Annotated in this window: 55 protein-coding genes (1 of these 55 cut by a window edge); 25 read left to right on the plus strand and 30 right to left on the minus strand. The window is 74.0% G+C overall.

The window, feature by feature from the left end:
- On the minus strand, nt 1-78 hold the start of the coding sequence (locus tag ACFYYT_RS00280; RefSeq protein ID WP_351827501.1) for a DMT family transporter. 789 nt of this gene lie to the left of the window's left edge; only the first 78 of its 867 coding nucleotides appear in the window; it begins with the start codon at nt 76-78; the stop codon falls past the left edge of the window.
- A 107-nt stretch (nt 79-185) separates the two neighbouring features.
- On the opposite strand from ACFYYT_RS00280, the gene ACFYYT_RS00285 reads away from it, so the two are divergent.
- On the plus strand, nt 186-776 hold the full coding sequence (locus tag ACFYYT_RS00285; RefSeq protein ID WP_351827574.1) for an XRE family transcriptional regulator: 591 nt from the start codon (nt 186-188) through the stop codon (nt 774-776).
- 57 nt (nt 777-833) lie between these two features.
- Here ACFYYT_RS00285 and ACFYYT_RS00290 read toward each other — a convergent pair whose 3' ends face one another.
- Complete coding sequence (locus ACFYYT_RS00290) at nt 834-1,247, minus strand: CoA-binding protein (protein WP_351827498.1); 414 nt, start codon at nt 1,245-1,247, stop codon at nt 834-836.
- Between the two features lie 87 nt (nt 1,248-1,334).
- Here ACFYYT_RS00290 and ACFYYT_RS00295 point away from each other — a divergent pair, with 87 nt between their 5' ends.
- The 3 genes from ACFYYT_RS00295 (at nt 1,335) to ACFYYT_RS00305 (ending at nt 6,438) form a co-directional block, all read left to right on the plus strand.
- Nucleotides 1,335-1,964 carry a YigZ family protein gene (locus ACFYYT_RS00295; protein ID WP_351827495.1) on the plus strand — a complete coding sequence of 210 codons (630 nt, stop codon included), beginning with the start codon at nt 1,335-1,337 and terminating at the stop codon, nt 1,962-1,964.
- 218 nt (nt 1,965-2,182) lie between these two features.
- On the plus strand, nt 2,183-3,430 hold the full coding sequence (locus ACFYYT_RS00300) for an exonuclease SbcCD subunit D (protein ID WP_351827492.1): 1,248 nt from the start codon (nt 2,183-2,185) through the stop codon (nt 3,428-3,430).
- Complete coding sequence (locus ACFYYT_RS00305; RefSeq protein ID WP_385364888.1) at nt 3,427-6,438, plus strand: AAA family ATPase; 3,012 nt, start codon at nt 3,427-3,429, stop codon at nt 6,436-6,438. Before ACFYYT_RS00300 ends, ACFYYT_RS00305 begins: the two co-directional genes overlap by 4 nt.
- On the opposite strand, the gene ACFYYT_RS00310 is transcribed toward ACFYYT_RS00305, so the two are convergent.
- On the minus strand, nt 6,428-6,874 hold the full coding sequence (locus ACFYYT_RS00310) for an Lrp/AsnC family transcriptional regulator (RefSeq protein ID WP_351830422.1): 447 nt from the start codon (nt 6,872-6,874) through the stop codon (nt 6,428-6,430). The two genes, ACFYYT_RS00305 and ACFYYT_RS00310, sit on opposite strands and share 11 nt — an antisense overlap.
- A gap of 94 nt (nt 6,875-6,968) precedes the next feature.
- Between ACFYYT_RS00310 and ACFYYT_RS00315 the strand changes: the two genes are divergently transcribed.
- Nucleotides 6,969-7,511 (plus strand): rhodanese-like domain-containing protein, encoded by a 543-nt coding sequence (locus ACFYYT_RS00315; RefSeq protein WP_351830419.1) that lies wholly within the window; start codon nt 6,969-6,971, stop codon nt 7,509-7,511.
- A gap of 115 nt (nt 7,512-7,626) precedes the next feature.
- On the opposite strand, the gene ACFYYT_RS00320 is transcribed toward ACFYYT_RS00315, so the two are convergent.
- The 4 genes from ACFYYT_RS00320 to ACFYYT_RS00335 all read right to left on the minus strand — a co-directional run bounded on the left by ACFYYT_RS00320 (nt 7,627) and on the right by ACFYYT_RS00335 (nt 13,647).
- A complete protein-coding gene (locus tag ACFYYT_RS00320) occupies nt 7,627-9,336 on the minus strand; it encodes a DUF885 domain-containing protein (protein WP_351830418.1) in 1,710 nt (569 codons plus the stop codon).
- 136 nt (nt 9,337-9,472) lie between these two features.
- Nucleotides 9,473-10,903 (minus strand): GNAT family N-acetyltransferase, encoded by a 1,431-nt coding sequence (locus ACFYYT_RS00325; protein ID WP_351830417.1) that lies wholly within the window; start codon nt 10,901-10,903, stop codon nt 9,473-9,475.
- A gap of 138 nt (nt 10,904-11,041) precedes the next feature.
- The gene (locus ACFYYT_RS00330) at nt 11,042-12,640 is read right to left on the minus strand and encodes an alkaline phosphatase D family protein (protein WP_385321919.1); all 1,599 of its coding nucleotides are present in this window, start codon (nt 12,638-12,640) and stop codon (nt 11,042-11,044) included.
- Between the two features lie 98 nt (nt 12,641-12,738).
- Complete coding sequence (locus ACFYYT_RS00335; protein WP_351830415.1) at nt 12,739-13,647, minus strand: alpha/beta fold hydrolase; 909 nt, start codon at nt 13,645-13,647, stop codon at nt 12,739-12,741.
- A 319-nt stretch (nt 13,648-13,966) separates the two neighbouring features.
- Here ACFYYT_RS00335 and ACFYYT_RS00340 point away from each other — a divergent pair, with 319 nt between their 5' ends.
- Nucleotides 13,967-14,719, plus strand: a complete 753-nt coding sequence (locus ACFYYT_RS00340) for a GntR family transcriptional regulator (RefSeq protein ID WP_351830413.1) — start codon at nt 13,967-13,969, stop codon at nt 14,717-14,719.
- A 75-nt stretch (nt 14,720-14,794) separates the two neighbouring features.
- Here the strand turns inward: ACFYYT_RS00340 and ACFYYT_RS00345 are convergent, their stop codons facing one another.
- Entirely contained in the window at nt 14,795-15,949 is a 1,155-nt protein-coding gene (locus ACFYYT_RS00345) for an ROK family transcriptional regulator (protein WP_351830412.1), read from the minus strand.
- A gap of 363 nt (nt 15,950-16,312) precedes the next feature.
- Between ACFYYT_RS00345 and ACFYYT_RS00350 the strand changes: the two genes are divergently transcribed.
- A complete protein-coding gene (locus ACFYYT_RS00350) occupies nt 16,313-16,738 on the plus strand; it encodes a hypothetical protein (RefSeq protein WP_351830409.1) in 426 nt (141 codons plus the stop codon).
- Here ACFYYT_RS00350 and mug read toward each other — a convergent pair.
- From mug to ACFYYT_RS00375, 5 genes are all read right to left on the minus strand, one after another.
- Nucleotides 16,735-17,274: a G/U mismatch-specific DNA glycosylase gene (mug, locus tag ACFYYT_RS00355; RefSeq protein ID WP_351830425.1), complete on the minus strand. Its 540-nt coding sequence runs from the start codon at nt 17,272-17,274 to the stop codon at nt 16,735-16,737. The genes ACFYYT_RS00350 and mug overlap by 4 nt on opposite strands.
- Entirely contained in the window at nt 17,271-18,704 is a 1,434-nt protein-coding gene (gene purB, locus ACFYYT_RS00360; RefSeq protein ID WP_351830407.1) for an adenylosuccinate lyase, read from the minus strand. Before purB ends, mug begins: the two co-directional genes overlap by 4 nt.
- 71 nt (nt 18,705-18,775) lie before the next feature.
- Complete coding sequence (locus ACFYYT_RS00365; protein ID WP_351830406.1) at nt 18,776-19,558, minus strand: SGNH/GDSL hydrolase family protein; 783 nt, start codon at nt 19,556-19,558, stop codon at nt 18,776-18,778.
- 85 nt (nt 19,559-19,643) lie between these two features.
- Entirely contained in the window at nt 19,644-20,663 is a 1,020-nt protein-coding gene (locus ACFYYT_RS00370; protein WP_351831698.1) for a hemolysin family protein, read from the minus strand.
- Complete coding sequence (locus tag ACFYYT_RS00375) at nt 20,660-22,012, minus strand: hemolysin family protein (RefSeq protein ID WP_351831701.1); 1,353 nt, start codon at nt 22,010-22,012, stop codon at nt 20,660-20,662. The genes ACFYYT_RS00370 and ACFYYT_RS00375 overlap by 4 nt, the downstream gene beginning before the upstream one ends.
- Before the next feature lie 270 nt (nt 22,013-22,282).
- Between ACFYYT_RS00375 and ACFYYT_RS00380 the strand changes: the two genes are divergently transcribed.
- Nucleotides 22,283-22,552 carry a hypothetical protein gene (locus ACFYYT_RS00380; RefSeq protein ID WP_388606687.1) on the plus strand — a complete coding sequence of 90 codons (270 nt, stop codon included), beginning with the start codon at nt 22,283-22,285 and terminating at the stop codon, nt 22,550-22,552.
- Between the two features lie 23 nt (nt 22,553-22,575).
- On the opposite strand, the gene ACFYYT_RS00385 is transcribed toward ACFYYT_RS00380, so the two are convergent.
- The 4 genes from ACFYYT_RS00385 to bioB all read right to left on the minus strand — a co-directional run bounded on the left by ACFYYT_RS00385 (nt 22,576) and on the right by bioB (nt 26,647).
- A complete protein-coding gene (locus ACFYYT_RS00385) occupies nt 22,576-23,238 on the minus strand; it encodes a methyltransferase domain-containing protein (protein ID WP_351831702.1) in 663 nt (220 codons plus the stop codon).
- Between the two features lie 113 nt (nt 23,239-23,351).
- Nucleotides 23,352-24,071 carry a dethiobiotin synthase gene (gene bioD / locus ACFYYT_RS00390; protein ID WP_362861587.1) on the minus strand — a complete coding sequence of 240 codons (720 nt, stop codon included), beginning with the start codon at nt 24,069-24,071 and terminating at the stop codon, nt 23,352-23,354.
- Nucleotide 24,072: 1 nt separating this feature from the next.
- Nucleotides 24,073-25,305 (minus strand): adenosylmethionine--8-amino-7-oxononanoate transaminase, encoded by a 1,233-nt coding sequence (locus ACFYYT_RS00395; RefSeq protein ID WP_351826024.1) that lies wholly within the window; start codon nt 25,303-25,305, stop codon nt 24,073-24,075.
- Nucleotides 25,306-25,399: 94 nt separating this feature from the next.
- The gene (gene bioB, locus ACFYYT_RS00400; RefSeq protein ID WP_351825982.1) at nt 25,400-26,647 is read right to left on the minus strand and encodes a biotin synthase BioB; all 1,248 of its coding nucleotides are present in this window, start codon (nt 26,645-26,647) and stop codon (nt 25,400-25,402) included.
- Nucleotides 26,648-26,802: 155 nt separating this feature from the next.
- Here bioB and ACFYYT_RS00405 point away from each other — a divergent pair, with 155 nt between their 5' ends.
- Complete coding sequence (locus tag ACFYYT_RS00405; RefSeq protein WP_351825983.1) at nt 26,803-27,975, plus strand: 8-amino-7-oxononanoate synthase; 1,173 nt, start codon at nt 26,803-26,805, stop codon at nt 27,973-27,975.
- Between the two features lie 14 nt (nt 27,976-27,989).
- Here the strand turns inward: ACFYYT_RS00405 and ACFYYT_RS00410 are convergent, their stop codons facing one another.
- Together ACFYYT_RS00410 and ACFYYT_RS00415 are read right to left on the minus strand one after the other, a co-directional pair.
- The gene (locus tag ACFYYT_RS00410) at nt 27,990-28,220 is read right to left on the minus strand and encodes a DUF397 domain-containing protein (protein WP_351825984.1); all 231 of its coding nucleotides are present in this window, start codon (nt 28,218-28,220) and stop codon (nt 27,990-27,992) included.
- Nucleotides 28,221-28,232: 12 nt separating this feature from the next.
- Nucleotides 28,233-29,117, minus strand: a complete 885-nt coding sequence (locus tag ACFYYT_RS00415; RefSeq protein ID WP_351825985.1) for a helix-turn-helix transcriptional regulator — start codon at nt 29,115-29,117, stop codon at nt 28,233-28,235.
- Between the two features lie 198 nt (nt 29,118-29,315).
- On the opposite strand from ACFYYT_RS00415, the gene ACFYYT_RS00420 reads away from it, so the two are divergent.
- From ACFYYT_RS00420 to ACFYYT_RS00455, 8 genes are all read left to right on the plus strand, one after another.
- On the plus strand, nt 29,316-29,765 hold the full coding sequence (locus ACFYYT_RS00420) for an ATP-binding protein (protein ID WP_351825986.1): 450 nt from the start codon (nt 29,316-29,318) through the stop codon (nt 29,763-29,765).
- Between the two features lie 300 nt (nt 29,766-30,065).
- Complete coding sequence (locus tag ACFYYT_RS00425; protein ID WP_100661014.1) at nt 30,066-30,368, plus strand: urease subunit gamma; 303 nt, start codon at nt 30,066-30,068, stop codon at nt 30,366-30,368.
- Nucleotides 30,369-30,382: 14 nt separating this feature from the next.
- Nucleotides 30,383-30,694: an urease subunit beta gene (locus ACFYYT_RS00430; RefSeq protein WP_351825987.1), complete on the plus strand. Its 312-nt coding sequence runs from the start codon at nt 30,383-30,385 to the stop codon at nt 30,692-30,694.
- Nucleotides 30,687-32,408: an urease subunit alpha gene (locus tag ACFYYT_RS00435; protein ID WP_351825988.1), complete on the plus strand. Its 1,722-nt coding sequence runs from the start codon at nt 30,687-30,689 to the stop codon at nt 32,406-32,408. The genes ACFYYT_RS00430 and ACFYYT_RS00435 overlap by 8 nt, the downstream gene beginning before the upstream one ends.
- Nucleotides 32,409-32,451: 43 nt before the next feature.
- Entirely contained in the window at nt 32,452-33,126 is a 675-nt protein-coding gene (locus tag ACFYYT_RS00440) for an urease accessory UreF family protein (protein WP_351825989.1), read from the plus strand.
- Nucleotides 33,127-33,179: 53 nt separating this feature from the next.
- Nucleotides 33,180-33,866 carry an urease accessory protein UreG gene (gene ureG, locus ACFYYT_RS00445; protein ID WP_351825990.1) on the plus strand — a complete coding sequence of 229 codons (687 nt, stop codon included), beginning with the start codon at nt 33,180-33,182 and terminating at the stop codon, nt 33,864-33,866.
- A 107-nt stretch (nt 33,867-33,973) separates the two neighbouring features.
- The gene (locus ACFYYT_RS00450; RefSeq protein WP_351826025.1) at nt 33,974-34,720 is read left to right on the plus strand and encodes an urease accessory protein UreD; all 747 of its coding nucleotides are present in this window, start codon (nt 33,974-33,976) and stop codon (nt 34,718-34,720) included.
- A gap of 194 nt (nt 34,721-34,914) precedes the next feature.
- On the plus strand, nt 34,915-36,579 hold the full coding sequence (locus tag ACFYYT_RS00455; protein ID WP_351825991.1) for an alpha/beta hydrolase: 1,665 nt from the start codon (nt 34,915-34,917) through the stop codon (nt 36,577-36,579).
- A gap of 30 nt (nt 36,580-36,609) precedes the next feature.
- Here ACFYYT_RS00455 and ACFYYT_RS00460 read toward each other — a convergent pair whose 3' ends face one another.
- From ACFYYT_RS00460 to ACFYYT_RS00485, 6 genes are all read right to left on the minus strand, one after another.
- Nucleotides 36,610-37,320, minus strand: coding sequence for a lysophospholipid acyltransferase family protein (locus ACFYYT_RS00460; RefSeq protein WP_351825992.1), 711 nt, complete (start codon nt 37,318-37,320; stop codon nt 36,610-36,612).
- A 173-nt stretch (nt 37,321-37,493) separates the two neighbouring features.
- The gene (locus ACFYYT_RS00465; protein ID WP_351825993.1) at nt 37,494-37,652 is read right to left on the minus strand and encodes a hypothetical protein; all 159 of its coding nucleotides are present in this window, start codon (nt 37,650-37,652) and stop codon (nt 37,494-37,496) included.
- Nucleotides 37,653-37,684: 32 nt separating this feature from the next.
- Nucleotides 37,685-38,647 (minus strand): cytochrome c oxidase assembly protein, encoded by a 963-nt coding sequence (locus ACFYYT_RS00470; RefSeq protein ID WP_351825994.1) that lies wholly within the window; start codon nt 38,645-38,647, stop codon nt 37,685-37,687.
- Between the two features lie 92 nt (nt 38,648-38,739).
- Nucleotides 38,740-39,765: a 6-phosphofructokinase gene (locus ACFYYT_RS00475; RefSeq protein ID WP_351825995.1), complete on the minus strand. Its 1,026-nt coding sequence runs from the start codon at nt 39,763-39,765 to the stop codon at nt 38,740-38,742.
- Nucleotides 39,766-39,980: 215 nt separating this feature from the next.
- On the minus strand, nt 39,981-40,709 hold the full coding sequence (locus ACFYYT_RS00480; protein ID WP_351825996.1) for a glutamine amidotransferase: 729 nt from the start codon (nt 40,707-40,709) through the stop codon (nt 39,981-39,983).
- 30 nt (nt 40,710-40,739) lie between these two features.
- Complete coding sequence (locus ACFYYT_RS00485) at nt 40,740-41,978, minus strand: MurT ligase domain-containing protein (protein ID WP_351825997.1); 1,239 nt, start codon at nt 41,976-41,978, stop codon at nt 40,740-40,742.
- Between the two features lie 123 nt (nt 41,979-42,101).
- Here ACFYYT_RS00485 and def point away from each other — a divergent pair, with 123 nt between their 5' ends.
- A complete protein-coding gene (gene def / locus ACFYYT_RS00490) occupies nt 42,102-42,647 on the plus strand; it encodes a peptide deformylase (RefSeq protein ID WP_351825998.1) in 546 nt (181 codons plus the stop codon).
- 47 nt (nt 42,648-42,694) lie between these two features.
- Here the strand turns inward: def and ACFYYT_RS00495 are convergent, their stop codons facing one another.
- Nucleotides 42,695-43,339, minus strand: coding sequence for a TetR family transcriptional regulator (locus tag ACFYYT_RS00495; RefSeq protein ID WP_351825999.1), 645 nt, complete (start codon nt 43,337-43,339; stop codon nt 42,695-42,697).
- A gap of 196 nt (nt 43,340-43,535) precedes the next feature.
- Here ACFYYT_RS00495 and ACFYYT_RS00500 point away from each other — a divergent pair, with 196 nt between their 5' ends.
- Nucleotides 43,536-44,765: an acyl-CoA dehydrogenase family protein gene (locus ACFYYT_RS00500; protein WP_351826000.1), complete on the plus strand. Its 1,230-nt coding sequence runs from the start codon at nt 43,536-43,538 to the stop codon at nt 44,763-44,765.
- Nucleotides 44,766-44,868: 103 nt separating this feature from the next.
- On the opposite strand, the gene ACFYYT_RS00505 is transcribed toward ACFYYT_RS00500, so the two are convergent.
- Nucleotides 44,869-45,747 carry a hypothetical protein gene (locus tag ACFYYT_RS00505; protein WP_351826001.1) on the minus strand — a complete coding sequence of 293 codons (879 nt, stop codon included), beginning with the start codon at nt 45,745-45,747 and terminating at the stop codon, nt 44,869-44,871.
- A 33-nt stretch (nt 45,748-45,780) separates the two neighbouring features.
- On the minus strand, nt 45,781-46,203 hold the full coding sequence (locus tag ACFYYT_RS00510; protein WP_351826002.1) for an SRPBCC family protein: 423 nt from the start codon (nt 46,201-46,203) through the stop codon (nt 45,781-45,783).
- Nucleotides 46,204-46,357: 154 nt separating this feature from the next.
- On the opposite strand from ACFYYT_RS00510, the gene ACFYYT_RS00515 reads away from it, so the two are divergent.
- On the plus strand, nt 46,358-46,543 hold the full coding sequence (locus tag ACFYYT_RS00515) for a DUF5999 family protein (RefSeq protein ID WP_351826003.1): 186 nt from the start codon (nt 46,358-46,360) through the stop codon (nt 46,541-46,543).
- Between the two features lie 147 nt (nt 46,544-46,690).
- Here the strand turns inward: ACFYYT_RS00515 and ACFYYT_RS00520 are convergent, their stop codons facing one another.
- Together ACFYYT_RS00520 and ACFYYT_RS00525 are read right to left on the minus strand one after the other, a co-directional pair.
- Nucleotides 46,691-48,712 (minus strand): NB-ARC domain-containing protein, encoded by a 2,022-nt coding sequence (locus tag ACFYYT_RS00520; RefSeq protein WP_351826004.1) that lies wholly within the window; start codon nt 48,710-48,712, stop codon nt 46,691-46,693.
- A 160-nt stretch (nt 48,713-48,872) separates the two neighbouring features.
- Complete coding sequence (locus ACFYYT_RS00525; RefSeq protein WP_351826005.1) at nt 48,873-49,841, minus strand: fibronectin type III domain-containing protein; 969 nt, start codon at nt 49,839-49,841, stop codon at nt 48,873-48,875.
- Nucleotides 49,842-50,071: 230 nt separating this feature from the next.
- On the opposite strand from ACFYYT_RS00525, the gene ACFYYT_RS00530 reads away from it, so the two are divergent.
- The 5 genes from ACFYYT_RS00530 to ACFYYT_RS00550 all read left to right on the plus strand — a co-directional run bounded on the left by ACFYYT_RS00530 (nt 50,072) and on the right by ACFYYT_RS00550 (nt 55,150).
- Nucleotides 50,072-51,664: an ABC transporter substrate-binding protein gene (locus ACFYYT_RS00530; protein WP_351826006.1), complete on the plus strand. Its 1,593-nt coding sequence runs from the start codon at nt 50,072-50,074 to the stop codon at nt 51,662-51,664.
- Nucleotides 51,661-52,653 (plus strand): ABC transporter permease, encoded by a 993-nt coding sequence (locus ACFYYT_RS00535; protein WP_351826007.1) that lies wholly within the window; start codon nt 51,661-51,663, stop codon nt 52,651-52,653. The genes ACFYYT_RS00530 and ACFYYT_RS00535 overlap by 4 nt, the downstream gene beginning before the upstream one ends.
- Nucleotides 52,646-53,527 carry an ABC transporter permease gene (locus ACFYYT_RS00540; protein WP_351826008.1) on the plus strand — a complete coding sequence of 294 codons (882 nt, stop codon included), beginning with the start codon at nt 52,646-52,648 and terminating at the stop codon, nt 53,525-53,527. Before ACFYYT_RS00535 ends, ACFYYT_RS00540 begins: the two co-directional genes overlap by 8 nt.
- A gap of 65 nt (nt 53,528-53,592) precedes the next feature.
- Nucleotides 53,593-54,489, plus strand: a complete 897-nt coding sequence (locus tag ACFYYT_RS00545; RefSeq protein ID WP_351826026.1) for an ABC transporter ATP-binding protein — start codon at nt 53,593-53,595, stop codon at nt 54,487-54,489.
- Complete coding sequence (locus ACFYYT_RS00550) at nt 54,482-55,150, plus strand: ATP-binding cassette domain-containing protein (protein WP_351826009.1); 669 nt, start codon at nt 54,482-54,484, stop codon at nt 55,148-55,150. Before ACFYYT_RS00545 ends, ACFYYT_RS00550 begins: the two co-directional genes overlap by 8 nt.
- Nucleotides 55,151-55,167: the final 17 nt, after the last annotated feature.

The following is a 55,167-nucleotide window of genomic DNA, read 5'->3' on the forward strand; positions in this document are numbered from 1 at the left end:
CCGGCGGGTCAGCAGCCCGCCGCCGAAGTCGGCGAGGCCCCACAGCACGGCTGTGGCCAGGGCGAACAGGGCGGTCATGGCAGGGCCTCGCAGTACAGTTCGGTGAACGGTGGAGTGCAGCATCGAATACACCGCAGGTTAGTTCAGTCTGTTGAACTGTGTCATCCAAAATATTGGACGGAATGGTGTCGGATCTCGAACAGCTCACCCAGGCGCTCGCCCGGAACCTCAAGCGGTGGCGCGGGGAGCGCGGATTCACCCTGGACGCGCTGGCGGCCCGCGCGGGGGTGAGCCGCGGCATGATCATCCAGATCGAGCAGGCCCGTACGAATCCCAGCGTGGGCACCACGGTCAAGCTGGCGGACGCCCTCGGGGTGAGCATCACCACCCTGCTCGATCACGAGCGCGGCCCGCAGGTACGGGTGGTGGAGCCGGGGCAGGGGGTGCGGATGTGGTCCAGCGGCGCGGGCAGCGAGGCGCGCATGCTCCTCGGTGACGACCGGCGCGGACCGGTGGAGATGTGGACCTACCGGCTGGAGGCCGGTGACGGCACGGCCTCCGACCCGCACCCGGCCGGCACCTTCGAGATGCTGCACGTGACGGCCGGGGAGCTGACGCTGGAGGTCGCCGACGACCGGTACGTCGTCCCGGCGGGCGGGGCCGTCTCCTTCGAGGCGAACGTGCCGCACGCCTACCGGAACGAGGGCTCCGCGGCGATGGTCATGACCATGGCCGTGTCGATCCCGCCGGTCCGGGGCCCGGGCGCGGCCGGCTGACACCGGGCGCGCGGCTGACACCGGGCGCGCGGCTGACACCGGGCGCGGCCGGGGACCCTACAGGGCGGGGATCTCGATCGCGGGGCAGCGGTCCATGACCATGTCGAGCCCGGCTTCGCGGGTCCGGGCGAAGGCGGCCCCGTCGACCACGCCCAGCTGGAACCAGACGGCCCGGGCGCCCACCGCCACGGCCTCGTCGGCCACCGCGCCGGCCAGCGCGCTGTTCACGAAGACGTCCACCACGTCCACCGCGAACGGGATCGCCGCCAGCGAGGCGTACCCCGGCTCCCCGTGCACCGTCTCCGCCTTCGGATGGACGGGCACGACCCGCTTGCCGTACGCCTTGAGCACCCGGGCCACGCCGTAGGCCGCCCGGTCCTCGTTGTTGGACAGGCCCACCACGGCCCAGGTGTCACCGAGCTCGGTGAGGATCTTGCGGATGGTCGCCGGGTCTCCGTGGTCGCCGTGCACGCGTGCCGCCTCCTGCTGGTCAGGACCGCTCTGGTCTGCCCGCCTCAACGAAAAGGACAGGTGTCCGATTCCCCGTAGGGTGGAGCGGTGAAGGCAGACCAGTACGTGACGGTGGCCCGCGAGGGGACGCACGAAACCGAGATCAACCGCTCGCGGTTCCTGTGCTCGCTCGCGCCCGCGGCGACCGAGCGGGAGGCGCAGGAGTTCGTCGCGCGCGTCCGCAAGGAGCACCCCACCGCCTCGCACAACTGCTACGCCTACGTGATCGGCGCCGACGCCTCCGTGCAGAAGGCCAGCGACGACGGGGAGCCCGGGGGAACCGCCGGGGTGCCCATGCTGCAGATGCTGACCCGGCGCGACATCCGCTACGCCGTGGCCGTCGTCACCCGGTACTACGGCGGGGTGAAGCTGGGGGCCGGTGGACTCATCCGGGCCTACGGAGGGGTCGTCGGCGAGGCCCTCGACGCCCTCGGCACGGTCACCCGGCACCGTTACCGGCTGGCCACCGTCACCGTCGACCACCAGCGGGCCGGCAAGACCCAGAACGACCTGCGCTCCACCGGGCGGCCGGTGCTGGACGTGCGCTACGGCGAGGCCGTCACCCTCCAGATCGGCCTTCCGGAGGCGGAGGTGGAGGCCTTCCGGGCCTGGCTCGCCGACATCACCGCCGGAACCGCGGGCTTCGAGCTCGGCGGCGAGGCCTACTCCGAAGGATGATCCGCAAGGGGCGGGGGAGCGGGGCGGGGACGGGTTAGCCTGGAGGGTCGCTGCGGAGCCGGGCGGCCGGGCGCCCCGAGGCGCCGGATCCCCGGCGGCGCGGCGACGGGCGGGTACGGGACGAGAGCGTTGCGGGACGAGAGCGTGCGGGGCCGGGTGGTGAGCGGCCGCCGGCGCGCGGACACGAGGAGAGCTGGCGTGCGGGTCGGAGCGGTCGAGTGAAGTTCCTGCACACCTCCGACTGGCACCTGGGCCGGTCCTTCCACCGCGTCAACCTGCTCGGCGCCCAGGCCGCCTTCGTCGACCACCTCGTCGCGGCCGTCCGGGAGCACGGGGTCGACGCCGTCCTCGTCGCCGGGGACGTGTACGACCGGGCCGTACCGCCGCTGCCCGCCGTCGAGCTCTTCGACCGGGCCCTGCACCGGCTCGCCGACCTCGGCGTGCCGACGGTGATGATCTCCGGGAACCACGACTCCGCCCGCCGCCTCGGTGTCGGCGCCGGGCTGATCGGCCGGGCCGGCATCCACCTCAGGACGGACCCCGCGGGCTGCGCCGACCCCGTGGTGCTGGCCGACGTACACGGTGACGTGGCCCTGTACGGGCTTCCGTACCTGGAACCGGCGCTGGTCAAGGACGAGTTCGGCGCGGCCAGGGTCAGCCACGAGGCGGTGCTGGGCGCGGCCATGGACCGGATCCGGGCCGACCTGGCCGGCCGGGCGCCCGGCACCCGCTCCGTGGTCCTCGCCCACGCCTTCGTCACCGGCGGGCAGGCCAGCGACAGCGAGCGCGACATCGCCGTCGGCGGGGTCGAGTCCGTGCCCGCGGAGGTCTTCGAGGGGGTGGACTACGTCGCCCTCGGCCACCTCCACGGCTGCCAGACGGTCAACGAACGGGTCCGCTACTCCGGTTCCCCGCTCGCCTACTCCTTCTCCGAGGCCGACCACCGCAAGACCATGTGGCTGGTCGAACTGGGCCCGGCCGGGGAGATCGGCGCCGAGCGCCTCGACACCCCCGTCCCGCGCCCGCTCGCCCGGCTGCGCGGACGCCTCGCGGAGCTCCTCGACGACCCCGCCCTGGACGGCCGCGAGGACAGCTGGATCGAAGCCACCCTCACCGACCCGGTCCGCCCCGAGGACCCGATGGCCCGCCTCACCGCCCGCTTCCCGCACACCCTCAGCCTCGCCTTCGACCCCGAGGGCCGCGAGGAGGACGGTACGGCCTCCTACGCCCAGCGCCTCAAGGGCCGCAGCGACCAGGAGATCGCCGAGGACTTCGTCGCCCACGTGCGCGGCGGCGGCGCCGACGAGGCGGAACGGGCCGTCCTGCGCGGCGCCTTCGACGAGGTCCGCGTCCAGGCCTCCCGCGAGGACCACGGCTCCCGTGGCGAAGCCGGCAGCGGCGGGGAACACGGCCCGGGCGAAGGACACGGCCCCCACGGGCAACGGCTTCAGGGAGAGCTCCGATGAGGCTGCACCGGCTGGAGGTCACGGCCTTCGGGCCCTTCGCCGAACCCCAGCGGATCGACTTCGACGCCCTCTCCGGCGCCGGGATCTTCCTGCTGCACGGCCCGACCGGCGCGGGCAAGACCTCCGTCCTCGACGCGGTCTGCTACGCCCTCTACGGATCCGTGCCCGGCTCCCGCCAGGCCCCCGGCACCACCCTGCGCAGCGACCACGCGGCCCCCGGCACCCCCACCCAGGTCACCCTCGAACTCACCGCGGGCGGCCGCCGCCTGGAGATCACCCGCCGCCCCGAACAGGACCGCCCCAAGAAGCGCGGCACCGGCACCACCAAGGACAAGGCCCAGAGCTGGCTGCGCGAGCACACCGGCGCGGGCTGGAGCGCGCTCAGCCGCTCCCACCAGGAGATCGGCGAGGAGATCGAGCAGCTCCTCGGCATGAGCCGGGAGCAGTTCTGCCAGGTGGTGCTGCTCCCGCAGGGGGAGTTCGCCCAGTTCTTGCGGGCCGGGGCCGAAGCGCGCGGCCGGCTCCTCGGGCGGCTCTTCGACACCCGCCGCTTCGCCGCCGTCGAAACCCTCCTCGCCGAGCGCCGCCGGGCCGCCGAGGCCAAGGTGCGGACCGGCGACGAGAAGGTGCTCGCCGCCGCCCAGCGGCTCGCCCAGGCCGCCGGGGACAGCGCCGACCTGCGGGCCTGGCCGCTGCCCGCGCACCAGCCGGGCGACCCCGGCCTCGCCGAGGCCGTCCGGGCCTGGGCGGCCGTCGCCCGCTGCTCCGCCCGGGAGCGGCTCACCGTCGCCGAGTACGCGCTCGCCGCCGCCGAAGGACACCACCACGCGGCCCGGCGCGCCGCCGAGGACGCCCGGGAACTCGACCGGCTCCAGCGCCGCCACGCCGAAACCGCCCGCCGGGCCGCCCTGCTGGAGGAGGCCGCCCCCGAGCGCGAGCGGGTACGGGGCCTCCTGGACCGGGCCCGCCGGGCCGCCCTCGTGGCCCCCGCCCTGGAACTGCGCGGGGCCGCGGCCGCCGCCCACCTCACCGCCGCGCACGCCGAGAGCCTGGCCCGGGCCGAACTCCCGCCGCCCCTGGCCGAAGCCGGCACCGAACAGCTCGCCGCCGTCGAGCAGCGGCTGCGGGAGGACCTCGGCGCGGTCGGCGCCGCCCAGCGGGCGGAGCAGCGCAGCGCCGAGATCGGCCGCGAGCGGGCCACCCTGGAGCGGGAGTCCCGGGACGCCGAGGAGCAGCACCAGGAGTCCGCCGACTGGCTCGCCCGCTGGGACGCCACCCGGGCCGCCCTCCAGGACCGGGTCGACGCCGCGCAGCAGGCCGCCACCCTGGCCGAGCAGCTCGCGGGGCGCCTGGAGCCCGCCCGCATGCAGCTCACCGCCGCCCGGCGGCGCGACGGCCTGGCCGCCGAGGCGGAGGCCGCCCGCGCCGAGCTGGCCGCCCTGCGGGAGGAGTCGTACGCCGCCCGCGAGCGCTGGCTGGAACTGAAGGAGGCCCGGCTGCGCGGGATCGCCGCCGAACTGGCCGCCGCCCTCACCGCCGGGGAACCCTGCGCGGTCTGCGGGTCCGCCGAGCACCCGGCGCCGGCCCGCCCCGCCGCCGGGCACGTCGACCGGGCCGCCGAGGACGCCGCCCACGCCCGCTCCGAGGAGGCCGAGGAGCGCCGGGCCGCCGTCGAGCGCCGGATCGCCGCCCTCAGCGAGGCCGAGGCCGAAGCCGCGTCCGCCGCCGGGGAGGCCACCACCGCCGCACTCCTCGACCTCACCGCCGATCTGAGCGCCCGCCACGCCGCCGCCCACGCGGACGCCGCGGGACTGCACGCCGCCCGCGAGCGCCTGGCCCGCGCCGGGCGGGAGCACGAGGCGCGCAGCTCCGACCGGCTCGACGCCGAACGCCGGGCCGCCGCCCGGGCCTCCCGGCGCGAGGCCCTGGACCGGGAGCAGGCCTCCCTCGAAGCCGAGCTGGTGCTCGTACGGGGGGACTCGCCCAGCGTCGCCGCCCGCGCCCGCACCCTGGAGGACCGGATCCGGATGGTCACCGGCGCCGCGAGCGCGCTGCGCCGGGCCGAGGTCACCGCCGCGCGGCTGAAGGAGGCCGACGACCAGCTGGCCGACGCGGCCTTCAAGGCCGGGTTCGAGACGGTCGAGGCGGCCGCCGACGCGGTGCTGCCCGAGTACGAACGCACCGCCCTCCAGCACCGCGGCGACGCCTGGCAGGCCGAGGAGGCCATGCTCGCCGACCGCCGCGCCGAGCGGGACACCGCCGCGGCCGCCGCCCTGCCCCCGGCCGACCCGGCCGGCGCCGGGGCCGCGGAGGAACGTACCGCCGCCCGGCTGCGCTCCGCCGCATCGGCGGTCGACGCCGCCCGCGTGCGCTGCGCCGAGCTGGACCGGCTCTCCCGCCAGGTGGGCCAGGAGCTGCGCGCCCTGGGCCCGCTGCGCGAGGCGTACGAACGGGTGGCCCGCCTCGCGGGGCTCACCGCGGGCACCTCCGCCGACAACGAGCGCAAGATGCGGCTGGAGGCGTACGTGCTGGCCGCGCGGCTGGAGCAGGTCGCCGCGGCCGCGACGGTCCGGCTGCTGCGCATGTCCGGCGGCCGCTACACCCTCGTCCACTCCGACGCCCGCGCGAGCGGACGCGGGCGCTCCGGTCTGGGGCTGCACGTGGTGGACGCCTGGACCGGCAGCGAGCGGGACACCGCGACCCTGTCGGGCGGTGAGACCTTCTTCGCCTCCCTGGCCCTGGCCCTGGGCCTGGCCGACGTGGTCACCGACGAGGCGGGCGGCATGCGCCTGGACACCCTGTTCATCGACGAGGGCTTCGGCAGCCTCGACGACCAGGCGCTGGACGAGGTCCTCGACGTACTGGACTCGCTGCGCGAACGCGACCGCAGCGTCGGCATCGTCAGCCACGTCGGCGACCTGCGCACCCGGGTCCAGGCCCAGCTGGAGATCGTCAAGCAGCGCGGCGGCTCGGTCGTGCGCCACCGCACGGCGGGGGTCACGGACTGATCGGACGCCGGGCCAGCGGGGAGGAATAGACGATGCTCGTCGTGACGGGTCCCAGGCCCGAGATCCGGCCCGTGATCTCCTCCAGGTGCGCCATGGAGCGGGCCGCCACCTTGAGGACGAAGCAGTCGTCGCCCGTGACGTGGTGGGCCTCCAGGATGTCGGGGGTGGCCTCCAGGAAGTCGTGGAACGGCTTGTAGTTGCCGTGCGGATAGCGCAGCCGCACCAGCGCGAGGATGGCCTTGCCGAGCTTCTCGGCGTCGACCACCGCCGTGTAGCCGCTGATGACGCCGGCCTCCTCCAGCCGGCGGACCCGCTCGGTGACCGCGCTCGCGGACATGGAGACGGTGCGCGCCAGCTCGGTGAAACTGGCCCGGCCGTCCCGCTGGAGGGCGGCCAGGATGCGCCAGTCGGTGGCGTCGGGGGAATAGTCGGTCATGGCGCAGGTCTAGCAGGGGAATCCCCGGCGGAACAAGGCGAAGGCCGGGGAAGTTCGCTTCACGAATGGATCAGGGATTCGTAGATTTTCAGCCATGACGACGAACCCGCAGGTCACCGAGGCCACCGCCGCCGCATCCCCCGCCCCCGCCGCACCCCCCGCCAACCCCGTGCTCCGGGTCCCGCCGGCCAGCCCGGCCGCCGCGGCCGCGTACTTCGCCGCCAGCCTGGCCTTCCACGCGGACGTCTCCGACGTCGCCGCGGCCTTCGCGGCCCATCGCGAGCGGGGCGCCGAGCTCGGCTTCCAGCTGGTCGACTCCCGCTCCACCCCCTCCTGGGACCAGGCGCACGTGCCCGGGGCGGTCCACCTGCCCACCGCGCTGATCCCCGGACAGGCCGAGCGGCTCCTCGACAAGGACCTGCCGGTGGTGACCTACTGCTGGGGGCCCGGCTGCAACGGAGGCACCCGCGCCGCGCTGGCCCTGGCCGAACTCGGCTTCCAGGTCAAGGAGATGCTCGGAGGCATCGAGTACTGGATCCGCGAGGGCTTCGAGGTCGAAACCTGGCAGGGCACGGAGCGGCGCGCCGGAGCCGACCCGCTCACCGCCCCGACCGACTCCGACGACTGCGGCTGCTGAGCCGCCGCCGCTCCCGTACGCGGACGGGCCGCCCGCCCCTCGGGGGAGCGTGCGGCCCGTCCGGGCGTGCGGCCCGTCCGGGCGTGCGGCCCGTCCGGGTGGCCGGAGGCCGGGGTCAGAGCTTCGAGAGCTCGTCCACCAGGTCGTCCAGGCCCAGCGAGCCCTGCGACAGGGCCGCCATGTGCCAGGCCTTCAGGTCGAAGGACTCGCCGTGCGCGGCCCGGGCGTTGTCCCGGCCCAGCAGCCAGGCGCGCTCGCCCAGCTTGTAGCCGATCGCCTGACCGGGCATCGACAGGTACCGGGTCAGCTCGCTCTCGATGAACTCCGCGGGCCGGCCGCTGTGCAGCCCGAAGAACTCCTGGGCCAGGTCGACCGTCCAGTGCTCGCCCGGGTGGAACGGGGAGTCCGCCGGGATCTCCAGACCCAGGTGCATGCCGATGTCCACGATCACCCGGGCCGCGCGCATCATCTGGCAGTCGAGGTAACCCAGGCGCTGCTCCGCGTCCTTGAGGTAGCCCAGCTCGTCCATCAGCCGCTCCGCGTACAGGGCCCAGCCCTCGGCGTTGGCGCTGACCAGGCCGACGCTCGCCTGGTAGCGCGAGAGCTGATCGGCGACGTGCGTCCACTGCGCGAGCTGGAGGTGGTGGCCCGGAACGCCCTCGTGGTACCAGGTGGAGACCAGGTCGTACACGGGGAAGCGGGTCTGGCCCATCGTCGGCAGCCAGGTACGGCCCGGCCGGGAGAAGTCCTCCGACGGGTTGGTGTAGTACGGCGCCGCCGCGCCGCCGGGCGGGGCGATCATGGACTCGACCCGCTTGACCCGCTCGGCGAGTTCGAAGTGGGTGCCGTCGAGGTTCTCGATGGCCTCGTCCATCAGGCCCTGGAGCCAGTCGCGGACCTCGTCGACGCCTTCGATGTGGGTGCCGTGGGCGTCCAGGTGCCGCAGCGCGTCCCACGGGTTGGGGTCGCCCGGCAGGATCTTGGCCGCCTCGGCCTTCATCTCCGCGAGCAGCCGGTGGTACTCCGACCAGCCGTAGGCGTACGCCTCGTCCAGGTCCAGGTCGGTGCCGTTGAAGTAGCGCGACCAGCGGGCGTAGCGCTCGCGGCCCACCGGGTCGGGCGCGCCCACGACGGCCGGGGCGTACACGTCCCGCATCCAGTCGCGCAGCTCGGCCACGGCCGCGGTGGCGGCCGCGGCGGCCGCGTCCAGCTCCGTGCGCAGGGAGTCCGGCCCGTCGGCGGCGAACGCGCCGAAGAAGTCCCGGGCGCCGTCCCCGTCCTGGCCCGCCCAGGTGGTCAGCTGGGCGACGAAGGTGGCGGTGGGCCGGGGGCTGCCGTACAGCCCGCGTTCCAGACCGAGGGCGAGGCTCTCGCGGTAGCCCGCGTAGGCAGCCGGTACGGCGCGCAGCCGCTCGGCGATCGCGGCCCAGTCCTCGTCGGTGTCGGCCGGGGTCAGGGTGAAGACCTCGCGGACGGAGTGCGCGGGCGAGTGGATGTTGCTGACCGCGCGGAGGTCCTCGTCGGCTTCGTATACGGCGAGTTCGGCGTTGAGCCGCTCGCGCAGGAGGCGGCCGCACCGGCGCTCGGCGTCGGTGTCGGCGCCGGGCAGCCGCTCGGCGGCGTCCAGCCGGGCGAGGGTGGCGCGCGACAGCTCGGCGACGGCCGCGCGGCCGGCGGGGGAGAAGTCCGGCAGGCGGCCGGAGCTGGCGGCGATGCCGAGGTACGTGCCCGTGATCGGGTCGATGGCGATGAGGTCGTCGACGTAGGCGTCGGCGACCTGACGGGGCAGACGTGCTGCGCTGTCACTGTGGAGGGTCTCTGACATGCGGCCATCTTCGTACGAATGACGGCCTACGTCATCACCGTTCGGCCCGGGGCTCCTGTCGGAGCCCGGCGCGCCGCCCGGGAACGGCTCCGGTTCCTGGGCGGCGCGGGGCTGGCCGGGCGGGAGGCGCGAGCGGTCAGCGCTGCTTGCGCTGCTCGTACGGGGCCTGGGCGCGCGGCAGTTCGGAGGGCCGCCGCGAGGGGACCGGGGTCGCGTCCAGCCGGGCCGTGATCACCAGGGTGCCCTCCTCGATCTGGTAGTCGAGGGGCAGGCCCAGGCCGCGCATCGCGGCGACCATGCCGGTGTTGGAGGCCTGGGTCACGGCGTAGACGCTGTCGCAGCCCGCCTCGACGGCCAGCGCCACGAGGCGGCGCAGCAGTTCCGAGCCGATGCCGCGGCGCTGCCAGTCGTCCTCGATGAGCAGGGCCACCTCGGTCTCGTCGCCGTCCCACAGCAGGTGGCCGAGGGCGACGAGCTTGCCGGAGGCGGTGGTGGCGGCGAGGGTGCGGCCGAAGCGGGGGCTCAGCAGATGGCCCAGGTAGCGGTCGGCGTCGGCGACGGGGCCGTGGTAGCGCAGGCCCAGGGTGCGTTCGCTGCACCGGTCGTGCATGGCGCGGGCGGCCGGGACGTCGTCGCCGTCGGCGCGGCGCACGGTGATCTCGTTGCCCTCGGGCAGGGTCAGGACGTCCTGGCTGCGCGGCACGCGGGGGCCGAGACGGGCGTCGAGCTCGACGAGGGCCCGGGCACGGGCGAATTCGGTCGGGGTGAAGGGGAGGTGGGGCCGCTCGATGGTGATGGCACCGCCCGAGGGGTCGCGCAGCCGCATCGACGTCGCCTCCAGGACCCCCTCGACGGGGGCGTCGGCGCCCGCGTTGGGGCGGCCGGAGAGGGTGGTCGCGGGGATCGAGTGGATGGTGCAGCGGCCGAGGAGCTGGCGCAGGGCGAGCGGGAGTTCGGCCGCGTCCAGGGCGGTTCGGGTGGCCAGGCCGAGGAGGCGGGTGGGGGTGTCCACCAGGTCGTGGGCGTCGGCGCGCTCGATCCAGGTGCTGTGGCCGCCGGCCCTCGCCACGGAGCGGGTCAGGTGGCCGGAGGGGAGGTCCTGCGGGGCGCGCAGCAGGAACTCGTCGACGGTGCCGCCCTCGGGGAGCGGGTGCGTCTGGAGGTTCAGGATGTCCACCCCGTGCCCGGCGAGCGCGGTGCACAGCGCGGCCAGGCTGCCCGGCTGGTCGCGTACGGTCGTCCGCATCCGCCAGAGGGTGGCGGTGGTGGCGGCCGGGGTCGCCGCGCCGGCGGCCGGGCGCGGCGCGGGATCGGAGGGGGCCGTGTCCGCCGGCGGCGGCGCATGGCTGTGCCTGCGGGCCCACCAGGTGTGGAAGGCCGCCGTGATCAGCAGTGCGACGGCCGAGGCGACCAGCAGGACGGGGCCTTCGGGGCCGTGGGCGACGAGGTTCGCGATGCCGTCGGCGACCGCCACGGCGCAGAACATCGCGGCGAGTTCGACGAGGTCGCGGCGCCAGTGGTGACGGTGCGGACGGGGGGCGCCGGAGGCGGGGGTGCGGTCAGTCATGCAGACCACTGTGGCCCAGGGGTGTTGCGTGATCACGAACGCTCTGTGACCGACTGGTTAAGTGTCGATCTGGCCGGTTTCTACCAGTTTTCGGATGGATTTCCGGTGGCGACATCCCCGTCCCCCCGGGCCCGGCCCTCACGCCTGCCCCACGCGACCCGGCTGAAGCACCTGGGTGAAGAGTACGCCGCCGCCCTGGCGGCGCAGCCGCACGGTGAGTTCCCCGCTGCCGCCGTCGATCTCCACCTCGCCGTAGTACGGGGGGTTCTCGGCCGGGGACATGTTGGCGACGGGCGCCGACTGCGCGTATGCCGTCCGCGGCCCGAAGGTCGCGTCGAGCCGCCCCGCCGGGAAGCCGCCCGCGCCGACGGGGCCGGACACGAACTCCCAGAACGGCGCGAAGTCGCCGAAGGCCGCGCGCTCGGGCGCGTAGTGGTTGGCGGCGGTGTAGTGGACGTCGGCGGTGAGCCAGAGGGTGCCCGTGATGTGCTGGTGCTTGATGTGGCGCAGGAGCTCGGCGATCTGGAGTTCGCGCCCCAGCGGCGCCCCCGGATCGCCCTGTGCGACGGCCTCGAAGTTCACGGCCCCGTCGGGGACGACGATGCCCAGCGGCATGTCGGCGGCGATGACCTTCCAGGTGGCCCGGGAGCGCACGAGCTCCCGCTTCAGCCAGGCCAGTTGCTCGGCGCCCAGGATGCCGACCGGGTCGTCGCTCTGGCGGCCGGGGGAGTTGGCGTCCCGGTAGGTGCGCATGTCCAGCACGAACACGTCCAGCAGCGGCCCGTGCCGCACCACCCGGTACATCCGCCCCTCGGCGCGCCCGCCGCGCAGGTCGGTGACCGCGAAGTACTCGCCGAAGGCCCGGCGGGCCCGGGCGGCCAGGGTGTCGACGTCCTTGACGGTGTAGCGCGGGTCGTCGAGCAGCTGGCCCGGGTACCAGTTGTTGCGCACCTCGTGGTCGTCCCACTGGGCGAGGACGGGCACCTGGGCGTAGAACCCGCGCAGGTTGCGGTCGAGGAGGTTGTAACGGAAGTTCCCGCGGAACTCGGCGAGGGTCTCGGCGACCTTCGCCTTCTCCTCCGTGGTGACGTTGTGCCAGATCCGCCCGTCGGGCAGCGGGACGGCGGCCTGGATCGGACCGTCGGCGTAGATCGTGTCGCCGCTGAAGAGGAAGAAGTCCGGATCGCGCTGCCGCATCTCCTCGAAGACGCGGTAGCCGCCGATCTCGGGATTGATCCCCCAGCCCTGCCCCGCGAGGTCGCCTGACCACAGGAAGCGCACGCCGCCGGCGCGGGAGACGGGCGCGGTGCGGAAGGTGCCGCGCACCGGCTCCCCGGAGCGGCGCGGGTCGTCGGGGTCGGCGAGCACGACCCGGTAGTGGACCTGCCGCCCGGGCGGCAGGTCGCGCAGGGTGGTGGTGCCCGTGAAATCGGTGGCGGGCCCGAGGAAGGGGCCGCCGTGGCGGCGGACGCCGTAGCGGAACGACTCGCTCGGGGAGGTCTCCACGTACATCCGCGCGGGCCGGTCGGAGCGCGTCCACACGGTGGCCGAGTGGGGGGTGATCTCGCCGGTCTGGGTGCCCCAGAGGGCTGCCGGACGGCCCGAGCGCGCGAAGGCCGGAGCCCCGGAGCCGGCCGCCAGGGCGGGTCCGGCGAACGCCGTGGACAGGGCGAGACCGAGCGGGACGGCGAGCGAACCGCCGAGCAGGGACCGTCGGGTGTGCGGCATCGGTGCCATCGGTGCGTCTCCAGGGGCCGGCGGGGGCGGGCCGGACCAGTGTGCCGCCGCACACCGGACCGGCCGCGTCTCCCACGCGAACCCCGGATGAACAGCCGTCAGCCGGTCATGGCGGCGGCGGAGTTGGCGGTGGCGGCCTGGGCGGCAGTGGACTCGGCGGCGGCGTCGGCGGCCGAGGAGCGGGCGGTGTCGCGGATCACGCGGGCCACCAGCGCCGGATCGTCGTTCATCGGTACGTGCCCGCAACCCGCCAGCTTCACCAGGCGCGCCCCCGGCACGGTGCGCTTGGCGCGCACCCCCTGGCGGCGCGGCAGCAGCCGGTCGCGGCTGCCCCACGCGATGGTGACGGGGATCCCCGGCACGTCGTCGGTGAACCGTACGGAACCGCCCGCGGCCAGCGTCGCCTCGAATCCGGTGGCCTCCCGCAGGGCGAGGGTCTCGGCGACCACGGCCTCGGGGGAGCGGTGCGCCGGGCGGGCGTAGATCGTGCCCGTGAGCGCGGCCCGGCCGAGGGCGCTGCGTGAGAGCCGCTCCAGGGCGGGGAGGGGCAGTGCCCGCGCGCCGGCCCGCATGGCGCGCAGGGCGCCGAAGGCGTAGCGCCGCTCGGCCTGCGACCAGAACCCGGCGGGGGACAGGGCGGTGACCGAGCGGACGAGGCCGCGCCGGCCCATCTCCAGCGCCAGCAGCCCGCCGAGGGAGTTGCCCGCCACGTGCGGGCGCTCCACTCCGAGCGCGGCGCAGAGCGCGCCGAGGGCGGTTGCGACAGTGGCCAGGTCGTACGGGACCCCGGCCGGCAGCGGGCCGGACGCGCCGAAGCCGGGCAGGTCCACGGCGATGACGTCGTGATCCGCGGCCAGCACGTCGCTGACCGGCTGCCAGGCCTGGAGGTGGTGGCCGATGCCGTGGAGCAGGAGGAGCGGCTCGCCCGCGCCCTCGCGTGCGTAGGTGACGGTGGTGGGACGGGGGCCGAGCGGCGAATCGATCGTGAACGAGACCGTGGCGGTCATGCTGCTCCTCGTCGGTTGGACGCGTGTGAGACAGGCCGTCAGTAACGACTGCCCTCATGATTACCGCCCGGTAGCCCCCGGTCACAAGCCTCCCGGCCGGTGCGGGCCGAGCGAGAACATCCTGTGAACGGCTTGCGACATATGCCCGATCTGCCCGGCAAAGCGGCGAGGATTGGTCTTGACCAAGGGGGTGCGCCGTCCTATCGTCGCAGGGATAGTGCAGGAACCTTTAATAAACAAAGGCGCGGAACTTCACGGAACTGCGGCGCGGAACGGCCGCTCGGACACGGCGCTTGCGGCGATTGCAGGAGGAGTCAGGGTGGGGACGACGCAGCTCGAATCGGTACCGGAGCCGAAGTACTGGCACCTCAAGACCGTGCTCAGTGAAGCGCTGGACCGGGACTTCGCCGTCGGCGAGGTGCTGCCGAACGAGCGCGAGCTCGCCGCACGCTTCGGCGTCGCCCGCGCCACCCTGCGTCAGGCCCTGGAGCAGCTCGAACTCGAAGGCCGCCTCCAGCGCCGCCGGGGCGTCGGCACCACCGTCGCCCCGCCCCGCGTGGGCGTCGCGGTCGGCAGTACGGGGCACAGCTGGCCGGGCGAGAGCGCGGACGGCTGGGAGCCCGTGGACGTGGCCGAGGCCGTCCCCGCCGCCGCCGTCCTGAAGCTCCTCGGCACCCCCGCCGAGCAGCCCGTGCACACCGTCCGCCGGACCCGCGTCACGCAGGGCCAGGCCGTCGCCGCCGAGCTGCTGTACGTACCCGCCGCGTCCGTGCCGGGGCTCTCCGCCATCGACGGCCCCGCCGGAGCCGCGCGGGCGCGCGCCGTACTGCGGGAGCTCCAGCGGCTCACCCTCGACGGCCAGGACCGCTCGGTCGAGCTCGGCTCGGCCCGCGCGGACGACGCCAGGGAACTGGACCGGCTGCCCGGCGCCCCCGTCCTGCTGGTGACCACCCGCTACTTCACCACCGAGGGCACGGCCGCCGTCTCCGTGGCCACGTACCGCGCCGACACCTGCCGCCTGACCTTCGGCGACGCGGGCGTGGAGATCACCGAAACCCGCGCCGCCTCCTAGACCAGGGCGCGTCCGGCGGATCACCGCCGGGCCCCGCCCGGGCCCGGCGTCCGGTCCGGGGACCGGGCGGCCGGGTCAGCGGCGGGCGGTGACCGTCTTCTCCACCGCGAACAGCTCTTCCTCCACGTGGTCCAGCGCCAGCCGCAACGCCCCCGTCGCCACTGCGGCCTCACCGAGCAGCGACAGCGCCACCTTCGGCGGACGCAGGCAGTACCGCTCCAGCTCCCGCCGCAGCGGTTCGAGCACCCCGTCCAGCCCGGCCGCCCAGCCGCCGACGACCACCAGTTCCGGATCCATCGCCAGCACCAGCGCCGCCACGTCGTGCACGAGCCGCTGGAGGAACCGCTCCACCGCGGCCACCGCCCGCGCGTCGCCCCGCCTGGCCATCGCGAACACCTCGGCGACCGCCGGCTCGTCCAGCGGGTGCAGCGGTTCGCCCGTCGTGGAGAGCAGCCGCTCCGGCGTCACCTCGCGCCCCAGCAGGTGCAGCGCGCCGATCTCGCCCGCCGCGCCCCCGAAGCCCCTGTGCAGCCGGCCGCCGATGAGCGAGCCCGCGCCCGGGCTCAGCCCGGCCATCACGAACACCATGTCGTCCGTGTCCCGCGCCGCGCCCTTCCAATGCTCGGCGACCGCCGCCGCGTTCGCGTCGTTCTCCACCTGCACCGGGCAACGGAACGAGCGCCGCAGCCGCTCCCCGAGCGGCAGCCCCGTCCAGCCGGGCAGGGCCGTGCCGAGGCGGACGGTGCCGTCCGCCTCCACGATGCCGGGACTGCCCACGCCGACCGCCCGCAGGGAATCCCGGGGCACACCGGCACGGCGCAGCAGATCCGCCACCGCCGTCCTGACCCGCTCCAGCCGCTCGTCGGCCGACGCGGTCTCGGCGACCTCCTTGGTCCCGGCTCCGATCACGCGGCCGTCCAGCCCGGACAGCAGCACCGCGACCCGGTGCGAGCCGATCTCTATGCCGAGCAGGTGCCCGGCCTCGGCCCGGAAGCGGAAACGCCTCGCGGGCCGTCCCTGGCGTCGCGCGCCCTCCTCGGCCCCGGCCTCCACCACGAGCCCGGTGCCCATCAGCCCTTCGACGACCCCCTCGACCGTCGGGCGGGAAAGTCCGGTGACCCGGGTGAGGTCGGTGAGTGTCGGCGATTCGGCCGCGCGCAGTGCCCGGAGCACCACGGCCGAATTGATCCGTCTGAGCAGAGAGGGATCCCCGCCGGTCAGCTGCCCCAACGTGTGTCCTCCCAGCTAGCGGCCCTGTCAGCCGGATCGTACTGCGCTCCCGGCGCGGCGGCGAGGAGCAGCCCCGCATCCGCCGGAATCGGCCCCTCCCCTCAGGCCGGGGAGACGGATCCGGACGCGTGGGCGGTGGGCGCCGCCCGGGTGCGGTCCGGCCGGCGCAGGCGCAGCGGCGGCAGCCGGGCCCGCGTCCTCCAACCCTCCCCGCGGGGGCCGGTGTCGGCCTCCCCGCCGGACAACGTGCCTGGCGGGTGGCCCGGTTGCGGACCGCGCCCGATCCCCGGACGCTCACGTGGCCCTGACGGCTGGACGCGTGACGCCGGGCCAGTTGTCAGTGGGCCACGGAATACTGACGGCATGACCACGGCACAGCATCTCGACCTGATCGACCGGCTGCGGGCCCAGGCTTTCGTGGACACGCCGGTGCGTCTGGGCCGGCACGGCAGCGGCCCGGGTCACCACCTGGTCCGGCTGGAGGAGACCCGGGACTTCCGGGAGGACGGCGGCGCGGGCCGTGCCGAGGCCGCCGACCAGATCAGCGCCGACTACGCGGCCCTGACCCAGGCGCTGACCGGGCTCTGGGGTGCGCCGGCGGTCTTCACGCTGCACTCGCCGGCCGTGCCGCAGGAGATACCGGAGCCCTGGGAGGAGCTGAGGAACAGCACCGACCACGTCCATCTGTGGTGGGCGGAGGACCGGTGGCTGGTGGCCTGTGTGACGGGATGGGGCGAGCAGGACTCCTGGGCCCTGGTGGCGGTGATCACCGTCGTCGACCCTCCCTAGGGGGTGGAGGCGGCTTCGCGGAGGCGGGCGTACTCCTGGGCCATGGATTCCGCGGTCCAGTGGGCGTTGAGGCCGCTCGGGTTGGGCAGGGCCCAGATCCGGGTGGAGCCGATGGTGCGCTCCTGGGGGCCGATGGCCGCCCGGCGGTCACCGAAGGCGGTGCGGTAGGCGGTCACTCCGACCACCGCCAGCCAGGCGGGGCGCAGCCGTTCCACCTTCGCGGTCAGGATCCGGCCGCCCTCGCGGAACTCCTCCGCGCTCAGTTCGTCGGCGCGGGCGGTGGCCCGGGCGACGACGTTGGTGATGCCGAGGCGGTAGGTGAGCAGTTCCTCCTGCTCCCGCGGGTCCAGCCTGCGCGGTGTGAATCCGGACAGGTGCAGTACGGGCCAGAACCGGTTGCCGGGGCGGGCGAAGTGGTGGCCCGTCGCGGCGGACATGAGCCCCGGGTTGATCCCGCAGAAGAGCACGCGCAGACCGCCCGCGACCACGTCCGGCAGGACGCGGTCGCGGGCGGCTTCGAGCTCGTCGGGGGTCAGAGGATCGACCCCGGCGCGTACCCGGCGGCCTCCGGGTGCTCCTTGGCGATGGCCTCGATGCGGGAGACCACGGTCGCGACCTGGTCGCCCGCCGCGCCGGTGAAGGACAGCTTGTCGGCCATCAGCGCGTCCAGCTGTGCGCGGTCCAGCGGCATCCGCTCGTCGGCGGCCAGCTTGTCCAGCAGCTCGTTGCGCTCGGCACCCTGCTCGCGCATGGCGAGCGCGGAGGCCACCGCGTGCTCCTTGATGACCTCGTGGGCGGCCTCGCGGCCCACCCCGGCCCGCACCGCGCCCATCAGCACCTTGGTGGTGGCGAGGAACGGCAGGTAGCGGTCCAGCTCGCGGGCCACGACGGCCGGGAAGGCGCCGAACTCGTCGAGGACGGTCAGGAAGGTCTCCAGCAGGCCGTCGAAGGCGAAGAACGCGTCGGGCAGGGCCACCCGGCGGACGACGGAACAGGAGACGTCGCCCTCGTTCCACTGGTCGCCGGCCAGCTCGCCGGTCATCGAGGCGTAGCCGCGCAGGATGACCATCAGGCCGTTCACGCGCTCGCAGGAGCGGGTGTTCATCTTGTGCGGCATCGCGGAGGAGCCGACCTGGCCGGGCTTGAACCCCTCGGTGACCAGCTCATGGCCGGCCATCAGGCGGATGGTCTTCGCGATCGAGGACGGCGCGGCGGCCAGCTGCACGAGGGCGGTGACCACGTCGTAGTCGAGCGAGCGCGGGTAGACCTGGCCGACGGAGGTGAAGGCCTGGGAGAAGCCGAGGTGGGTGGCGATGCGCTGCTCCAGGTCGGCCAGCTTGGCGGTGTCGCCGCCCAGCAGGTCGAGCATGTCCTGGGCGGTGCCGACCGGGCCCTTGATCCCGCGCAGCGGGTAGCGCTCGAGCAGGTTCTCCAGGCGGTCGTAGGCGACCAGCAGTTCGTCGGCGGCGGTCGCGAAACGCTTGCCCAGGGTGGTCGCCTGCGCGGCGACGTTGTGGGAGCGGCCGGCCATGACCAGCTCGGCGTGCTCGCCGGCCAGCTTGCCGAGGCGGGCGAGGACGGCCACCGTGCGGTCGCGGGCCAGCTCCAGCGAGAGCCGGATCTGGAGCTGCTCGACGTTCTCGGTGAGGTCGCGCGAGGTCATGCCCTTGTGGACGTGCTCGTGCCCGGCGAGGGCGTTGAACTCCTCGATGCGGGCCTTCACGTCGTGCCGGGTGACCTTCTCGCGCTCGGCGATGGAGGCGAGGTCGACGGTCTCCAGGACGCGCTCGTAGTCGGCGAGGGCGGCGTCGGGGACGTCGATGCCGAGGTCCTTCTGGGCGCGGAGCACGGCGAGCCACAGCCGCCGCTCCAGCGTCACCTTGTACTCGGGGGACCACAGGACGGCGAGCTCCGCGGAGGCGTAGCGGCCGGCCAGGACATTGGGGATGCGGGGCTTGGCTGTCACGTGTAGGGATTCTACTTGGGCCGCGGCTGTGCGTTTACGCAGGTGGGGACGTTGCCCGGGATTGTGGGTTGCTACGAGAGCGGCGGGGTCCCGTACGGCAGGAGCTCCGGCCGCTTCGCGGGGCGGCCGTCGCCCGAGGAGCGGCCCGTCAGGCGGCGGCCGATCCAGGGGAGCAGGTGCCGGCGGGCGAAGCGCAGGTCCTCGGTCCGCCGCACCGGCCAGCCCGGGGGCACGGTGGCCGCCAGCCCGGCCCGCCAGTCCTCCTCGGCGGGCAGGCCCAGGGCCTGCCACACGGCCTCCGCGACCCGGCGGTGGCCCTCGGCGGTCAGGTGCAGCCGGTCGACGTCCCACATGCGCGGGTCGCCGAGCACCGGGGCCCCGTACAGGTCCACCAGCAGCGCGCCGTGCCGGGCGGCGAGCTCTTCGAGGATGCCGAAGAGCTCCTCCATGCGCGGCCGGAAGCGTTCCATGACCGGTCCGTTGCGGCCCGGTGAGCGCATCAGCACCAGGTGCTTGCAGGAGGGCGCCAGGAGGGCCACGGCCTCCTCCAGGTGGGCGCGTACCCGGCCCATGTCGACCTTGGGCCGCAGGGCGTCGTTCAGGCCGCCGACCAGGGTGACCACGTCGGCGCCCATCGCGGCGGCCGCGGGGGCCTGCTCCCCGGCGATCTGTCCGATGAGCTTGCCGCGCACCGCGAGGTTCGCGTAGCGGAAGCCCGGTTCGCGGGCCGCGAGCCGGGCCGCCAGCAGATCGGCCCAGCCCCGGTAGGAGCCGTCCGGGAGCAGGTCGGACATGCCCTCGGTGAAGGAGTCGCCGATCGCGACGAAACTGGTGTATGAGGCATTCATCTCCATGGCGGAGCGATGCTACCGCGCGGTACCCCGGCCCCGCAGGGCCGGGGCCGGGCGCCGGGGCGGGGCCCCGGCGCCCCCGCCCGCCCTACGCGGCGGCGGGCCTGCCGAACAGCTCGCGCAGCACGTCCTCCATCGTCACCAGGCCCGTCATGGCCCCGTCCGGCCCGAGGACGGCCGCGAGGTGCGTCCGGTTGTGCCGCATGGCGGTCAGCACGTCGTCCAGCGGGGTCTCCGCCCGCACCTGCGCGATCGGGCGCAGGGCGGACACCGGGAACGGAACGTCGCGGTCGGCGGCGTCCAGGGCGTCCTTGACGTGCAGGTATCCCAGGATCCGGCGCTGCGCGTCCACGACCGGGAAGCGGGAGTAGCCCGACTCGGCCGACAACCGCTCCAGCCCCTCCGGGGTGATGCCCTCCCGGGCCGTCACCACGCGCTCCACCGGCAGCACCACGTCCTTGACCGGGCGCCGGCCCAGTTCCAGGGCGTCGTGCAGCCGCTCGCTCGCCCGGCCGTCGATGAGCCCCGCGGCACTGGAGTCCTTGACCATGCGGGCCAGCTCGTCGTCCGTGAACGTCGCCGAGACCTCGTCCTTCACGTCCACCCGCAGCAGGCGCAGCAGGGCGTTGGCGAAGGTGTTGATCGCGAAGATCGCCGGCTTCAGCGCGTGGGTGAGCGCCACCAGCGGCGGTCCGAGCAGCAGCGCGGTGCGCACCGGCTCGGACAGCGCCACGTTCTTCGGCACCATCTCGCCGAACAGCATGTGCAGGTACGTCGCCAGGGCCAGGGCCACGACGAAGGAGATGGCGTGCGTCAGACCGGAGGGCACCCCGACGAGGTCGAAGACTGGCGTCAGCAGGTGTGCGATGGCCGGTTCGGCCACCGCGCCGAGCACCAGCGTGCACAGGGTGATCCCGAGCTGGGCCGCCGCCATCAGCGCCGACACGTGTTCCAGGCCCCACACCACCGCGCGGGCCCGGCGGTCGCCCTGCTCGGCGTACGGTTCGATCTGGCTGCGCCGGACCGAGATCAGCGCGAATTCCGCGCCGACGAAGAAGGCGTTGACGACCAGGGTCGCCAGGCCGATCAGCAGCTGGACGACGGTCATCGGGCTCCCTCCGTACGCTCGTCATGGCCGCCGCCGTCGGCGGGTCCGGCCGGGGCGTGCAGCAGTACGCGCGCGGCGCGGTGCCCGCTGGCGTCGACCACGTCCAGCTGCCAGCCGTCCAGCCGCAGGCTGTCGCCGACGGCCGGGATCCGGCCCAGTTCGGTCGCTATCAGACCGGCCAGGGTCTCGTACGGGCCGTCGGGGACGCGCAGCCCGATCTGCCGGAGCTGATCGGTGCGGGCGCCGCCGTCGGCGGAGTAGAGGGCCCGTCCGGACTCGTCCGTGCCGGCCGGGGCCAGGTCGGAGGTCTCGTGCGGGTCGTGCTCGTCGCGGACCTCGCCCACGACCTCCTCGACGATGTCCTCCAGGGTGGCCACGCCGGCCGTGCCCCCGTACTCGTCGATCACGACGGCCATCGTCTGCTTGCCGGAGAGCCGGTCCAGCAGCCGGTCCACGGTCAGGGATTCCGGTACGAGGAGCGGCTCGCGCAGCAGCTGCGCCACCGGATGGCGGTGCCGCTCCTCGGCGGGCAGGGCCAGCACGTCCTTGATGTGGACGGTGCCGACGACGGTGTCGAGGCTGCCCCGGTAGACGGGGAAGCGCGACAGGCCGGTGGCCATGGTCGCGTTGGCCACGTCCTGGGCGGTGGTCTGCACGTCGAGGGCGGTCACCTGCACCCGCGGGGTCATCACGTTCTCCGCGGTGAGGTCGGCCAGGTTCAGGGTCCGCACGAACAGTTCGGCGGTGTCCCGCTCCAGGGCGCCCGCCTTCGCGGAGTGCCGGGCCAGGGCCACCAGCTCCTGGGGGCTGCGGGCGGAGGCCAGCTCCTCGGCGGGCTCCATGCCCAGCCGGCGGACCAGGTGGTTGGCGGTCGTGTTCAGATGGCTGATCAGCGGCCTGAAGGACCGGCTGAAGAGCCGCTGGGCGGTGGAGACGCGCTTGGCGACGGCCAGCGGGGAGGAGATCGCCCAGTTCTTGGGCACCAGCTCGCCGACGACCATCAGGACGACGGTCGACAGGGCGGTGCCCAGGATCAGGGCCGTGGAGGAGGCGACCCCGGCCGACATGCCCATGGCCTCGAAGGGTCCCTTGAGCAGGGCGGCGATCGAGGGCTTGGAGATCATGCCGATGACCAGGCCGGTCACGGTGATGCCGAGCTGGGCGCCGGAGAGCTGGAACGTCAGGCTGCGCACGGCCGCCAGGGCGCTGTCGGCACCCCGCTCACCACGCTCGACCGCGCGTTCGAGCTCGCTGCGCTCGACGGTGGTCAGGGAGAACTCGGCCGCGACGAAGACGCCGCACGCCAGGCAGAGCAGCAGCGCCACGACGAGCAGGAGGACTTCGGTCATCGGTCGGTCACCTCCGTCCCATGATCAGTCAGGAGGCGGAGGGCCGCGCGGTGCCGCGAGTGGTGTCGCGCGCGCGTGCGGGGGTGTCGGGGACTGGGAGGCTCGCCCATGGGCGGACGCTCACACCTTTCGTCGGAGGAGGACCAATGCCCCCATGGTAAAGGAAAGGCAAAGGGTGGTGGGCCGGTCTTTCGGAGGATACGAGACGGGCCGTCCCGGCGGGAGGAACCCGGTGACGTTCCGGCGGCCCGCCGTGCCTGGCCCCCGGTCATGACCGACCTGCGCATACGGGCCGCCGGGCCGGACGGCGCCGAGGACGTCCTCGCCTTCTGGAAGCAAGCCGCCGGGGGCACCTCGGTCAGGACATCGCCCCGGCGCTCCTGGAGGCGGCCGAACGGCGCTTCGTCCCCGTCGGCGGGCGCCGGGGCGACGCGATGGTCCTGGAGGCGAACGCACGGGCGCAGCGGGCAGCGGGCGTGGGCGGCCGCCCGCTACCACCGCGAGGACCACTGGCGGCGCTGGGTGAAGCCCCTCGCCTAGCCGGGCGGGCGGCCGGACACCCGCTAGTCGAGGGAGCGGCGGGCCGAGCCGATGACGCAGTACGAGGTCGGCAGGGCCGGGCCGCGCTCCGGCAGGCGGAACGAGCGGTGCGAGACGATCCGGAAGCCGGCCGCCTCGATCGCGGCGAGCGGGTCGCGGGCGGTGTGGCAGCCGCCGAAGAGGCGGGGCCATACGGTCCGGTCGAGCGTCCGCTGGACGGCGGCCATGCCGGGGCCGGGGGCGAGGCCGTGCTCCAGGAACCGCAGCTCCGCCTCGGGCCGCAGCACCCGGTGGAGTTCGGCGAGGGCGCGCGGGAGGCTGCGTACGGTGCACAGCACCAGGGAGGCGACGGCCGCGTCGAAGGCCTCGCTCTTCACCGGGAGGGCCTCCGCGACCCCCGGTACGAGGTCCACGGGAACCTCGGCGCGCAGTGCGGCGGCGCCCGCGAGCCGGCGCAGGGTGCGCTCCGGTTCGACGGCGACGACCTCGGAGACGGCGCGGGGGTAGTGCGGGAAGTTCAGGCCGTTGCCCGCGCCGATCTCGATCACGCGGCCGGACAGGCCGTGCAGGAGCTCCCGGCGCAGGACGCCCATCCCGGCGCGGGTCTCGGCGGCGGTGCTGGCGCGGGCGTAGAAGCGGGCGAAGTACGGGTGGTGGACCGGATCGGGGGGAGGTGCGGGCGGCATGGCGGACCTCCTGACACGGATCGGGGGCGGGTACGGGCGCACGCGCCCCGGGGGGCTGTTCCCCGCACCGGCGCCACGCGAAACCGGAACCCCGGCAACCGCCCCCGACCCCGTCAGGCGGGCCAGGCCGTCAGGAAGGACTCCGCCGACCACGTGCCGTGCAGGCGGGGGGCCAGCCAGGACGGGGCCGTCGTGCGGAAGGCGGCCGGGGCCAGGGCGCCGGAGCCCGCCGGGACGGCGCCCAGCAGCGGCATCCCCGACACCTCGGGGAGGTCGGCGAGGTTGCAGCGGGCCGCCAGGTCCGGGGCCGCGGGCCAACTGCCGATGACCACGCCGAACGGGCTCACGCCCCGGGCGCGCAGGGCCTCCGCCGTCAGCGCGGTGGAGTTCAGCGTGCCGAGTCCGGCCGGGGCGACGACCAGGACCGGGGCCGCGAGCAGCCGCGCCGCGTCGGCCAGGGTGTGGCCGTCCTCGTCGAAGCGCACCAGCAGCCCGCCCGCGCCCTCCACGAGGACGAGGTCGTGCGCGGCGGCGAGCCGCGCGGCGGCCTCGGCGACGGCGGCGGGCGCGACGGTGGCCAGCCCGGAGCGCCGCGCGGCGGTGCCGGGGGCCAGCGGCTCGGGGTAGCGGGCCAGTTCGACCGCGGTCACGGCCGGGCCGGCGAGGCGGGCCGCCTCGGCGGCGTCCCCGGGTTCCCCGGGGCCCACGCCCGTCTGCGCGGGCTTGAGGACGGCGACCGAGCGCCCGGCGGCCACGGCGGCCGCCGCGATCGCCGAGGTGACCACCGTCTTGCCGATTTCCGTGCCCGTACCGGACACGACGAGTACGGGCATGTCAGCCTTCCTGGGCGGCCGCGAGGACCGCCCGGCAGATCCGGGCGACATCGGCGTCGCCGGTGACGAACGGGGGCATCACGTAGATCAGGTCGCGGAAGGGGCGCACCCAGACGCCCTCCCGGACCGCCGCCCGGGTGGCCGCCCAGACGTCGACGGGCCGGTCCAGCTGGACCACGCCGATCGCGCCCAGCACCCGTACGTCCAGGACGCCGGGGAGCGCGCGGGCCCCCTCCAGACCCTCGCGCAGGCCCGCTTCGATCCGCTTGACCTCGCCCGCCCAGTCCTGTCCGAGCAGCAGGTCGACGGAGGCGAGCGCGACGGCCGCGGCGAGCGGGTTGCCCATGAAGGTGGGCCCGTGCGCGAGCACCGGCACCTCGCCCCGCGAGATCCCCTCGGCGACCCGCTCGGTGCACAGGGTGGCCGCGAGGGTCAGGTAGCCGCCGGTCAGCGCCTTGCCGAGGCACATCACGTCGGGGGTGATTCCCGCGTGGTCGGCCGCGAAGAGCGTGCCGGTGCGCCCGAACCCGGTGGCGATCTCGTCCAGGATCAGCAGCACCCCGTACTCGTCGCACAGTTCGCGCAGCACCCGCAGGTGGCCGGGGTGGTGGAAGCGCATGCCGCCCGCGCCCTGCACCACCGGCTCCACGATCACCGCGGCCAGTTCGTCGGCGTGGGCGGCGATCAGGGTGCGCAGGTGGTCCGCGTACGCGGGGTCCACGGGGGTGTCGAAGCCGCCGGGCGGGGCGTCCGCGAAGACCTGCCGGGGCAGGTGGCCCTGCCACAGGTCGTGCATGCCGCCGTCGGGGTCGCAGACGGCCATGGGCTGCCAGGTGTCGCCGTGGTAACCGCCGCGCCAGGTCAGCAGCCGGGTCTTGCCGGTGCGGCCGAGCGAACGCCAGTACTGCAGGCACATCTTGACGGCGACCTCGACGGACACGGAGCCCGAGTCGGCGAGGAAGACGTGCTCCAGTCCCGGCGGGGTGATCTCGACCAGCCGGGCGGCGAGGCGGACGGCGGGCTCGTGGGTGAGCCCGCCGAACATCACGTGCGACATCCGGCCCAGCTGGGCGGTCGCGGCCTCGTTGAGCACCGGGTGGTTGTACCCGTGGATCGCCGACCACCAGGAGGACATGCCGTCGACCAGCTCCTCCTGCCCCTGGGCGGGAGCGGCGAGCCGCAGCCGGACGCCCGAGGCGGAGGAGACCACCAGGGCCTCCTGCCGCCCGGGCATCGGACCGTACGGGTGCCAGACGTGCTGCCGGTCCAGGTCCAGCAGCCGGGCGGTGTCCGACTGCCGGTCGAGCGGGTCGTGCAGGGGGTACGGGTCACGCATTGGGGGCGAGGTCCGTTCCCGCGCCGCGGCGGCGCACGGCCACCAGGTCCGGCCGCACTCCGCCCGCGTCGGCCTGCGCCGGAACGGGGGCCTGCGCTTCGTGCCCGGAGCAGCCGCCGCACGCCGAACCGCAGCCCGCGGAGGCGGAGTCGGGGCCGGCGGAGTCGCAGGCGCCGGAACCGCACACGGAGGCGCCGCCGGCGTGGGAGCCGCAGCCCCCGCCTGCGGTGACCTCGGAGCGGTGCGCGGGAAGGGTCGACGTACCGGCGCCCTCCACCTCGAAACCGGCGTCCGCGATCATGTCGAGGTCGGCCTGCCCGGCCTGGCCCTCACTGGTGAGGTAGTCGCCCAGGAAGATCGAGTTGACCAGGTGCAGGGCGAGCGGCTGCATCGAGCGCAGGTGCACCTCGCGGCCGCCCGCGAGCCGGACCTCGACGTCGGGGCAGACGAAGCGGACCATGGCGAGGATGCGCAGGGCGCGCTGCGGGGTGAGGTTCCACTCCTTGGCGAGCGGGGTGCCCTCGAAGGGGATCAGGAAGTTGACCGGCACGGAGTCCGGGTCCAGCTCGCGCAGCGAGTAGACGACGTCGACCAGGTCCTCGTCGCTCTCGCCCATGCCGGCGATCAGACCGGAGCAGGCCGACAGGCCCGCCGCGTGCGCCTTCTGGACGGTGTCGACGCGGTCCGCGTACGTGTGCGTCTTGGTGATCGCGCCGTAGGTGGCCTCGGACGTGTTGAGGTTGTGGTTGTAGGCATCGGCACCCGCGTCGCGCAGCCGCTCGGCCTGGCCGTCGGAGAGCAGGCCGAGGCAGGCGCAGACCTCGACGCCCTCGTTCTGCTCCTTGATGGCCGCGATCGTCTTGCCGACGCGGTCCACGTCCCGGTCCGTCGGACCGCGTCCGCTGGCCACGAGGCAGACCCGCTTCGCGCCGCCCGCGACGCCCGCCGCGGCGGCCTGGGAGGCCTCCTCCGGCTTCAGCCACGTGTACTTGAGGATCTCGGCCTTCGACCCCAGGCGCTGGGAGCAGTACGAGCAGTCCTCGGGACAGAGCCCCGACTTCAGGTTGACCAGGTAGTTCAGCTTGACGCGGCGCCCGAACCACTGGCGGCGCACCTTGCCGGCCGCGGCCACCACGTCGAGCAGTTCGTCGTCGGAGGTCGCCAGTACGGCGAGCGCCTCTTCACGGGTCGGCAGCTCGCGCCGCAGTCCCTTTTCCACCAGGGTGTTCAGCAGGTCCATGGGCCCGATCCTGGACCACACGAGCACTCCCGGCCAAGGAGAGATCCGACAACATGGCCTGAAGGGAGTGTGTGGATCGCCACACCGGCCCCTCGGGCCCCGGCGGCTAGGGTCGAGCAGATCTGTCGACTGCCGACAAAACGCGAGGACCGCCGATGACCCAGCACACCCCCGGACCCGAGGACGTCTTCGCCTGGATCGACGGCGCGGAGCGGGCCCGAGAGCGGGCCGGGCTGGTACGGACCCTGCGTCCGAGGCCGGCCGACTCGCCGCTGCTGGACCTGGCGAGCAACGACTACCTCGGTCTCTCGCGGCATCCCGAGACGGTGCGCGGGGCCTGCGCGGCGGCGGAGCGCTGGGGCGCGGGGGCCACCGGGTCCCGGCTGGTCACGGGGACGACGGAGCTGCACGCCGAACTGGAGCGGGAGCTGGCCGATTTCACCGGTTTCGAGGCGGCCCTGGTGCTTTCCTCCGGTTATGCCGCGAACCTCGCCGCGGTGACGGCGCTCAGCGACCGCGGCTCCCTGGTCGTCTCGGACGCCGGGAACCACGCCTCGATCGTCGACGGCTGCCGGCTCTCGCGGGCCGAGGTCGCCGTCACCCCGCACGGAGATCCGGACGCCGTCCGCAAGACCCTCGCCGCCCACCCGGGCCGGGCCCTGCTCGTCACCGACTCGGTCTTCTCGGTGGACGGGGACGCCGCCCCGCTCGCCGCGTACGCCGCCGCCTGCCGGGCCGGGGGCGCGGCCCTGGTGGTGGACGACGCGCACGGTCTGGGGGTGCTCGGCGCGGGCGGCCGCGGGGCCCTGAACGCCGCCGGACTCGCGGGCGCGCCCGGGGTGGTCGCGACGATGACCCTCTCGAAGTCGCTGGGCAGTCAGGGCGGTGCGGTGCTGGGGCCGGCCAAGGTGATCCGGCACCTGGTCAACACCGCGCGGGCCTTCATCTTCGACACCGGGCTCGCCCCGGCCGCCGCGGGCGCCGCGCTCGCGAGCCTGCGCCTGCTGCGGCGGGAACCGGAACGCGCGGACCGGGTCCGCGCGGTGGCCGGCGAGCTGTACGGCCGGCTCACCGCGTCCGGCCTGACCGCGGTCAGGCCGGACGCGGCCGTGGTGTCGGTACGGGCCCCGTCGGCCGCGGCGGCACTGCGCTGGGCCGCCGACTGCCGCGGGGCGGGTCTGTCCGTGGGGTGCTTCCGTCCGCCCTCGGTGCCGGACGGGGTCTGCCGGTTGCGGCTGACCGCTCGGGCCGATCTCACGGGGGACGAGATCGGCCGGGCCGTCGCGACGGTCCTGGGGACCGCTCCGGCCGGGGCCACGGACCGGTAGGCGTTGCCGGGCCCCTAGAGCAGCGGGCCGGGCACGTCCTCCCGTACGCCGGCGAGGAAGCCGTTCCAGGCCGGCCCGGTGAAGAGCACGGCCGGTCCGTCCGCCCGTTTGGAATCGCGGACGGCCAGCAGACCGCCGGTCAGGGCGGCCGCTTCCACGCAGTTGTTCATTCCGGTGCTGCGGCTGCTCCGCCGCCACCGCGCGCTGCTCAGAAGTCCGCGGGCGGATAAGGGGGTTGCGGACACGGGGGTGCCTCCTTACGCGTCGTCAGCGAGTGAGCTGATGAGATCCGACGAGTCACGGGGCGGGAGGGCGTGCGCCTGGATGGTGCGGAACGCGGCGCTGTAGGCCTCTAGGTCTTCCTTCCGCTCCAGATAGAGGCTACTCGTCAAATGGTCGAGTACCACCACATCCAGATCGGCGATGTTCGGAAATGAGAAGATGACGAACGGTCCCGTCAGGCCGAGATGACCCCCCACGGTGAACGGCAGCACCTGCAAACGCACTTGGGGCAGCCGTGCCACCTCCACCAGGTGCCTCAGCTGCTCGCGCATCACCCCCGGCCCCCCGATCTGCCGCCGCAGCACCGCCTCGTCCAGTACCGCGCTCAGCTCCAGCGGCGGATCGGAGCGCAGCACCGCCTGCCGTGCCAGCCGTACGTCGACCAGCGCGTCCACCTTCGGCTCCGGCAGCCCGCCCAGCGCGGCCCGGGTCACGGCCCGCGCGTACTGCGGGGTCTGGAGCAGTCCCGGCACCACCGAGAGCTCCACCGTCCGGGCCGCGCGGGCCCCGGCCTCCAGGCTGATGAAGTCGCGGTACTCCTGCGGGAGCAGGCCCCGGTAGTCGTGCCACCACTGCCGCCCGCCCGCGACGGCCCCTTCCCCCGCGGGCCCGGCCGCCGAGGCCCCGAGCGCCTCCAGCAGGGCGCGCTGCTGGTCGCTCACGACCTCTCCGTAGGCGTCGAGCAGCAGCCGGATGTCCTGCGACTTCACGCCACTGCGGCCCGTCTCGATGCGGCTGACTTTCGACTGGTGCCATCCCACGATGCGGGCGGCCTCACCACTGGTGAGCCCGGCGCGGTCGCGGAGGGCACGGAGTTCCTCGCCGAGCTTGCGCCGGCGCACCGCGGGACCGTGCTGCATACCCGCTCTCCTTCCACCGGCACAGCTCGCACCGGTCTGCCGTCCAAATACGCTCTTCCGTAGCAGAGTTCACCGCATTGAGCGACAGATATATGCATATCTTGGGGGAACGGCGGAAACGACGGCACGATGGGTGACACTCTGGCGCTCAGCGTAAGGTCCGGGGCGGCTTCGTCCCGGTGGGAAAGGGACGTCGCCATGGCAGATCAGCAGGAAGCCACCGTCACTCTGCCGAGCGACCCGGTCTCGGTCGCCGCCGCCCGCCGGTACGTCTCGCAGGTGCTGGGGGAGTGGGGGCTGCCCGAGGACGCCGAGACCGCCGACACCGTACGGCTGATCGTCTCGGAGCTCGCCACCAACTCGGTGCAGCACACCTTCGGCCAGTCGCCCACCTTCACCGTCGACGTCCGCCTCGAACGCGAGGAGTGGCTGCGCGTCGGGGTGACGGACAGTCACCCGCGCTGGCCCCGGCGGCTCCCCGCCGCCGTGCAGCAGGACAACGGCCGCGGGATGGTCATCATCCGCTGGCTCGCGGCCGAGGCCGGCGGCCGGCTGACGGTCAGCCCGACCGCCGACGGCGGCAAGACCGTCTGGATCGCCCTGCCCTGGCCGGCCGGCGCGGCCGCGGGGACCGCGCGGGGCTGTTGACGCCCGGGAGCGTCGTATACGGCGAGCAGGTCGGCGGGCGTCCGTACGGGTGAACCGGACGCCTCCCCGAAACGTGGGTTAACTCGGCGGAAAACTGTGGGCCCTAGCGTGTCGGACCACGGCTTTCCGCCAATGATCAGCCATGGGCCGGTAAAGACCGGGCGATGGGCACGGAAAGCCTCTCCCCGCGTTGGGCAAGACATGCTTGGCATGGATATGCACAGGTCAACAGAGTGTTGAAGGCCGGTACGGTCGTCGTGGCGCGATGTTGATCATGTCCCGGAAGCTTGGTGGTATTCAGTGCAGTTGACACCGCACGAACAAGAGAGACTCATGATCCACGTGGCCGCCGACGTGGCCGAGAAGCGCAGGTCGCGCGGGGTCCTCCTGAACCACCCCGAGGCCGTGGCGCTGATCACCTCGCACATCCTCGAAGGCGCCCGTGACGGGCGGACCGTGGCCGAGCTGATGGCCTCCGGCCGTACCGTGCTCACCCGCGCCCAGGTCATGGAGGGCATCCCCGAAATGATCCACGACGTCCAGGTCGAGGCGACCTTCCCGGACGGCACCAAGCTCGTCACCGTCCACGACCCCATCGTCTGAACAGGAGCGACCAGATGATCCCCGGCGAAATCGCCTACGGGGACGGTCCGGTGCGCCTGAACGAGGGCCGCCCCGTCACCCGCCTCACCGTGCTCAACTCGGCCGACCGGCCCGTCCAGGTCGGCTCGCACTACCACTTCGCCGAGGCCAACCCCGGCCTCGACTTCGACCGCCGCGCCGCGCACGGCCTGCGCCTGAACATCGCCGCCGGCACCGCCGTCCGCTTCGAGCCGGGCATCCCGGTCGCCGTGGAACTCGTACCGCTCGGCGGGCTGCGCACCGTACCGGGACTGCGCGGGGAGACCGGAGGGCCGCTCGATGGCTGAGATCTCGCGCCAGGTGTACGCCGACCTCTTCGGACCGACCAAGGGCGACCGGATCCGGCTCGCCGACACCGACCTCTTCGTCGAGATCGAGCAGGACCTCAGCGGCGGACCTGGGAACTCCGGTGACGAAGCCGTCTTCGGCGGCGGCAAGGTCATCCGCGAGTCCATGGGACAGGCCCGCACCACCCGCGCCGAGGGCGCACCCGACACGGTGATCACCGGCGTCGTGATCCTCGACCACTGGGGCATCGTCAAGGCCGACGTCGGCATCCGCGACGGCCGGATCTCCGGCATCGGCAAGGCGGGCAACCCCGACACCATGGACGGGGTCGATCCGGCGCTCGTCATCGGCCCCGAGACCGAGATCATCGCCGGAAACGGGAAGATCGTCACCGCGGGCGCCATCGACACCCACATCCACTTCATCTCGCCGACCGTCATCGACGAGGCCCTCGCCTCCGGCATCACCACCCTCGTCGGCGGCGGCACCGGCCCCGCCGAGGGGTCCAAGGCCACCACCGTCACCCCCGGCCCCTGGCACCTGGCCCGGATGTTCGCGGCCCTGGAGGCCTACCCCGTCAACATCGGGCTGCTCGGCAAGGGCAACACCATGTCCCGCGAGGGCATGCGTTCCCAGCTGCGCGGCGGCGCCCTCGGCTTCAAGATCCACGAGGACTGGGGGGCCACCCCCGCCGTCATCGACGCCTGCCTGAGCGTCGCGGACGAGACGGGCGCGCAGGTCGCCATCCACACCGACACCCTCAACGAGGCCGGTTTCGTGGGCGACACCCTCGCGGCCATCGCCGGACGGACGATCCACTCGTACCACACCGAAGGCGCGGGCGGCGGGCACGCACCCGACATCATCACCGTGGTCTCCGAGCCCTACATCCTGCCCAGCTCGACCAACCCGACCCGGCCGCACACCGTCAACACCGTCGAGGAACACCTCGACATGCTGATGGTCTGCCACCACCTCAACCCGGCCGTCCCCGAGGACCTGGCCTTCGCCGAATCCCGGATCCGCCCCTCCACCATCGCCGCCGAGGACGTCCTGCACGACCTCGGAGCCATCTCCATCATCTCCTCCGACTCCCAGGCCATGGGCCGGGTCGGGGAGGTCGTGATGCGCACCTGGCAGACCGCCCACGTGATGAAGAAGAGGCGCGGGTTCCTGGCCGGCGACGGCCCGGCCGACAACCACCGGGCCCGCCGCTACGTCGCCAAGTACACGATCAACCCCGCCGTCGCCCAGGGCCTCGCCCGCGAGGTCGGCTCGGTCGAGGTGGGCAAGCTCGCCGACCTGGTGCTGTGGAACCCGGCCTTCTTCGGCGTCAAGCCCGAGGTGGTCGTCAAGGGCGGGCAGATCGCCTACGCGCAGATGGGCGACGCCAACGCCTCCATCCCCACCCCGCAGCCGGTCCTGCCCCGGCCCATGTTCGGCAGCATCGGCCGCGCGCCCGCCCTGAACTCGCTCAACTTCACCGCGCAGGCGGCGCTCGACGACGGGCTGCCCGAACGGCTCGGCCTCGGCAAGCAGTTCGTGGCCATCGAGAACACCCGCAAGGTGGGCAAGGCGGACATGCGCAACAACGACGCGATGCCCCGGGTCCACGTCGACGCCGACACCTTCACCGTCACGATCGACGGCGAGGCCGTGGAGCCGGCACCCGCGGCGGAACTGCCCATGGCACAGAGATACTTCCTCTTCTGATGCGCCGGAGCGTGTACGGACACACCCCGCGGGGGAGCGTCCGATGACCCTCGCCACACTGCTCGTGCTCGCGGACGGCCGCTTCCCCGCCGGAGGCCACGCGCACTCCGGCGGGGCGGAGGCTGCCTGCAAGGCGGGCCGCATCCACGACGCGGCGAGCCTCGCCGAGTTCTGCCGGGGCCGCCTGCACACCGCCGGGCTGACCGCCGCCGCGCTCGCGTCGGCGGCCGCCCTCGGCCTCGACCCGGCGGAGCTCGACGCCGCCGCCGACGCCCGCACCCCCTCGCCCGCGCTGCGCGCCGCCGCGCGCCGGCTCGGGCGGCAGCTGATGCGGGCCGCCCGCGCCACCTGGCCCGACCCGGCGCTCGACGCGCTGGCCGCGGCCTTCCCGCGCGGGGCGCACCAGCCCGTGGTGCTCGGGGCCGCCGCCCGGGCGGCCGGGCTCGGCGCGCTCGACGCCGCCCACGTGGCCGCGTACGAGAGCGTCAGCGGACCGGCCACCGCCACGGTACGGCTGCTGGGCCTGGACCCCTTCGAGGCGACCGGGGTGCTGGCCCGGCTGGCGCCCGAGCTCGACGCCGTCGCCGCCCGGGCCGCCGAGGCCGCGCTGCTCGCCCGCACCGAAGGCCCGGACGCGCTGCCCGCGCCCTCCTCGCCCCTCCTGGAGATCGCCGCGCAGGTCCACGCCGACTGGCCGGTACGCCTCTTCGCCTCCTGAGCGTGACGAGCGCGCCGCCCGGCCCCCCCCCCCACACCACCCAAGGAGAACCCGTGCACCTCGACCACGACGTGACGTACCCCCACCGCCACACCCACGGCGCCGACCCGCGCCGCGCCGACGGCACCCGCCGCGCCCTGCGCATCGGCCTCGGCGGACCCGTCGGCTCCGGCAAGACCGCGACCGTCGCCGCGCTCTGCCGGGCGCTGCGCGCCGAACTGTCCATGGCCGTCGTCACGAACGACATCTACACCCGCGAGGACGCCGAGTTCCTGCTCCGCGAGGCGGTCCTGCCGCCCGAGCGGATCAGCGCCGTCGAGACCGGGGCCTGTCCGCACACCGCCATCCGCGACGACATCTCCGCCAACCTGGAAGCCGTGGAGGAACTGGAGGAGAACGTCGGGCCGCTCGACCTCATCCTCGTCGAGTCCGGCGGCGACAACCTGACCGCCACCTTCTCCCGCGGCCTGGTCGACGCCCAGATCTTCGTCATCGACGTGGCCGGGGGCGACGACATCCCGCGCAAGGGCGGCCCCGGCGTCACCACCGCCGACCTGCTCGTCGTCAACAAGACCGACCTCGCCCCGTACGTCGGCTCCGACCTGGACCGGATGGCCCGCGACGCGGCCGCGCAGCGCGGTGAACTGCCCGTCGCCTTCCAGTCCCTGCGCGGTACCGAGGGCGTGGCCCCGGTGGCCGCCTGGGTGCGCGAGCGGATCGCCGCCTGGGTCGTACGGTGACCACCGCACCCCCCGTCACCGCGCCCCCGGCCGGCGCACCCCCCGTCCCCGCGGCCCCGGCCGGCGCACCCTCCGTCCCCGCGGCCCCCACCCCGCCCGCCACCGGACTGCGCGCCACCGCCCGCATCGGCGCCGTCCGCGACGGACGCGGCGGCACCGCCCTGCCCCTGCTGGCCGGGGAGGGGCCGCTCGCCCTGCGCCGGACCCGGAGCGAGGGCGCCGAGGCCGGGGTCATGCTGGTCGGCGCGATGAGCGCCCCCCTCGGCGGCGACCACCTCACGGTGGAGGCCGACGCGGGGCCGGGAGCCCGCCTCCTGCTGCGCTCGGCGGCGGCCACCCTGGCCCTGCCCGGCCCGGGCGGCGAACCCGCCCGGTACGACGTCCGCCTCACCCTCGCCGAGGACGCGGCGGTGCGCTGGCTGCCCGAGCCGCTGGTCTCCGTGCGCGGCAGCGACCTGCGCGTGCGCACCCGGGCGGAACTGGCCCCCACCGCCCGGCTGATGCTGCGCGAGGAGCAGGTGCTGGGCCGCACCGCGGAGGCTCCGGGCCTGTTGCGCGCCCGGCTCACCGTCATCCGGGCCGGCCGCCCCCTGCTGGACCAGGAGCTGTCCTGCGGACCGGGCGCACCCGGCGGCTGGGACGGCCCGGCGGGGATCGCGGGCCACCGGGCGCTCGGCCAGCTCCTCGTCGTGGACCCGCGCTTCGAGGGGGACCCGCCCCCGGCGCGGGTGCTGGGGGAGTTCGCGGCGGTCACCCCGCTCGCGGGCCCGGCGGTGCTGGTGACGGCGCTGGCCCCGGACGCGCTGCGGCTGCGCGAGCTGCTGGACGGGGCGGTGCGCGCGTACGGGTGGTGAAGGGGGTTCGTACTTGGGGCGAATGGGACACCGCTCAGCGGTACACCCGTCTCCGGTTATCGGGTTGGCAAAGATCTGGACCGTGCTCTGTTGTCGGGTATAGGTCAGGCGAAAGGATCCCCCTGCACGCCGACGACCGAACCCGACCGAACACGGCCGCCCACGGCGGCATATGACGCAGGGGGAACAACCACGTGATACGCACCGCGGCGCTGGGGAGCGCTGCCACTCTCATCACCGGTGCACTGGCAGCCGGTCTGCTGCTCGCACCGTCCGCCTCGGCGGCCTCCGCCGGACGCGACAACGGCGCCGCCGAGGCGGTGGGCGCCCAGATCGCCGCCGCCCGCGCCGCGCGGACCGGCATCGACTGGAAGGACTGCCCCGCCGACTGGGGCTTCGAGAAGCCGATCCAGTGCGGCTATGTCAAGGTCCCGCTCGACTACACCAAGCCGTTCGGCAAGACCATCGACCTCGCGGTCGACCGGATCGGCAACACGGGCACCAAGGAGGAGCGCCAGGGCGCGCTCGTCTACAACCCGGGCGGCCCCGGCGGCTCCGGCATGCGCTTCCCGCGCCGGGTCACCACCAAGAGCCCGCTGTGGACCAACACCTCCAAGGCGTACGACTTCGTGGGCTTCGACCCCCGCGGTGTCGGCCACTCCGCCCCGATCTCCTGCATCGACCCGCAGGAGTTCGTCAAGGCGCCGAAGGCCGACCCGGTCCCCTCGAACGAGGCCGACAAGCGCGCCCAGCGCAAGCTCGCCGCCGAGTACGCGGACGGCTGCAAGGAGCGCAGCGGCGAGATGCTGCCGCACATGACCACCCCCAACACCGCGCGCGACCTGGACGTCATCCGGGCCGCCCTCGGTGAGCAGAAGCTGAACTACCTCGGCGTCTCCTACGGCACCTACCTGGGCGGGGTCTACGCGACCCTCTTCCCGACCCACGTGCGCCGCATGATCGTCGACAGCGTGGTCAACCCGGAGCAGGACAACATCTGGTACCAGGCCAACCTGGAGCAGGACGTCGCCTTCCAGATGCGCTGGAACGACTGGGAGGACTGGGTCGCCAAGAACGACGCGTCCTTCCACCTGGGCACCACCCGCGCCGCGGTCGAGGCCAAGTGGCTGGAACTGCGCGGCAAGGCCAAGGCCAACCCGCTCGGCGGCGTGGCCGGCCCGAACGAGCTGCTCGGGTTCTTCCAGAAGGCCCCGTACTACGACTCCTCCTGGGTCCCCGTCGCGACGGCCTTCAGCGCCTGGGCCGCCGGTGACGAGAAGCCGCTGATCGACGCGGTCGCCCCGGACATGTCCGACATCGCGGGCAACATCGCCTCCGAGAACGGCAACGCCGTCTACACCGCGGTCGAGTGCGCCGACGCCAAGTGGCCGACCAGCTGGGCCAAGTGGGACCGCGACAACACCGAGCTCAACAAGAAGTACCCGTTCCTGACCTGGTCCAACGCGTGGATGAACCTGCCCTGCGCGACCTGGAAGTCCAAGCAGAGCAACCCGATCGAGGTCGGTGCCAAGCGCGGTCTGCCGCCGGTCCTGATCGTCCAGTCCGAGCGTGACGCGGCCACCCCGTACAAGGGTGGTGTCGAGCTGCACCGCCGTCTGGCCGGCTCGCGCCTGATCACCGAGCAGAACGCCGGCTCGCACGGTGTGACCAGCCTGGTCAACCCCTGCATCAACACCCGGGTCGACGCCTACCTGCTGACCGGCAAGGTGGACGCCAAGGACGTGAAGTGCGGTCCGCACGCCACGCCCGTCGCGCCCGCCCCGGCCGCGGCCAAGCAGCTCGCCCAGTCCCCGGCCGGCGCCCTCGTGGCGGCCGAGGAACTCCCGGCCGTCCGCTAGGACGCGTCGCGAAGATGAGCGGGAGGAGGCTCAGCGCGCCGAGCGCCGGGCCTTCTTCCGCTTTTCCTCTTCCTCGGCCTTGACGTCGGCGGCGTACCGGTCGACGTACTCCTGGCCGGAGAGGCCGAGGATCGCGTACATGATCTCGTCGGTGACGGCGCGCAGGACGGCCCGTTCGCCCTCCATCCCCGCGTACCGGGAGAACTCCATCGGAGCGCCGAAGCGGATGGTCACCCGCCGGATCTTCGGGAGCTTCTGTCCGGGCGGCTGGATCTCGAAGGTGCCGACCATCGCGCAGGGCACCACCGGCACCCCGGCGCCGAGCGCCATCGCGGCCACCCCGACCTTGCCCTTGTAGAGCCGTCCGTCGTGCGAGCGGGTGCCCTCCGGGTAGATCCCGAGCAGCTCGTCCTTGGCCAGTACCCCGAGCCCCTCGCGCAGGGCCGCCTTCCCGGCGTCCTTGCCGGAGCGGTCCACCGGGATCTGGCCGGCGCTGCGGAAGAAGGCGGCGGTCAGCCGGCCCTTGAGGCCCGGGCCGGTGAAGTACTCGGCCTTCGCGAGGAAGGTGATCCGGCGCCGCAGGATCGCGGGCATGAGGAAATGGTCCGAGAAGGAGAGGTGGTTGCCCGCGATGATCGCCGCCCCGTCGGGCGGGATGTTCTCCAGCCCCTCGATCCGCGGCCGGAACAGCAGCCGCAGCAACGGACCGAGCAGCACGTGCTTGAGCAAGAGGTAGAACACCCGGCGCTTCCCTTCACCTGACGACCGGATCAGTGTGACGGAACCGGTGCCGGATGGGCATGGCGAACGGCAATCCCGGCCACCCGGCACGGCACGGAACGACGCGGCACAGCACAGCACGGCACGGCAGGTCAGGGCAGGGCACGGAACGGCCGGCGGTGCGCCGCGCGGGCTCAGGCGCTGCCGGTGGCGGCCGTCGCGAGGGTCAGCAGGCCCAGCACCACCCAGCCGAACCACAGCCAGCCGTTGCTGCCGAGCGCCACGGAATATGCGGAGACGGCCACCAGGGCGGCGAAGGTCGTGACGGCCATCGCCTTTACGGATCCGGTCATGCCCCATGGTGGCGCCCCGGGCGCCTCCAGCGCTACTGGCCGCGCCCTCGGAGCGAGGCGAGATACGAGTTGTACGCCGCGAGCTCCTGGTCGCCGTTGCGGTCCTCGGCCCGGTCCGAGCGCTTCGCGGCACGCTGCTCCGAGTGGTACCACTGGTACACCAGCGCGATCAGCACCAGCACCGAGGGGATCTCGCTGAAGGCCCAGGCGATGCCGCCGCCCCACTGCTGGTCGAGCAGCGGCTCGACGCCGAGGGAGGCCGGCGGGTCCGCGTACGTCTTGATCATCGGCTCGCTGGCCATCATCAGGGCGATGCCGAAGAAGGCGTGGAAGGGCATGCCCGCGAACAGCTCCAGCATCCGCATCACGTAGCCGGGGCGGTGCGGGCCCGGGTCCACGCCCATGATCGGCCAGAAGAAGATCAGCCCGACCGCGAGGAAGTGGACCATCATCGCGATGTGACCCGTCTTCGACTCCATCAGGAAGTCGAAGAGCGGGGTGAAGTACAGCCCGTAGAGGCTCGCGATGAACATCGGGATGGTGAAGGCCGGGTGCGTCACGATCCGCATGTACCGGCTGTGCAGCAGCATCAGGAGCAGCTCGCGCGGCCCCTTGGTGCCGCGCGCCGCGGGCGGCAGCGCACGCAGCGCCAGCGTCACCGGCGCGCCCAGCAGCAGCAGGATCGGGCTGACCATGCTGATCACCATGTGCTGGACCATGTGCACGCTGAACATGACCATGCCGTAGTCGTTCAGCTTGGTGCACATCATCAGCGCCACGCTCAGCACGCCGATCACGAACGCGACCGTGCGGCCCACCGGCCAGGCGTCCCCGCGCCCGCGCAGCCGCAGCACGCCCCAGGCGTACAGGGCGAGCCCGATCAGGGAGCCGAACAGGAAGAAGGCGTCGAAGGAGAACTCCAGCCCGCGCCCGAGGGTGAACGGCGGCAGGTCCATGTCCATGTTCATGTCCATGCCGTGACCGCTGTGATCCATCTGTTCACTCCCTTGACTGTGGCGCCCCACCACAGTAGTGCCGCCCCCGGACGCGATCGCGTCCGGGGGCGGCACTCAGCAGGGGGGAAACATCACAGAACGGTCTGCGCCTCCGCGTACCGCTCGTCCGGAACGGTCTTGAGGGTCGACGTGGCCTCCGCCAGCGGCACCATCACGATGTCGGTGCCGCGCAGCGCCGTCAGCATGCCGAACTCGCCCCGGTGCGCCGCTTCCACCGCGTGCCAGCCGAAGCGGGTCGCGAGCACCCGGTCGTACGCGGTGGGCGTGCCGCCGCGCTGGACGTGGCCCAGGATCACCGGACGGGCCTCCTTGCCGAGCCGGGCCTCCAGCTCGACCGCGAGCCGGTTGCCGATGCCGGCGAACCGCTCGTGGCCGTACATGTCCGTACCGCCCTGCTCGAAGGCCATCGTGCCCTCGGCCGGCTTGGCGCCCTCGGCGACCACGACGATCGCGAACCGCTTCCCCGCCGAGAACCGCTCGCCGACGATCGCCGTCAGCTCGTCGATGTCGAAGGGACGCTCCGGTACGACGATCGCGTGCGCGCCGGCGGCCATGCCCGAGTGCAGCGCGATCCAGCCGGTGTGGCGGCCCATGACCTCCACGACCATCACCCGCTGGTGGGACTCGGCGGTGGTCTTCAGCCGGTCCAGGGCCTCGGTGGCCACGCCGACGGCCGTGTCGAAACCGAAGGTGACGTCGGTCGAGGCGATGTCGTTGTCGATGGTCTTCGGGACGCCGACGATCGGCAGGCCGGCCTGGGCGAGCAGGTTGGCCGCCTTCAGCGTGCCCTCGCCGCCGATCGGGATGATCGCGTCCAGACCGAGGTCGGCGACGTGCCCCCGGGCCCGCTCCACGCCGTCGCGCAGGTGCGCGGGCTGGACGCGGGAGGAACCGAGGATGGTGCCGCCGAGGGCCAGGATGCCGCTCACGGCGTCCAGGTCGAGCTTGCGGTAGTCGCACTCCAGCAGGCCCCGCCAGCCGTCGCGGAAGCCGATCACCTCGTCGCCGTGGTCGACGACGGCGCGGTGCACGACGGAACGGATGACGGCATTGAGGCCGGGGCAGTCGCCGCCGGAAGTGAGCACACCAATGCGCATGGCAGGAAGAACCTTTGCAACGTGGGCCGACGACCGGACCACGTCGTCCGGTTGGAACTGGCGACCAGCCTACAAGCGGATCCCCAGTGGACTGAACCATCCTCCACATGCTGGTCAGATCCGTCGTACGAACGGACGTCGGCCCGGACCCCCTGGGGGATCCGGGCCGACGGACGGTACGGATGCTGCGGACGGTACCGGCGGGACCGCGCGGGCTACGCGGGCTGCGTGGCCGCCGCGATGCGCTCGTTGCGCAGCGCCTCGTACCAGCGGTCGTCTATGGCCGGCAGCGCGTTCACGTCGAGGGCCAGCTTCAGCAGCAGGTCCGCGATCAGCGGGTTGCGCGCCATGACGGGGCCGTGCATGTACGTGCCGAAGACGGTGTCGTTGTACGCGCCCTCGGTGCCGTCCCCGGTGCCGTTGCCGCGGCCCAGCCGGGTGCGGGCGAAGGGCCGGGCCGTCGGGCCCAGGTGCGTGACGCCCTGGTGGTTCTCGAAGCCCGTCAGCGGCGGCAGGTTCAGCCGCGGGTCGATGTCGGCCAGTACGTCGCCGACACACCGCTCGCCCTCGCCGCGCACGGTGACCACGTCCAGCAGGCCGAGGCCCTGCTGGCGCTCGCCCATGTCGTTGACGAACTCCTGGCCGAGGATCTGGTACCCGGCACAGACGGAGAAGACGATCGCCCCGTTCGAGACGGCGCGCTCCAGGCCGCCGTCGCGCAGCAGCCGCTCCGCGGCCAGCCGCTGGGGCCGGTCCTCGCCGCCGCCGATCAGGTAGATGTCGCCCGACGTGGGGATGGGCTGGTCGCTGCGCACGTCCACGCGCTGGACGTCCAGGCCGCGCTGGCGCGCCCGGCGCTCCACCACGAGGGCGTTGCCCTGGTCTCCGTACGTGCTGAGCAGGTCCGGGTAGACCCACACCAGACGCAGGCTGTTGTCGCTCATGCTCTAGTCCTCTGCGGTTCTGACGGGGCGCTAGTTGCCGACGCGGCGGCGCACGTCCTGGAAGGCGGTGTAGTTGGCGATCAGCTCGATCTGTCCGGGCGGCGCGAGCTGCACGGCCTCGTCGAGGGTCTCGCAGACCCGGAAGTCCAGACCGGCCACTTCCAGGCGTACCGCGAGGTCCAGCTTGCGGTCGCCGATCACGAAGATCGGGTGGCCGAGGAGGCGCGGGTAGTCCACGTCCCACAGCCAGGAGGTGTCCGTGCCGTCGGCGCCGCGCGCGTTCACCGAGAGGATCACCGGCGTGGGCGGCGGGTCGATCAGCGAAAACGTTTCGAGCCAGCCCGCGGGGTTCTTCGCGAGCAGCAGGCGCAGCTCGCGGCCCATGAAGTTCACGACGTCGTAACGGCCGGCGACGGCCTGCACCTGGTACATGCGCTCCAGCGCGACCTGCGGGGGCACGCCGAACACGGCGGCCACGGCGGCCGAGGTGGCGGCGTTCGCCTTGTTGGCGCGGCCCGGCAGCTGGAGGTGGATCGGCCAGGCGCTGCCATGCGGGTCGAGCACGTGGTCGCCGGAGAGCACCCAGCTGGGGGCCGGGCGGCGGAAGCCGCACTCGGCGCAGAACCAGTCGTCGCCCGGGCGCTGCATGACGCCACCGCAGGAGGGGCACGACCAGGCGTCGTCCTTCCACTCCTGGCCGGCGGCCACCCACACGACGTTCTGCGACGAGGACGCCGACCACACGATCAGCGGGTCGTCACAGTTCGCCACGATGACCGCCTTGGAGCCCTGGAGCCCCTCGCGCCACTTCTCGGCGAGCATGCGGGTCTCCGCGGCGCGGTCCAGCTGGTCGCGGGAGAGGTTCAGCAGGGCGATCACCTTGGGGGTGACGTCCCGGGCCACCCCGGCCAGGTACTTCTCGTCGACCTCGATGACGCCGTACTTGGCGTCCGAGCCGCCGGCCAGGGCCGAGGTGATGCCCGCCGGCATGTTGGCGCCGAGGGCGTTCGAGACGACCGGCCCGCTGGCCCGCAGGGCCTCCGCGATCAGCCGGGTCGTCGTGGTCTTGCCGTTCGTCGCGGAGACGAGGACGACATCGAGATGCTGCGCCAGCGCGCCGAGGAGATCGGGGTCCAGCCTGAGTGCGACCTTGCCACCGATCACCGATCCGCTTCCGCGTCCCGCGGCCCGCGACACCGCCGCCGCGGCCTTGCCCGCCGTCACGGCCAGCTTGGCCCGCGGCGAAAGCGGCTCCGTGTTGCCTGCCATCGTCCCTTGTCCTCCTTGCGTCGGTCGGCCCCAGCCTATCCAGTACCGGCCGGGGCCTTGACCGCGGCGCCCCCAGGCCGCCGCGGATCTCCTCATATATTCGCCCGTCGTACCCTTACGGCCATGCGACAGCGCCCCATCCCCGGTACCACCGGACTCGTCCGCACCATGAGCCTGCTGGGTGATCCGGTGCTCCACTCCGCCTGTGCGGAGGTGACCGCCTTCGGGCCCGAACTCGACCGTCTCATCGAGGACATGTTCGCCACGATGTACGCCGCCCAGGGCGTCGGCCTCGCCGCGAACCAGGTCGGCGTCGGGCAGCGGGTCTTCGTCTACGACTGCCCCGACGACGAGGACGTCCGCCACGTGGGACACCTCGTCAATCCGCGTCTGGTCCTCGCGGACGGTGACGAGTTCCGCGGCCCCGAGGGCTGTCTGTCCCTGCCCGGGCTGGAGGCGGGCACCGTCCGGTTCGACCGGGCGGTCGTCGAAGGGGTGACCTCCGACGGGTCACCCGTACGGATCGAGGGCACGGGCTTCTTCGCCCGCTGCCTCCAGCACGAGTGCGACCACCTCGACGGCACCGTGTACGCGGACCGGGTGACCGGTCTGCGCGCCCGCCGCCTGCGCCGGGCGATCCGCCGGGCCCCGTGGTCCCGGCGCGGCTGAACCGGGCGCCGGGCCCGGGGGCGGGTCCAGTCGGGTCCAGGCGGGGTCTAGAAGCCCGGGCCGTCCGCGCGGTTGCCGGCGGTGGAGAGCCGTCCCCACAGCAGGTCGGTGAGCCCGGCCACCAGTTCGGCCCGGCCGCAGGGGCGTTCGCCGAGCCACCAGTCCCCGGCGGCGTGCATCATGCCGACGATGCCGTGCCCCCAGATGCGGGCGAGCTGTTCGCCGCCCGGGCCGAGGTCGACGCGTTCGCCGACCACCTGGGCCAGTTCCTCGCCGAGCCGGCGCAGCAGCGGGGCCGAGTGCAGGCCCACGTCGAAGCCGCGCTCGGGGCTCTGCGGGTCCTCGGCCGGGTGCATCAGGAACCGGTACACCTGCGGCCGGGCCTCGATGGCGGCGAGGTAGGTGTCGAGGGTGGCCTCCACCCGGCGGCGCCGTTCGGCGGGCGCGTCGAGCGCGGCCCGCAGCGAGTCCAGCAGGGCGTCGGTGTGCCGGACGGCGAGGGCCTGGTAGAGCCCGGCCTTGTCGCCGAAGTGGCGGTAGAGGATCGGCTTCGTGATGCCCGCCTCGGCCGCGATGGCGTTCATGGAGGCCTTGGGGCCGTCCCTGAGCACGACGCGGTCCGCCGCCTCCAGCAGCTCCCGCCGACGGCGTTCGGCTGCTCCCGGCTCTCCGGCCTGCGCAGTGGTGTGCATGACGTGTTTCTCTCCCCGCCCTTGCGATGGTGCGTGACGCCCACGCAACGTAACACCCCGCACACCCTCGTGTTCGATCCGGCGGCGCTTGACAGTGCTTACCGACCGGTAACAGACTGTGGCCATTGTTCGGGTTACCGACAGTAACTCGCGGGAGCGGGCCTGTCGGTGGCCGTGTGAGACAGCTGGAGGGGACATGGCGGAGTTCACCATGGAGCTCAACGACGACCAGAAGCAGGTCCGTGACTGGATCCACGGCTTCGCCGCCGACGTGATCAGGCCCGCGGCCGCGGAATGGGACGAGCGGGAAGAGACTCCGTGGCCCGTCATCCAGGAGGCAGCCAAGGTCGGCATCTACTCCCTGGACTTCTACGCCCAGCAGTTCTTCGACCCCACCGGCCTCGGCATCCCGATGGCGATGGAGGAGCTCTTCTGGGGCGACGCGGGCATCGCCCTGTCGATCGTCGGTACCGGTCTCGCGGCCATCGGCGTCGTCGCCAACGGCACCGAGGAGCAGATCGGCACCTGGATCCCGCAGATGTACGGCACCCCGGACGACGTGAAGGTGGCCGCGTTCTGCTCCTCCGAGCCGGACGCCGGCTCCGACGTCGGGGCGATGCGCACACGGGCCGTCTACGACCAGGCCAAGGACGAGTGGGTGCTGAACGGCACCAAGACCTGGGCGACCAACGGCGGCATCGCCAACGTCCACATCGTCGTCGCCGTCGTGGACCCGGAGCTCGGCACCAAGGGGCACGCCTCCTTCATCGTGCCGCCGGCCACCCCCGGCCTGTCGCAGGGACAGAAGTTCAAGAAGCACGGCATCCGCGCCTCGCACACCGCGGAAGTGGTCCTGGAGGACGTACGGGTGCCCGGCTCCTGCCTGCTCGGCGGCAAGGACAAGCTCGACGAGCGGCTCGCCCGGGCCCGCGAGCGGGCGGCGGCCGGCGGCGGCGAGCGCGTGAAGAACGCGGCGATGGCCACCTTCGAGGCCTCCCGGCCGGCCGTCGGCGCGATGGCCGTGGGCACGGCGCGGGCCGCGTACGAGGTCGCCCTCGACTACGCCATGACCCGCACCCAGTTCGGCCGCCCGATCATCGACAACCAGGGCGTCGCCTTCCAGCTCGCCGACATGCGCACGCAGATCGACGCCGCCCGCCTGCTGGTGTGGCGGGCCTCCTGGATGGCGGTGGCGGGCAAGCCCTTCACCTCGGCGGAGGGCTCGATGTCCAAGCTCTACGCGAGCGAGGTGGCCAAGAAGGTCACCGCCCAGGCGGTGCAGATCCTCGGCGGCAACGGCTTCACCCGTGAGTACCCGGTGGAGCGCATGCACCGGGACAGCGCGATCTACACCATCTTCGAGGGGACGAGCGAGATCCAGCGCCTCGTCATCGCCCGCACCCTCTCGGGCATGCCGATCCGCTAGCCGCGGCCGGGAAGGAGGGGCGGGGCCGGGCGGCCCCGCCCCTCCTTCCCGATTCCCGCTACCGCTACCGCTACCGCTACCGCTACCGCTACCGCGCCCGCGGTCAGCGCACGGGGGCGAGGCAGTTGGTGCGCACGCCGCCCGGGCCGTACTTCAGGTCCGCGTAGAACTCCCCGTCCGCGCAGGTCGCCCCGGGCTCCAGCAGCCGCGTGACGCGCAGCTCGGCCGACGCCGCGCCGCACGGCACCACCCGCAGGTCCTGGTCGTGCCAGTCGCCCGCGTTGCGCACGCACTGCCCCACGGTCAGCGTGCTCGCCCCGCGCTCCTCCCCTCCCGCCACCAGGCCGATCACCAGGAGCGCCGCGACGGCGAGGGGGAGGAGCACCGCCGGCAGGAGGAAGAGCAGCGCGGCCGGCCGCCGCCACAGCGGCCGCCCCGGATCGAGCGGGGGCCGGAAGCCGCCCACCGGCGGGCCGAGCCGGCGGAAGGCCGCGCGCGGGCCGAGGTTCACCAGCAGCGTCACCGGGGTGATGAACAACGACAGCGGACCCCACCACCCCTGCCACAGGGTGTCGGCGGACATCCGCCGATACGTGGAGGTGCCGCAGTCGCGGCAGAACGGCCCCGGGGCGCTCAGGAAGCGCATCAGCACGATCAGGCCCTGGTGGCCCCGGACCGTGGCGGGAGCGGCGGGCACCGCCCCGCACACCCGGCAGCCCACGGTGCCGGGCGAGTACGGGTGGACGTAGCCGCCCGGCTGCGGCCCCGCAGGCCCCGGCGGACCGTACGGCCCGTACGGTCCGGGCGGCGCCTGCGGCGGGGCGTACGGCCCCCGCGCCCGCGGGTCGGCGTACGGACCCTGCGGCCCCGGCGCCGGGCCGTAGGGGCCGTGCTGCCCGTACGGGCCGGAGGGGCCCGGCTCCCGCGGGGGCGGCGGTGGCGGTGGTGTGGCCACGGTGGTCTCCTGGTGCGCGGTGATCATCGTGCGGTGATCACGGCACCCTAGCCGGGGGGCTCAGGCGCGCAGCAGGCGGGTGAGGGCGTGCCCGAAGAGGACCCGGCCCGCCCGGGCCGTCAGGGGGTCGAGGAAGCGCGGGAGGGCGCTCAGGCGCAGTTCCTCGCGCCAGTGCACCTCCGTGCCCCCGTCTGCGGCGGCGCGGACCTCGATCTCCGCCCAGCCCGTCACGACCCGGCCGCGCTTCTCCAGCCGGACCAGCCGCGGCGGTTCCCAGCGCACGATCTCCATGGGGTCGTCGAAGGTGATCCTGCCCACGCCCGTGCGCGCCGTGAAGCGCGTTCCGCTGCCCGTCGGCGGCGGCGTATCGATGATCGTCCGGGTGAGCGGGACCTGGGCACCGTGCCGTTCCCAGTCCGTCACCCGCCGCCAGGCCTCGGCCGGCGGGAGGGGACTGCGGCGAATGATCCTGATGACGGGCATGAGCGCATGGTAAGCGGGCATACACACCCTGAACTGGACCACGAATATGGGTTCCGTCCGGGGGTGGCGATCAGTAATACTCACCGCCACCGTGGATCGCGGATTCGACCGGGTGACCACCGGCCCTCCCGCCCCACTCTGCGAGGAGGTCGCCATGTGCTCCCACCAGCCCCCCTGCCCGCCCGCCGACAGCGCCGATCACGACGCTGCCCGCTCCGTGGCCTCCCACCCGGAACAGGGGTGGAGCCTGCTCTGCAACGGCGTGGTGGTGTTCGACGACACCGGTGAACTGCTCCCCGAAGGCCGGACGGTGGAACCCCGTCGGCCGGCCCTGGTCTGAGCCGAGGAGGCAGCATGCGCCAGCAGCTGATCCGCAAGCCCGTCCCCAAGCCCGCCCCCCGAGACCTGGACCTCCGTACACCGTCGGGCAGACCCCTCCCGTACTGACGGGAGCTCCGGGAAGATCACGGCGTCCACCGGCCGCACCTCAGCCGGTGGACGCCGCCGCACCTGCCAGGAAGGCGCTTTCGTACGCCGCGTCGCCGATCGCCGCCCGCGCCTGGCGTTCGCCCTGGTCGCGCAGGGCCGTCAGCGAGGGCGAGCCGCCCATCTGCGGCCGCCCGACGGTGCGCCACCAGGCGTGCCCGGTGCCGAGCAGCCGCGCGGCCAGTTCCCCGTCGCCCAGCCCCGCCACGGCCGCCGCGAGCACGTCCAGGCCGAGCGCGATGCCGAAGCGGTCGCCCAGCAGCCGTTTGCCGGAGAGCATGGCCCGTACGTGCCGGGCGGCCTCCCCGTGCTGGCCGAGCCCCAGCGCGGCGACGGCCAGGATGTAGTCCGCGTACGCCCGCAGCCACCGTTCGCCCAGCTCCGCGCAGGACTCGCGCAGCCCCCGGGCCTCCTCGGCGGCCTCCTCGAAGCGCCCGAGGTCGCACAGGGCGTACCCGGTGGCCAGCCGGCACAGCAGCCAGCCCGGCCCGCTGGTCCGCCCGCCGTGTCCGGCCCGGGCCCGGGGCCCCGCCAGCGCGAGCGCCGTCTCGGGGTCGCCCGGCATCAGGACCGAGACCGCCCCCAGGTAGGCGGCGCGCAGTTCCGGCTCCGGGTCGGCCAGCCCGGCCGCGACCCGGGTGCAGCGGGCGCCGGTCTCCCGGGCCCGGTCCATGTCCCCCTGGAGCAGCATCGTCAGCCCGGCCGCCCACAGCCCCTGGGCGTACGCGGCGCCTCCGGGCGGGGCCCCGGCCAGGGCCCGGTCCAGGAAGCCCCGGCCCTCGTGGACGTGGCCGCAGGCGAACCAGAAGAACCACAGGGCTCCGGCCATCTCCAGGGCCGCCGCGGGGTCGGCGGCGAGCAGGTGCTCCAGGGCGGTGCGCAGCTGCGCGTGCTCGGCGGTCGTCCTGCGGTACCAGTCCACCTGGCCCGGGCCCAGCCATCCCTGGTCGGCGGCCCGGCAGAGGGTGGCGTACCAGTGCGCGTGCCGGTCGGCCACGGCGGCGACCTCGCCGAGTTCCGCGAGCCAGTCGTGGCCGAACTCGCGGATGGTGTCGAGCATCAGGTAGCGGGCGCCCGCGCCGCGTTCCTCGGAGCGCCGGACGACGGACTTGGCGACGAGCCCGTCCAGGACGCGTTCCACCCGGGCCGGGGCCAGGGGCCCGCCGGAGCACACGGCCCGCGCGGCGGCCACGTCGAAGTCGCCGGTGAACACCGAGAGCCGGGCCCACAGCAGGCGTTCCACCGGTTCGCACAGCTCATGGCTCCAGCCGATCGCGGTGCGCATCGTGCGGTGCCGGGGCGGCCGCGCGGCCCGGCCGCCCTTGAGGACCTCGAAGCGGGTGCCGAGCCGCTGCGCCAGCTGCTCCACGCTCCAGAGCCGCAGCCGGGCGCCCGCCAGTTCCAGGGCGAGCGGGATGCCGTCCAGGCGGCGGCAGACCTCGGCGGCGACGTGGATCCGTCCGGGGTCGGCGAAGACGGCGGCCGCCCCGGGGGCGGCGGCCAGGGCGCGGGCCTTGAAGAGGGCCAGGGCGTCGCTGTCGGGGCCCTCGAAGGGCAGTGGAAGCACCTCCAGCACGCTCTCGCCGGGGGAGCCGAGCCGCTCCCGGGAGGTGGTCAGTACCGTCAGCCCGGGTGCGGACTGGAGGAGTTCGGCCGCGAGGTGGCGCACGGCGGAGACGAGGTGCTCGCAGGTGTCGAGGACGAGGAGGAGCTCCTTGTCGGCCATCCAGGCGCACAGCTCCTCGTCGAGGGGGTGCGCGGAGTGGTCGGCGAGGCCGACGGCGTGGGCCACGGTCGCGGTGAGCAACTGCGGGTCGCGCAGCGGCGAGAGCCGCACCCACCAGATGCCGTCGGGCCGGGCCGCCGTGCGGGCGACGGCGCGGCGGGCGAGGCGGGTCTTGCCCACGCCGCCCACCCCGGTCAGGGTGATCAGTCTTCGGTCGTCCAACAGGGCTTCCAGCCGGGTGAGTTCGGGCTCCCGGCCGACGAAGCCCGCCGCCTCCGGCGGCAGGTTTCCCGGCACGGCGCCAGAGTCTGGCGCAGGGCCGCCGCTCGCGGAGTCTGCCTGACTGTCGTTGACCGAGTACTCACCGAACACGGTTGTATTGTGCGCGATCTTCTTTCGCGGCAATGCCGTTCGCGTCGGATCGGCGTGGGATCGGGGTCCCGGCGGGACGGGGTGCTCAGCCGGCGAGCGTGATCCGCCGCTCTTCGCCGAAGGCTCCCCAGTTGCCGTCGGGCAGCCGGGCGCGGAGTTTGAGGGTCCAGACGGTCCCGGCCGGTTCGGTCGTGTCGAGGCGGTAGGAGGCCCGGCCGGAGGGAATGGCTCCGGATCCGAACCGGATGACGGTGACGGGCCGGTCGTTGACGTAGAGCTGGTACTCGGCGGTCGGCCGTCCGGTGTCCGGCGGGGTCCAGGTGATCTCGACCGCGCGCGGGGAGGCCGTCGCGGTGAACGCGCCGGGTGCGGTGCCGGGGCCCTGGGCCGGGTCGGGCGGGGTGGTCACGGCGACGGCGGGGCCGTCCGGGGAGGAGTTGTCGGCGCCGTCGCGGGCCCGGACGGTGAAGGAGTAGGCGGTGCCCGGCTGGAGGCCCGTCAGGGTGGTGGCGCGCTCACCGGAGCCCGTGGTGTGGATGCCGATCCCGCCCTGGTAGACGTCGTACGCCGTCACGCCGGTGTCGTCCGTCGCGGCGGCCCACTCCAGCCGGACGCTCCGGGGCCCCTCGGCCCGGCCGGTGGTGGCGGGTGGGGCGGTGGGGGCCCGGTGGTCCTCGGGCTTGGCCTCCGGGGTGGTGACCCGGGCGGGGGAGCTGAGGGCGGAGCGGTTCCCGGCGGCGTCCCGGGCGCGGACGCTGAAGGCGTAGGCGGTCCGCGGGGCGAGTCCGGTGACGTCCACCATCGTCTTGTCGGCGGGGAGTTCGCGCACCAGCTGCCCGCCCTGGAACACCTGGTAGCCGGTGACCCCGTCGGCGGGATCGGCGGACTGCCACATGACGTGGACCGAAGTGGCGCTGCCCGCCTGGGCGGTGAGCCCGCCGGGCGGGTGCGGGGGCCGGGTGTCGGCCCTGTCGCAGGCGGCTCCCAGCGCTCCGGCGGCCAGGCAGAGGGCGAGGGCCGCGGTGAGGGTGCGTGGGGGAGCGGGGCGTCGCACGGGGTGGCTTCCTGCGCTTCCTGGCCGAGGGTTGCCGCGTAAAGGTCTAGACATATATGGCACGCGCGGCGCCGGCCGGGCAAGACCCCTGCGGCCGGCGGGACGGCCGGGCGGCCCGGGAGCGGCGGGGCCGACGGCGATGTGGCCGGGTTCGTCGTCTTCTGATCCCGTCTGGCATTATTGCGATCTCTTTGCAATAACAGATGACCGTGAACAGGGATGTGCACAGCATGACGGCCCGGACCATACGGGGAGCGGCCGCGGCCGCGCTCGCCGCCGTACTCACCACGGGCGCCACGGCCTGCTCGAACCCCTCGGGGCCCGCGGCGACGGCCGCCGACTCCGCCGTGGTCGGCATCGCCACCGAGCCCGAGACCCTCAGCCCGCTGCTGGGCTACGGCAAGGACGGCAACTCCAAGATCTTCGACGGGCTGCTCACCCACGACGCGGACATGAAGCTGAAGCCCGCGCTCGCCGAGGCCCTCCCCGAGGTCTCCGCCGACGGCCGCACGTACACCTACCGGCTGCGCCGGGGAGTGAAGTTCAGCGACGGGGAGCCCTTCACGGCGAAGGACGTCGAGTTCACCTACCGCACGATCCTCGACCCGCGCACCAACAACGCCTCCAAGACCGAGCTCGACGCGATCGAGAGCGTCACCGCCGAGGCCCCCGACCGGGTCGTCTTCACGCTCAAGTACCCCTACGCGCCCTTCGCGGAGCGCACCGTCCTGCCCATCGCCCCCGCGCACGTGGCGGCCGGGCAGGACGTCAACGGCGGCGAGTTCACCACCCGGCCGATCGGCACCGGCCCCTACCTGCTCGCCGGCTGGTCCAAGGGCGAGAAGATCGCCTTCAGGGCGAACCCGTCCTACTGGGGCGGCGAACCCGCCGTGAAGAAGTTCACCATGGCCGTCATCAAGGACGACGACGTCCGCGCCACCCGGCTGCGCTCCGGCGAACTCGACGCCGCGATCCTGCCCCCGGCCCTCGCCCGGGGCTTCGCCGACGACAAGACCCGCACGACCTACGCCGCGAAGACCTTCGACTACCGCAACGTGACCCTCCCGACGGCCCACGCCGTCACCGGGGACACCGCCGTCCGCCAGGCCCTCGACCTCGCCGTGGACCGCCGGGCCATGGTCGACAAGCTGCTGGACGGCGCCGGCAAGGCCGCCTACGGCCCCGTCCCCACCGACAGCCCCTGGTTCACGCCCGGCACCGAGCGCGCCCACGACCTCGACCGGGCCAAGCGGCTCCTCGACGACGCCGGCTGGCGGCCCGCCGCCGACGGCATCCGCGTCAAGGACGGCGTCCGCGCCTCCTTCCCGCTCTGGTACACCACCGGCGACAAGATCCGCCAGGACCACGCGCTCGCCTTCGCCTCCGACGCCAAGAAGGCGGGCATCGAGGTCAGGACGGAGGCCGGCACCTGGGAGGTCATCGAACCCCGGATGAAGACCGACGCCGTCCTCGCCGGCGGCGGCTCCCCGGCCGACCCCGACTTCGACCAGTACCTGCTGCTGAACTCCGCCCTCGCGGGCGACGGCTTCAACAACATGGCCCGGTACGACAACCCGGCGGTCGACCGGGCACTGACCGACGCCCGCGAGAGCGGCGACCCGGCCGTGCGCAAGGCCGCCTACGACACCGTGCAGCGCGAGCTCGTCAAGAACCCCGGCTACGTCTTCCTCACCCACATCGACCACCTCTACGTCGTGAACGACAAGTGGGACGGCCCCGGCACCCAGGTCGAACCCCACGACCACGGCCTCGGCTCCGGCCCCTGGTGGAACGTCGAGCACTGGAAGCCGAAGCAGAAGTGAACCGCCGCCTCCCCTGGGGGCCGATGGCACGCATGGCGGGGCGGCGCACCCTGTTCGCCGCCCCCGTCCTGCTCGTCGTCACCTTCGGCGTCTTCGCCGTCGCCGCGCTGTCCCCCTTCGACCCCGTCAAGGCCTACGCGGGCACCGCCGGGCTGACCGCCTCGCAGGCCGAACTCGACCAGCTGCGCGCCAACCTCGGTGCGGACCAGCCGCTCGTCGCCCGCTGGTGGCACTGGCTGACCTCGGCGCTCACCGGCGACCTCGGCACCTCCTCCGTCATGCGCCAGCCCGTCACCGACGTCATCACCGGCCGCCTGGGCTGGTCCGCGCTGCTCGCCTGCTGCGCCTTCGCCCTGGCCGTCCTGCTCGGCACCGTCCTCGGCGTGCTCGCCGCCCGCCGCCAGGGCGGCCTGCTGGACCGCGGCGCGTCCGCCCTCGCCTACACCCTGGAAGCGGCCCCCGTCTTCTGGCTCGGCCTGCTCGCCATCTGGTTCTTCGCCGTACGCCTCGGCGTACTGCCCTCCGGCGGGCTCACCGACGCCGCCAGCGACACCGTCACCGCCGGACAGGTCGCCCGGCACCTGGTGCTGCCCGCGCTCGTGCTCGGCATCTCCCAACTGCCCTGGTTCTTCCTCTACGTGCGCCAGGGCGTGGCCGACGCCCTGGCGGAGGACCCCGTACGCGGGGCCCGGGCGCGGGGACTGGCCGAGCGGCGGGTCCTGCTCAGCCACGGGCTGCGCTCCGGCATGCTCCCGGTGCTCACCCTCATCGGCTCCCGGGTGCCCGAACTGATCACCGGCGCCCTGCTCGTGGAGACCGTGTTCAGCTGGCCCGGCATCGCCGCCGCCACCGTGCAGGCCGCCACCTCGGTGGACTTCCCGCTGCTGGCCGCCCTGACCGTGCTGGCCACCGCCGCCGTACTGGCCGGGAACCTGCTGTCCGACCTCCTGTACGGGCTGGCCGACCCGAGGGTGGGCTTCGATGGCTGACACCTCCCGCCCCCCGGTGCGGTGGCGCCGCCACGGCTCCGGCCACCGCGCCACCCCCGCCCTGCGCCCGCGCGCCTCGGCCGCCGTCCTCACCGTGATCGCCCTCGCCGTCCTGCTGGTGCCCCCACTGGCGCAGCTCGACCAGCAGGCCGTCGACCTCTCCGCGAAGCTGCTGCCGCCCTCCCCGCAGCACCCCTTCGGCACCGACGACGTCGGCCGCGACCTGCTCCTGCGCTGCGTCTACGGGCTGCGGGTCTCCCTCCTCGTCGGCCTCGTGGCGGCGCTCGCCGCCACCGTCCTCGGCACCGCCGTGGGCGCCGCCGCCGGGGCCCTGGGCGGCTGGACCGACCGGCTCGTCATGCGCGCCGTCGACGCCCTGTCCTCGATCCCGCACCTGCTGCTCGGGATCTTCATCGTGGCCCTGTTCCGGCCCGGCGTCTGGCCCGTGGTGGTCTCGGTGGCGCTGACCCACTGGCTGTCCACCGCCCGGATCGTGCGCGCCGAGGTGCTCTCCCTGCGCGGCCGCCCGTACGTGGACGCGGCCGTCTCCGGCGGCGCCTCGCGGTGGCGGGTCGCCGTACGCCACCTCGTGCCCGGGGTGCTGCCGCAGGCCGGGCTGGCCGCCGTGCTGATGATCCCGCACGCCATGTGGCACGAGTCCGCCCTCTCCTTCCTCGGCCTCGGCCTGCCCGCCCGGCAGGCCAGCCTCGGCACCCTCGTCCAGAGCGGGCGTGGCTCGCTGCCGGCCGGCGACTGGTGGCCCACCCTCTTCCCCGGCCTGCTGCTCATTGCCGCGACGCTGGCCCTCGCCGGCCTCGCGGGCGCCTGGCGCGACCGCCAGAACCCACGCCGCCGCTCGGAGCTGACCCTGTGAACACACCCCCGCCCCCCGCGGCCCCCGACGTACTGCGCGTCGAGGGGCTCTCGGTGCGCTTCCGGATGCGGGCCGGGCGCTACGTCGAGGCCGTCACCGACGCCACCTTCCGGCTGCGCCCCGGCAGCTGCCTGGTCCTCGTCGGCGAGAGCGGCTGCGGCAAGTCCGTCCTCGCCTCCGCCCTGCTCGGCCTGCTCCCCGGCAATGCCGAAACCGCCGGATCGGCGCTGCTGTCCGACGGCCTCGACCTGCTCGCCGCGGACGAACGCACCCTCGCCCGCACCGTACGGGGCCGCCGCGTCGGCCTGGTCCCGCAGAGCCCCGCCGCGCACCTCACCCCGGTCCGCACCGTCCGCTCCCAGCTGGCGGAGACCGTCCGGGAACTGGCCCCGCCCGAGGGCGGCAGGGCCGGGCTGCGCGCCGCCACCGAAGCCGCCGCCGAACGGGCCGCGTTCCCCGCCGGCCACCTCGACCGCTACCCCCACGAACTCTCCGGCGGCCTCGCCCAGCGCGCCGCCACCGCCCTCGCGCTCGTCGGGGACGCACCCCTGCTGCTGGCCGACGAGCCCACCACCGGCCTCGACCGGGACCTGGTCCACCGCACCGTCGACGAACTGCGCGCCCACACCCGGGACGCCGGCCGGGCCCTGCTGATGATCACCCACGACCTCGCCGCCGCCCGCCGCGTCGCCGACACCGTCGCCGTCATGTACGCGGGCCGGATCGTGGAGCTCTCGCCCGCCGACGCCTTCTTCGGCGCGCCCGGACCCCGCCATCCCTACGCCCGGGGCCTGCTCGACGCCCTCCCCGAACGCGCCTTCACCCCCGTCCCCGGCGCCCCGCCCGAGCTCGGGAACCTCCCGCCCGGCTGCGCCTTCGCCGCGCGCTGCGCCCTGGCCGACGACACCTGCCGGACCGTGCGGCCCGCCCTCACCGAAGGGGTGGCCTGCCACCGTGCTTGAGCTCAAGGGCATCACCGCCGGATACCACCGCCGCGAGCCCGTCGTGCGGGACGCGCACCTCGCGCTGCGCCCGGGCGAGGCCCTCGGCCTGCTCGGGCCCAGCGGCTGCGGCAAGTCCACCCTGGCCCGGGTGGCGGCCCTGCTGCACCGGCCCGACCGGGGGAGCGTGACCCTCGACGGCCGCGCGGTGACGGGCTTCCGCCACCGGGCCCCGCGCTCCCTGCGCACCGAGGTCGGAGTCGTCTTCCAGCAGCCCCGGCTCTCGGCCGACCCCCGCCTGCGGCTGTACGACCTCGTCGCCGAACCGCTCCGCGCCACGGGCCGTCGTCACGCCGTGGCCGCCACCGTGCCGGAGCTGGCGCAGCGGGTCGGCCTCGGCCCGGACCTGCTCGCCCGGCGGCCCCACGAGGTGAGCGACGGACAGCTGCAACGCGCCTGCGTGGCCCGGGCGCTGGTGCTGCGGCCGCGCTGGCTGGTCTGCGACGAGATGACCGCGATGCTCGACGCCTCCACCACGGCCGCCCTCGTCGCGGTCGTCGAGGAGTACCGGGCCGAGGCCGGCGCCGGACTGCTCGCCGTCGGCCACGATCCGGTGCTCCTCGGCCGCTGGTGCGACCGCACCCTCCACTGGAAGGAGATCACCGGCCGCGGCGCCGGATGATCGACTTGTTGCGCCTT

Source organism: Streptomyces sp. NPDC002032 (assembly GCF_042890765.1).
In the GTDB taxonomy this organism is placed as follows: domain Bacteria; phylum Actinomycetota; class Actinomycetes; order Streptomycetales; family Streptomycetaceae; genus Streptomyces.

Bases quoted from the DNA above. Each gene is read 5' to 3' on its own strand.
- ACFYYT_RS00495 (WP_351825999.1), bottom strand. From the start codon at position 43,339: ATGCACACCACTGCGCAGGCCGGAGAGCCGGGAGCAGCCGAACGCCGT.
- ACFYYT_RS00335 (WP_351830415.1), bottom strand. From the start codon at position 13,647: ATGACCGCCACGGTCTCGTTCACGATCGATTCGCCGCTCGGCCCCCGT.
- def (WP_351825998.1), top strand. From the start codon at position 42,102: ATGCGACAGCGCCCCATCCCCGGTACCACCGGACTCGTCCGCACCATG.
- ACFYYT_RS00440 (WP_351825989.1), top strand. From the start codon at position 32,452: ATGACCCTCGCCACACTGCTCGTGCTCGCGGACGGCCGCTTCCCCGCC.
- bioD (WP_362861587.1), bottom strand. From the start codon at position 24,071: ATGCCCGTACTCGTCGTGTCCGGTACGGGCACGGAAATCGGCAAGACG.
- ACFYYT_RS00310 (WP_351830422.1), bottom strand. From the start codon at position 6,874: ATGACCGACTATTCCCCCGACGCCACCGACTGGCGCATCCTGGCCGCC.
- ACFYYT_RS00540 (WP_351826008.1), top strand. From the start codon at position 52,646: ATGGCTGACACCTCCCGCCCCCCGGTGCGGTGGCGCCGCCACGGCTCC.
- ACFYYT_RS00475 (WP_351825995.1), bottom strand. From the start codon at position 39,765: ATGCGCATTGGTGTGCTCACTTCCGGCGGCGACTGCCCCGGCCTCAAT.
- ACFYYT_RS00405 (WP_351825983.1), top strand. From the start codon at position 26,803: ATGACCCAGCACACCCCCGGACCCGAGGACGTCTTCGCCTGGATCGAC.
- ACFYYT_RS00415 (WP_351825985.1), bottom strand. From the start codon at position 29,117: ATGCAGCACGGTCCCGCGGTGCGCCGGCGCAAGCTCGGCGAGGAACTC.
- ACFYYT_RS00510 (WP_351826002.1), bottom strand. From the start codon at position 46,203: ATGCCCGTCATCAGGATCATTCGCCGCAGTCCCCTCCCGCCGGCCGAG.
- ACFYYT_RS00545 (WP_351826026.1), top strand. From the start codon at position 53,593: ATGCGGGCCGGGCGCTACGTCGAGGCCGTCACCGACGCCACCTTCCGG.
- ACFYYT_RS00380 (WP_388606687.1), top strand. From the start codon at position 22,283: ATGACCGACCTGCGCATACGGGCCGCCGGGCCGGACGGCGCCGAGGAC.
- ACFYYT_RS00485 (WP_351825997.1), bottom strand. From the start codon at position 41,978: ATGGCAGGCAACACGGAGCCGCTTTCGCCGCGGGCCAAGCTGGCCGTG.
- ACFYYT_RS00365 (WP_351830406.1), bottom strand. From the start codon at position 19,558: ATGGAGATGAATGCCTCATACACCAGTTTCGTCGCGATCGGCGACTCC.
- ACFYYT_RS00515 (WP_351826003.1), top strand. From the start codon at position 46,358: ATGTGCTCCCACCAGCCCCCCTGCCCGCCCGCCGACAGCGCCGATCAC.
- ACFYYT_RS00395 (WP_351826024.1), bottom strand. From the start codon at position 25,305: ATGCCCGGGCGGCAGGAGGCCCTGGTGGTCTCCTCCGCCTCGGGCGTC.
- ACFYYT_RS00385 (WP_351831702.1), bottom strand. From the start codon at position 23,238: ATGCCGCCCGCACCTCCCCCCGATCCGGTCCACCACCCGTACTTCGCC.
- ACFYYT_RS00465 (WP_351825993.1), bottom strand. From the start codon at position 37,652: ATGACCGGATCCGTAAAGGCGATGGCCGTCACGACCTTCGCCGCCCTG.
- ACFYYT_RS00320 (WP_351830418.1), bottom strand. From the start codon at position 9,336: ATGTCAGAGACCCTCCACAGTGACAGCGCAGCACGTCTGCCCCGTCAG.
- ACFYYT_RS00435 (WP_351825988.1), top strand. From the start codon at position 30,687: ATGGCTGAGATCTCGCGCCAGGTGTACGCCGACCTCTTCGGACCGACC.
- ACFYYT_RS00420 (WP_351825986.1), top strand. From the start codon at position 29,316: ATGGCAGATCAGCAGGAAGCCACCGTCACTCTGCCGAGCGACCCGGTC.
- ACFYYT_RS00500 (WP_351826000.1), top strand. From the start codon at position 43,536: ATGGCGGAGTTCACCATGGAGCTCAACGACGACCAGAAGCAGGTCCGT.
- ACFYYT_RS00370 (WP_351831698.1), bottom strand. From the start codon at position 20,663: ATGACCGTCGTCCAGCTGCTGATCGGCCTGGCGACCCTGGTCGTCAAC.
- ACFYYT_RS00350 (WP_351830409.1), top strand. From the start codon at position 16,313: ATGACCACGGCACAGCATCTCGACCTGATCGACCGGCTGCGGGCCCAG.
- ACFYYT_RS00330 (WP_385321919.1), bottom strand. From the start codon at position 12,640: ATGGCACCGATGCCGCACACCCGACGGTCCCTGCTCGGCGGTTCGCTC.
- ACFYYT_RS00530 (WP_351826006.1), top strand. From the start codon at position 50,072: ATGACGGCCCGGACCATACGGGGAGCGGCCGCGGCCGCGCTCGCCGCC.
- ACFYYT_RS00505 (WP_351826001.1), bottom strand. From the start codon at position 45,747: ATGATCACCGCGCACCAGGAGACCACCGTGGCCACACCACCGCCACCG.
- ACFYYT_RS00470 (WP_351825994.1), bottom strand. From the start codon at position 38,647: ATGGATCACAGCGGTCACGGCATGGACATGAACATGGACATGGACCTG.
- ACFYYT_RS00375 (WP_351831701.1), bottom strand. From the start codon at position 22,012: ATGACCGAAGTCCTCCTGCTCGTCGTGGCGCTGCTGCTCTGCCTGGCG.
- bioB (WP_351825982.1), bottom strand. From the start codon at position 26,647: ATGGACCTGCTGAACACCCTGGTGGAAAAGGGACTGCGGCGCGAGCTG.
- ACFYYT_RS00430 (WP_351825987.1), top strand. From the start codon at position 30,383: ATGATCCCCGGCGAAATCGCCTACGGGGACGGTCCGGTGCGCCTGAAC.
- ACFYYT_RS00325 (WP_351830417.1), bottom strand. From the start codon at position 10,903: ATGACTGACCGCACCCCCGCCTCCGGCGCCCCCCGTCCGCACCGTCAC.
- ACFYYT_RS00480 (WP_351825996.1), bottom strand. From the start codon at position 40,709: ATGAGCGACAACAGCCTGCGTCTGGTGTGGGTCTACCCGGACCTGCTC.
- ACFYYT_RS00305 (WP_385364888.1), top strand. From the start codon at position 3,427: ATGAGGCTGCACCGGCTGGAGGTCACGGCCTTCGGGCCCTTCGCCGAA.
- ACFYYT_RS00315 (WP_351830419.1), top strand. From the start codon at position 6,969: ATGACGACGAACCCGCAGGTCACCGAGGCCACCGCCGCCGCATCCCCC.